56 protein-coding genes, 2 tRNA genes, 1 other RNA gene and 1 pseudogene (1 of these 60 cut by a window edge) are annotated in these 54,412 nt (G+C 69.5%); 26 read left to right on the plus strand and 34 right to left on the minus strand.

The genetic code is table 11. The features are described from left to right. Positions 1-108: integrase core domain-containing protein (locus BOSE46_RS06030; protein ID WP_159539384.1), on the plus strand; the 108-nt coding region annotated here is incomplete at its 5' end. A gap of 13 nt (positions 109-121) precedes the next feature. Here the strand turns inward: BOSE46_RS06030 and BOSE46_RS06035 are convergent. Further along, positions 122-565 (minus strand): DUF1579 domain-containing protein, encoded by a 444-nt coding sequence (locus tag BOSE46_RS06035; RefSeq protein WP_159539385.1) that lies wholly within the window; start codon positions 563-565, stop codon positions 122-124. Positions 566-632: 67 nt separating this feature from the next. On the opposite strand from BOSE46_RS06035, the gene BOSE46_RS06040 reads away from it, so the two are divergent. After that, positions 633-1,064, plus strand: a complete 432-nt coding sequence (locus BOSE46_RS06040) for a MarR family winged helix-turn-helix transcriptional regulator (protein ID WP_159539386.1) — start codon at positions 633-635, stop codon at positions 1,062-1,064. Here BOSE46_RS06040 and BOSE46_RS06045 read toward each other — a convergent pair. The 6 genes from BOSE46_RS06045 to BOSE46_RS06070 form a co-directional block, all read right to left on the minus strand. Continuing rightward, positions 1,061-1,399 (minus strand): helix-turn-helix transcriptional regulator, encoded by a 339-nt coding sequence (locus tag BOSE46_RS06045; protein WP_159539387.1) that lies wholly within the window; start codon positions 1,397-1,399, stop codon positions 1,061-1,063. The two genes, BOSE46_RS06040 and BOSE46_RS06045, sit on opposite strands and share 4 nt — an antisense overlap. Before the next feature lie 83 nt (positions 1,400-1,482). Continuing rightward, positions 1,483-1,914 carry a DUF6069 family protein gene (locus BOSE46_RS06050; RefSeq protein ID WP_159539388.1) on the minus strand — a complete coding sequence of 144 codons (432 nt, stop codon included), beginning with the start codon at positions 1,912-1,914 and terminating at the stop codon, positions 1,483-1,485. 94 nt (positions 1,915-2,008) lie between these two features. Beyond that, complete coding sequence (locus tag BOSE46_RS06055; protein WP_159539389.1) at positions 2,009-3,256, minus strand: RNA polymerase sigma factor; 1,248 nt, start codon at positions 3,254-3,256, stop codon at positions 2,009-2,011. After that, a complete protein-coding gene (locus BOSE46_RS06060) occupies positions 3,253-3,600 on the minus strand; it encodes a YciI family protein (protein WP_159539390.1) in 348 nt (115 codons plus the stop codon). Before BOSE46_RS06060 ends, BOSE46_RS06055 begins: the two co-directional genes overlap by 4 nt. Positions 3,601-3,690: 90 nt before the next feature. Then, on the minus strand, positions 3,691-4,038 hold the full coding sequence (locus BOSE46_RS06065; protein ID WP_159539391.1) for a YciI family protein: 348 nt from the start codon (positions 4,036-4,038) through the stop codon (positions 3,691-3,693). Positions 4,039-4,359: 321 nt separating this feature from the next. Beyond that, positions 4,360-4,444, minus strand: a tRNA-Ser gene (locus BOSE46_RS06070). 92 nt (positions 4,445-4,536) lie between these two features. Here BOSE46_RS06070 and ffs point away from each other — a divergent pair. Further along, positions 4,537-4,633: signal recognition particle sRNA small type (gene ffs, locus BOSE46_RS06075), an RNA gene on the plus strand. 61 nt (positions 4,634-4,694) lie between these two features. Here ffs and BOSE46_RS06080 read toward each other — a convergent pair. Beyond that, positions 4,695-6,116: an MFS transporter gene (locus tag BOSE46_RS06080; RefSeq protein WP_159539392.1), complete on the minus strand. Its 1,422-nt coding sequence runs from the start codon at positions 6,114-6,116 to the stop codon at positions 4,695-4,697. Between the two features lie 65 nt (positions 6,117-6,181). On the opposite strand from BOSE46_RS06080, the gene BOSE46_RS06085 reads away from it, so the two are divergent. Further along, entirely contained in the window at positions 6,182-6,847 is a 666-nt protein-coding gene (locus BOSE46_RS06085) for a TetR family transcriptional regulator (RefSeq protein WP_159539393.1), read from the plus strand. 90 nt (positions 6,848-6,937) lie between these two features. Here BOSE46_RS06085 and BOSE46_RS06090 read toward each other — a convergent pair whose 3' ends face one another. The 3 genes from BOSE46_RS06090 to BOSE46_RS06100 form a co-directional block, all read right to left on the minus strand. Then, positions 6,938-8,095, minus strand: a complete 1,158-nt coding sequence (locus BOSE46_RS06090) for an acyl-CoA dehydrogenase family protein (protein WP_159539394.1) — start codon at positions 8,093-8,095, stop codon at positions 6,938-6,940. 1 nt (position 8,096) lies between these two features. Beyond that, positions 8,097-9,296, minus strand: a complete 1,200-nt coding sequence (locus BOSE46_RS06095) for an acyl-CoA dehydrogenase family protein (protein WP_159539395.1) — start codon at positions 9,294-9,296, stop codon at positions 8,097-8,099. A 64-nt stretch (positions 9,297-9,360) separates the two neighbouring features. Next, positions 9,361-10,704 carry a threonine/serine exporter ThrE family protein gene (locus BOSE46_RS06100; RefSeq protein WP_236551639.1) on the minus strand — a complete coding sequence of 448 codons (1,344 nt, stop codon included), beginning with the start codon at positions 10,702-10,704 and terminating at the stop codon, positions 9,361-9,363. 40 nt (positions 10,705-10,744) lie between these two features. Here BOSE46_RS06100 and BOSE46_RS06105 point away from each other — a divergent pair, with 40 nt between their 5' ends. Further along, entirely contained in the window at positions 10,745-11,728 is a 984-nt protein-coding gene (locus tag BOSE46_RS06105) for an alpha/beta hydrolase (RefSeq protein ID WP_159539397.1), read from the plus strand. On the opposite strand, the gene BOSE46_RS06110 is transcribed toward BOSE46_RS06105, so the two are convergent. Next, positions 11,721-13,091, minus strand: a complete 1,371-nt coding sequence (locus tag BOSE46_RS06110) for an MFS transporter (RefSeq protein WP_201299559.1) — start codon at positions 13,089-13,091, stop codon at positions 11,721-11,723. The genes BOSE46_RS06105 and BOSE46_RS06110 overlap by 8 nt on opposite strands. A gap of 64 nt (positions 13,092-13,155) precedes the next feature. Between BOSE46_RS06110 and BOSE46_RS06115 the strand changes: the two genes are divergently transcribed. The 7 genes and pseudogenes from BOSE46_RS06115 to BOSE46_RS06140 all read left to right on the plus strand — a co-directional run bounded on the left by BOSE46_RS06115 (position 13,156) and on the right by BOSE46_RS06140 (position 21,764). After that, a complete protein-coding gene (locus BOSE46_RS06115; protein WP_159539398.1) occupies positions 13,156-13,929 on the plus strand; it encodes a helix-turn-helix transcriptional regulator in 774 nt (257 codons plus the stop codon). Between the two features lie 33 nt (positions 13,930-13,962). Then, complete coding sequence (locus BOSE46_RS06120) at positions 13,963-15,975, plus strand: DNA polymerase III subunit gamma and tau (RefSeq protein WP_159539399.1); 2,013 nt, start codon at positions 13,963-13,965, stop codon at positions 15,973-15,975. A 58-nt stretch (positions 15,976-16,033) separates the two neighbouring features. Continuing rightward, positions 16,034-17,887: pseudogene (locus tag BOSE46_RS06125) on the plus strand (aminodeoxychorismate synthase component I); the annotation flags it as partial. A gap of 156 nt (positions 17,888-18,043) precedes the next feature. Beyond that, positions 18,044-18,634, plus strand: coding sequence for an aminodeoxychorismate/anthranilate synthase component II (locus BOSE46_RS21685; RefSeq protein ID WP_371415522.1), 591 nt, complete (start codon positions 18,044-18,046; stop codon positions 18,632-18,634). Positions 18,635-18,721: 87 nt separating this feature from the next. Beyond that, entirely contained in the window at positions 18,722-19,336 is a 615-nt protein-coding gene (recR, locus tag BOSE46_RS06130; RefSeq protein WP_159539401.1) for a recombination mediator RecR, read from the plus strand. 128 nt (positions 19,337-19,464) lie between these two features. Then, positions 19,465-20,745: an aspartate kinase gene (locus BOSE46_RS06135; RefSeq protein WP_159539402.1), complete on the plus strand. Its 1,281-nt coding sequence runs from the start codon at positions 19,465-19,467 to the stop codon at positions 20,743-20,745. After that, positions 20,742-21,764, plus strand: coding sequence for an aspartate-semialdehyde dehydrogenase (locus BOSE46_RS06140; RefSeq protein ID WP_159539403.1), 1,023 nt, complete (start codon positions 20,742-20,744; stop codon positions 21,762-21,764). Before BOSE46_RS06135 ends, BOSE46_RS06140 begins: the two co-directional genes overlap by 4 nt. A gap of 65 nt (positions 21,765-21,829) precedes the next feature. Here BOSE46_RS06140 and BOSE46_RS06145 read toward each other — a convergent pair whose 3' ends face one another. The 3 genes from BOSE46_RS06145 to BOSE46_RS06155 are packed head-to-tail and all read right to left on the minus strand — an operon-like array spanning position 21,830 to position 25,529. Continuing rightward, a complete protein-coding gene (locus BOSE46_RS06145) occupies positions 21,830-22,852 on the minus strand; it encodes a hypothetical protein (RefSeq protein WP_159539404.1) in 1,023 nt (340 codons plus the stop codon). Further along, positions 22,849-24,789, minus strand: a complete 1,941-nt coding sequence (locus BOSE46_RS06150; RefSeq protein WP_159539405.1) for an acetoacetate--CoA ligase — start codon at positions 24,787-24,789, stop codon at positions 22,849-22,851. Before BOSE46_RS06150 ends, BOSE46_RS06145 begins: the two co-directional genes overlap by 4 nt. Next, positions 24,786-25,529 (minus strand): hypothetical protein, encoded by a 744-nt coding sequence (locus BOSE46_RS06155; RefSeq protein ID WP_159539406.1) that lies wholly within the window; start codon positions 25,527-25,529, stop codon positions 24,786-24,788. The genes BOSE46_RS06150 and BOSE46_RS06155 overlap by 4 nt, the downstream gene beginning before the upstream one ends. 161 nt (positions 25,530-25,690) lie before the next feature. On the opposite strand from BOSE46_RS06155, the gene BOSE46_RS21560 reads away from it, so the two are divergent. Continuing rightward, positions 25,691-25,819, plus strand: coding sequence for a hypothetical protein (locus tag BOSE46_RS21560; RefSeq protein WP_256366709.1), 129 nt, complete (start codon positions 25,691-25,693; stop codon positions 25,817-25,819). A gap of 44 nt (positions 25,820-25,863) precedes the next feature. Here the strand turns inward: BOSE46_RS21560 and BOSE46_RS06160 are convergent. From BOSE46_RS06160 to BOSE46_RS06170, 3 genes are all read right to left on the minus strand, one after another. After that, positions 25,864-25,940 (minus strand) — tRNA-Pro (locus BOSE46_RS06160). 7 nt (positions 25,941-25,947) lie between these two features. Beyond that, entirely contained in the window at positions 25,948-26,853 is a 906-nt protein-coding gene (locus BOSE46_RS06165; RefSeq protein ID WP_159539407.1) for a metallophosphoesterase, read from the minus strand. A 14-nt stretch (positions 26,854-26,867) separates the two neighbouring features. Beyond that, positions 26,868-28,286, minus strand: coding sequence for an FUSC family protein (locus BOSE46_RS06170; protein WP_159539408.1), 1,419 nt, complete (start codon positions 28,284-28,286; stop codon positions 26,868-26,870). A gap of 43 nt (positions 28,287-28,329) precedes the next feature. Between BOSE46_RS06170 and BOSE46_RS06175 the strand changes: the two genes are divergently transcribed. Further along, entirely contained in the window at positions 28,330-28,791 is a 462-nt protein-coding gene (locus BOSE46_RS06175; RefSeq protein WP_159539409.1) for a GatB/YqeY domain-containing protein, read from the plus strand. Positions 28,792-28,793: 2 nt separating this feature from the next. Here BOSE46_RS06175 and BOSE46_RS06180 read toward each other — a convergent pair whose 3' ends face one another. Beyond that, the gene (locus BOSE46_RS06180) at positions 28,794-30,998 is read right to left on the minus strand and encodes a transglycosylase domain-containing protein (RefSeq protein ID WP_159539410.1); all 2,205 of its coding nucleotides are present in this window, start codon (positions 30,996-30,998) and stop codon (positions 28,794-28,796) included. Positions 30,999-31,174: 176 nt separating this feature from the next. Here BOSE46_RS06180 and BOSE46_RS06185 point away from each other — a divergent pair, with 176 nt between their 5' ends. Then, the gene (locus BOSE46_RS06185) at positions 31,175-31,432 is read left to right on the plus strand and encodes a WhiB family transcriptional regulator (protein WP_159539411.1); all 258 of its coding nucleotides are present in this window, start codon (positions 31,175-31,177) and stop codon (positions 31,430-31,432) included. Here the strand turns inward: BOSE46_RS06185 and BOSE46_RS06190 are convergent. Then, positions 31,429-32,649 carry an ArsA-related P-loop ATPase gene (locus tag BOSE46_RS06190; RefSeq protein ID WP_159539412.1) on the minus strand — a complete coding sequence of 407 codons (1,221 nt, stop codon included), beginning with the start codon at positions 32,647-32,649 and terminating at the stop codon, positions 31,429-31,431. The genes BOSE46_RS06185 and BOSE46_RS06190 overlap by 4 nt on opposite strands. After that, positions 32,646-33,605 carry an ArsA-related P-loop ATPase gene (locus BOSE46_RS06195; protein WP_159539413.1) on the minus strand — a complete coding sequence of 320 codons (960 nt, stop codon included), beginning with the start codon at positions 33,603-33,605 and terminating at the stop codon, positions 32,646-32,648. The genes BOSE46_RS06190 and BOSE46_RS06195 overlap by 4 nt, the downstream gene beginning before the upstream one ends. 55 nt (positions 33,606-33,660) lie before the next feature. Between BOSE46_RS06195 and BOSE46_RS06200 the strand changes: the two genes are divergently transcribed. The 5 genes from BOSE46_RS06200 to BOSE46_RS06220 all read left to right on the plus strand — a co-directional run bounded on the left by BOSE46_RS06200 (position 33,661) and on the right by BOSE46_RS06220 (position 36,946). Next, positions 33,661-33,816, plus strand: a complete 156-nt coding sequence (locus BOSE46_RS06200) for a DUF4177 domain-containing protein (RefSeq protein ID WP_157412925.1) — start codon at positions 33,661-33,663, stop codon at positions 33,814-33,816. Beyond that, positions 33,813-34,271 carry a RidA family protein gene (locus BOSE46_RS06205; protein WP_159539414.1) on the plus strand — a complete coding sequence of 153 codons (459 nt, stop codon included), beginning with the start codon at positions 33,813-33,815 and terminating at the stop codon, positions 34,269-34,271. Before BOSE46_RS06200 ends, BOSE46_RS06205 begins: the two co-directional genes overlap by 4 nt. Before the next feature lie 5 nt (positions 34,272-34,276). After that, the gene (locus BOSE46_RS06210) at positions 34,277-35,095 is read left to right on the plus strand and encodes an NUDIX domain-containing protein (RefSeq protein ID WP_159539415.1); all 819 of its coding nucleotides are present in this window, start codon (positions 34,277-34,279) and stop codon (positions 35,093-35,095) included. After that, positions 35,092-35,859 (plus strand): MBL fold metallo-hydrolase, encoded by a 768-nt coding sequence (locus BOSE46_RS06215; RefSeq protein ID WP_159539416.1) that lies wholly within the window; start codon positions 35,092-35,094, stop codon positions 35,857-35,859. Before BOSE46_RS06210 ends, BOSE46_RS06215 begins: the two co-directional genes overlap by 4 nt. 268 nt (positions 35,860-36,127) lie before the next feature. Beyond that, entirely contained in the window at positions 36,128-36,946 is an 819-nt protein-coding gene (locus BOSE46_RS06220) for a hypothetical protein (protein WP_159539417.1), read from the plus strand. A gap of 81 nt (positions 36,947-37,027) precedes the next feature. Here the strand turns inward: BOSE46_RS06220 and BOSE46_RS06225 are convergent, their stop codons facing one another. Next, positions 37,028-37,705, minus strand: a complete 678-nt coding sequence (locus tag BOSE46_RS06225; RefSeq protein ID WP_159539418.1) for a Crp/Fnr family transcriptional regulator — start codon at positions 37,703-37,705, stop codon at positions 37,028-37,030. Between the two features lie 124 nt (positions 37,706-37,829). Between BOSE46_RS06225 and nth the strand changes: the two genes are divergently transcribed. The 5 genes from nth to BOSE46_RS06250 are packed head-to-tail and all read left to right on the plus strand — an operon-like array spanning position 37,830 to position 41,785. Then, positions 37,830-38,537 (plus strand): endonuclease III, encoded by a 708-nt coding sequence (gene nth / locus BOSE46_RS06230; RefSeq protein ID WP_236551641.1) that lies wholly within the window; start codon positions 37,830-37,832, stop codon positions 38,535-38,537. After that, the gene (locus tag BOSE46_RS06235) at positions 38,534-39,148 is read left to right on the plus strand and encodes a TlpA disulfide reductase family protein (RefSeq protein WP_159539419.1); all 615 of its coding nucleotides are present in this window, start codon (positions 38,534-38,536) and stop codon (positions 39,146-39,148) included. Before nth ends, BOSE46_RS06235 begins: the two co-directional genes overlap by 4 nt. After that, positions 39,145-39,789, plus strand: a complete 645-nt coding sequence (locus tag BOSE46_RS06240; protein ID WP_159539420.1) for a CoA pyrophosphatase — start codon at positions 39,145-39,147, stop codon at positions 39,787-39,789. The genes BOSE46_RS06235 and BOSE46_RS06240 overlap by 4 nt, the downstream gene beginning before the upstream one ends. After that, on the plus strand, positions 39,786-40,958 hold the full coding sequence (locus BOSE46_RS06245) for a MarP family serine protease (protein ID WP_159539421.1): 1,173 nt from the start codon (positions 39,786-39,788) through the stop codon (positions 40,956-40,958). The genes BOSE46_RS06240 and BOSE46_RS06245 overlap by 4 nt, the downstream gene beginning before the upstream one ends. Further along, complete coding sequence (locus BOSE46_RS06250) at positions 40,958-41,785, plus strand: hypothetical protein (RefSeq protein WP_159539422.1); 828 nt, start codon at positions 40,958-40,960, stop codon at positions 41,783-41,785. Before BOSE46_RS06245 ends, BOSE46_RS06250 begins: the two co-directional genes overlap by 1 nt. Here BOSE46_RS06250 and BOSE46_RS06255 read toward each other — a convergent pair. From BOSE46_RS06255 to BOSE46_RS06310, 12 genes are all read right to left on the minus strand, one after another. Continuing rightward, positions 41,782-42,171 carry a phage holin family protein gene (locus BOSE46_RS06255; protein ID WP_159539423.1) on the minus strand — a complete coding sequence of 130 codons (390 nt, stop codon included), beginning with the start codon at positions 42,169-42,171 and terminating at the stop codon, positions 41,782-41,784. The two genes, BOSE46_RS06250 and BOSE46_RS06255, sit on opposite strands and share 4 nt — an antisense overlap. Positions 42,172-42,209: 38 nt before the next feature. Next, positions 42,210-42,368 (minus strand): hypothetical protein, encoded by a 159-nt coding sequence (locus BOSE46_RS06260; protein WP_159539424.1) that lies wholly within the window; start codon positions 42,366-42,368, stop codon positions 42,210-42,212. 82 nt (positions 42,369-42,450) lie between these two features. Next, positions 42,451-44,409 (minus strand): acetate--CoA ligase, encoded by a 1,959-nt coding sequence (acs, locus tag BOSE46_RS06265; protein WP_159539425.1) that lies wholly within the window; start codon positions 44,407-44,409, stop codon positions 42,451-42,453. Positions 44,410-44,628: 219 nt separating this feature from the next. Next, positions 44,629-46,287 carry a cation acetate symporter gene (locus tag BOSE46_RS06270; protein ID WP_159539426.1) on the minus strand — a complete coding sequence of 553 codons (1,659 nt, stop codon included), beginning with the start codon at positions 46,285-46,287 and terminating at the stop codon, positions 44,629-44,631. Continuing rightward, a complete protein-coding gene (locus BOSE46_RS06275) occupies positions 46,284-46,622 on the minus strand; it encodes a DUF485 domain-containing protein (protein ID WP_201299560.1) in 339 nt (112 codons plus the stop codon). Before BOSE46_RS06275 ends, BOSE46_RS06270 begins: the two co-directional genes overlap by 4 nt. A 181-nt stretch (positions 46,623-46,803) precedes the next feature. Further along, positions 46,804-48,294 (minus strand): cation acetate symporter, encoded by a 1,491-nt coding sequence (locus BOSE46_RS06280; protein WP_159539427.1) that lies wholly within the window; start codon positions 48,292-48,294, stop codon positions 46,804-46,806. 76 nt (positions 48,295-48,370) lie between these two features. After that, positions 48,371-48,772: a hypothetical protein gene (locus tag BOSE46_RS06285; protein ID WP_159539428.1), complete on the minus strand. Its 402-nt coding sequence runs from the start codon at positions 48,770-48,772 to the stop codon at positions 48,371-48,373. Further along, positions 48,769-49,503 (minus strand): LytTR family DNA-binding domain-containing protein, encoded by a 735-nt coding sequence (locus BOSE46_RS06290; protein ID WP_159539429.1) that lies wholly within the window; start codon positions 49,501-49,503, stop codon positions 48,769-48,771. The genes BOSE46_RS06285 and BOSE46_RS06290 overlap by 4 nt, the downstream gene beginning before the upstream one ends. Positions 49,504-49,549: 46 nt before the next feature. After that, entirely contained in the window at positions 49,550-50,674 is a 1,125-nt protein-coding gene (locus tag BOSE46_RS06295; protein WP_159539430.1) for a sensor histidine kinase, read from the minus strand. Positions 50,675-50,683: 9 nt separating this feature from the next. Beyond that, positions 50,684-51,361, minus strand: coding sequence for a dethiobiotin synthase (bioD, locus tag BOSE46_RS06300; RefSeq protein ID WP_159539431.1), 678 nt, complete (start codon positions 51,359-51,361; stop codon positions 50,684-50,686). Further along, positions 51,358-52,473 (minus strand): 8-amino-7-oxononanoate synthase, encoded by a 1,116-nt coding sequence (locus tag BOSE46_RS06305; protein ID WP_159539432.1) that lies wholly within the window; start codon positions 52,471-52,473, stop codon positions 51,358-51,360. The genes bioD and BOSE46_RS06305 overlap by 4 nt, the downstream gene beginning before the upstream one ends. Further along, a complete protein-coding gene (locus BOSE46_RS06310; protein WP_159539433.1) occupies positions 52,470-53,744 on the minus strand; it encodes an adenosylmethionine--8-amino-7-oxononanoate transaminase in 1,275 nt (424 codons plus the stop codon). Before BOSE46_RS06310 ends, BOSE46_RS06305 begins: the two co-directional genes overlap by 4 nt. Before the next feature lie 67 nt (positions 53,745-53,811). Between BOSE46_RS06310 and bioB the strand changes: the two genes are divergently transcribed. Beyond that, positions 53,812-54,412, plus strand: the 5' portion of a protein-coding gene (bioB, locus tag BOSE46_RS06315; RefSeq protein WP_159539434.1) for a biotin synthase BioB. It continues 395 nt past the right edge of the window; only the first 601 of its 996 coding nucleotides appear in the window; its start codon is at positions 53,812-53,814; its stop codon lies off the right edge, out of view.

Below are 54,412 nucleotides of genomic sequence, written 5' to 3' on the forward strand. Positions count from 1 at the left end.
GACCAGCGAGCCGAAGCCCTTGCGCCCTGGCTCGAGAACTACAACACTCGGCGACGCCACAGCGCACTCGGAGGACTCCCACCCATCAGCCGACTGCTACCAACCTGATGGCCGAGTACACCTAGGCGCGCTGGAGGTCGGCTTCCGCCACGGTCTGCCACTCGTGCTCTGGGTCGGGCCGGAAGTCCTTGCGCCACGTGTAGCCGGAGGCGGTCGGGCCGAACACGATCCGCGCGGAACCGCGCGGGGTGGTGCGTTCCAGCACGAGCTCGCCGTCCTGCCACGAGCCGCGCGCCGGCGGATCGGGCGGGAAGCCGTAGATGTCGAAGCCGTAGCAGAGGATCTCCGCCGTCTCGGGATCCTCCGTGAACACGTTGAGCCCGGTGAAGTGCGTTCCGTCGTCGAACCGGTCCTCGACCCGTTGCACGAGCACGACGTCGTCGACCTCGGCGGCGGCGGTGGCGGTGCTTCGGCCGTGCTTGGCAGGGCCCCAGGTGGAAGCGGCAACGGTCTCTGGACCGATCGCCGTCCCGACGAGGAACGTCATCTCGTTGATGATGGTCATGTCACATTCCTTGGTACGTACCAATAATAGGTAGAGCCTAACATTGGTCCGGGTCTAGCATAAGGGCATGCCTGCGTCCCATCCGTCGTCCCTGTTGACGCTGACCACGTACCTGCTGTCCCAGACCGCGAAGATCGCCAAGCGGCAGCTGGACGCGCAGCTCCAGGAGCGGGGGATGCGGCTGCGGCACATGCTCGTGCTCGCCTGGCTCGCCGACAACGGGTCGACGAGTCAGCTGTCCTTGGCGACCAACCTCGGGCTGGATCCGAGCGACGTCACGTCCACGATCGACGACCTCGAGGGCCTGAAGCTCGTGAAGCGCAGCATCGACCCGTCCGACCGGCGCCGCAAGCTCATAGCGGTCACGAGCCGGGGAGCCACCGAGTTCGGGCGCCTGCAGGACATCGCCGCCGAGATCTCGGACGACCTGCTCGCGCCGCTCAGCGAGCGTCGCAGGGCGGCGCTGCAGGCTGACCTGCTGGCGATCCTCGAGGGCTAGGCGGCCAGCAGGAGTGCTTGGCCGTACGCCTGGGGTGTGGTCACGGCGTACGAGCTGCGCAGATCGCCGGTGACCTGGGACGTCACGTCGATCAGGGTCGCTCCGAGCGCGCCGGCGACGGCGGCGAGGACCTCGCTCGACGGGTCCTTGAGGCCGCGCTCGATCTCCGAGAGGTACTGCGGAGAGATGCCGGCCCGCTCGGCCGTCTCCGTCAGCGTCTCGCCGCGTCGGCGGCGCAGCTCGCGGAGTCGCTGACCCAGCACCTCGCGCCACAAGGGCTCGGGATCGAGGATCCGGTGGGTCGGTACGGCATGCAGGCGGGCGATCTCGGTCATGCTCCAGCGTAGGCAGAAATGCCGAGGGCCCGGCGGAATTCTGCTGTGGGCAGATTCCGCGCGGGCCCTTTGAGGGCGTCCAGTCAGCGGCGCCCCTGGGCGAGGCGAGCGGCGATCACGGGGATGACGATCGCGGCGGCCACGACGTGCGTCGCCATGAGGGTGATGCGGGTGTCGGCCGAAGCCGCGGGCACCAGCAGGTCGGGGAGGAACGACAGCGCGGTCAGCGCGAGCGACGTGCGGACGAACGTACGCTGCGGGTTGCGGGCCCAACGGCGCATTGCGACGGCGATCCCGAAGCCGATGACCGCGCCCAGCAGGGTCATGGTGGCGAAGCCCGAGGGCGGGATCGGCTCGCCGTCGAGCGTCAGCGGGACGCCGGCCGAGTGGGCGACGGCAGCGACAGTCGCGGTGGCGGCTGCTGCGGCGACGGCGGCGACGGCGGCGTGCCGCCAGATCGTACGCGTGGCGGTTGTGGTGGTGGTGCGGACTGCGGAAGCGGTGGTGATGGTCATGTCGAGCTCCTGTGTGGTGAAGCAGCCCGTTGCTGCCTCTCACCAGTTCCACGAACGGCGGAACGCGGATACGACAGGTCGCCCGGAAACTTTTTCAGGCACCCGGATCGACGAGGTGGGCTCGCCGCCGGGCCAGGTAGGCCGTCTCCGCCGGGTTCTCGGTCGCCGCGATCGCTGCGTCGTACTCGCCGCGGGCTTCGGCGCTGCGTCCGAGACGTCGCAACAGGTCGGCGCGGGTGGCGTGCCAGGCGTGATAGCCCGAGAGATCGAGTGAGTCGACGATCGCGAGGGCGACATCGGGTCCGTCGAGCTCGGCGACCGCGACGGCGCGGTTGAGCGCGACGATCGGGGTCGGCGTCACGGCGTACAGCTGGTCGTAGAGCGCGACGACCTGCGACCAGTCGGTGTCGCGGGCGTCATTGGTGTCCGTGTGGACGGCGTTGATGGCGGCCAGGATCTGGTAGGGCCCGGGGCGCGCCGACGTCGCCGCGACGCGGGCGAGGCACTCGCGCACGAGCGTGTGCCCCTCGTCGATGAGCGTGCGGTCCCAGCCGCTGCGGTCCTGCTCGTCGAGGGTCACGAGCTCGCCGCCGGCGAAGCGTGCGGTTCGCCGAGACTCGCTGAGCAGCATGAGCGCCAGCAGCCCCGCCACCTCGCCCTCGTCGGGCAGGAACTGCCGGAGGATGCGCCCCAGGCGGATAGCCTCGGCGGTCAGCTCGGTGCGTACGGGATCGGCACCGGAGCCGGCGAGGTAGCCCTCGTTGAAGACCAGGTAGATCACCGCGAGGACGGCGCCGAGTCGGTCGGTCACGTCATCGCGCTCGGGCACCCGGTAGGGGATGTGCGCCGCCTTGATCTTGGCCTTGGCGCGGGTGATGCGCTGCGCCATGGTCGTCTCCGGCACGAGGAAGGCGCGGGCGATCTCCTCGACCGTCAGGCCGCCGAGCAGGCGCAGGGTCAACGCCACCCGGGCCTCAGGAGCGAGCGCGGGGTGGCAGCAGGTGAAGACCAGCCGAAGCCGGTCGTCCTCGACCGGTCCGGTCGGTTCGTGGGGGGTGTCGTCGGTGATCATCATGGCCGCCTTGTGCTTGGTGTCGCGCAAGGACTCGCGGCGGATCCGGTCGATGGCGCGATTGCCCGCTGTCGTCGTCAGCCAGCCACCCGGGTTGGGCGGTATGCCGTCGGACGGCCAGCGTTCGATCGCGATGAGGAGGGCCTCGGCCGCCGCGTCCTCGGCGATGTCGAGATCGCCGAATCGACGGGCGAGCGAAGCCACCACTCGGCCGTACTCCTCGCGGTAGATCCGGTCGATCTCCGCGCGCAGGTCCGAGCTCTGGGTCACTCGCCCGCGAAGGGTCGGACCTCGACCTTGCCGCCGCAGGCCTTGGATGCTTCAGCTGCGATCTTGAGCGCAGCGTCCAGGTCAGCCGCCTCGATGACCCAGAAGCCACCGAGGTACTCCTTGGTCTCCATGTAGGGGCCGTCGGTGACGATCACGTCGTTGCCGGTGCCGTCGACGGTGGTGGCCGTCTCAGGCCGCTCGAGCCCGCCGACGAAGACCCACGCGTCGGTGGTCTTGAGCTCGTCGTTGAACTTGCCGGTCGCCTCGTACATCGGCTGGGCCTCCTCGAGCGGGGTGTCCCAGACGCTCGACGGGCCGTGCACGGAAAGCAGGTACTGAGTCATGGTCGTTCCCTTCATCGATGGCGGCCGCTCGGCCGCCTCCACCCTCACCACGAACGAGTCAGCGCCGATACGACACCTTCCCGGAAAGATTCACTCCGCCTGGAACGGGCGGACCTCGACCTTGCCCCCGCAGGCGCTCGACGCCTCGAGGGCGATCTGGTGGGCGGCGTCGAGGTCGGCTGCCTCGATGACCCAGAAGCCGCCGAGGTATTCCTTGGTCTCGAGGTACGGCCCGTCGGTCACGAGGGTCTTGCCATCGGTGCCGTCGACAGTGGTCGCCGCCTCGATGCGCTCGAGCCCGCCGCCGAAGACCCAGATGCCGTCGGCGACGAGCTTCTGGTTGAACCGGTCAACCGTCTCGAACACGGGTTGCATCTCCTCGAACGACCGGTCGTAGTCGCTGGAGCTGGAGTGCACGGCAAGCAGGTACTGGGTCATGTCGACAGCCTCTCGGATATCGGCGCGAGACGCCAGAGGTGTGCTTGGAACGTACGTGGTGGAGGTCAGGGCCCCCACCATCGCCCCAGACGCACAAGTACCGTGCCCGCAGATGGCTGAGCGGGATCCTTGGCTCGCGGGGCGGCGGCTTCGCCTCCTCTATGGCCCTGACGCACAAGAACCAGCGCGGCACTCGACACTGGTCAAGTTTGCGCTGGCTCCTGGCGTGGCAGCGGAGGCCTTGCCTCCGCCGGTGCAGGTCGCGAGGCGACCAGCAAAGAACGCGAGGGCCCGGCGTCAGCCGGGCTCCTCGCGTTTCGGCGGAGGATAGGGGATTCGAACCCCTGAGAGCTTTCACTCAACCCGCTTTCCAAGCGAGCGCACTAGGCCACTATGCGAATCCTCCGCGGACGAGGTTACCGGTCCACTGGCGTTGCCGACGAATCGGTACGCCCGCGCCCGACTTGAGGGCGTACGGGGGCGCTCCGTATGATGGACAACAGCCCCTCGCGCGGCGACACATCACCCAACTCCCCCAGGGCCGGAAGGCAGCAAGGGTCAGTGAGCTCTGTCGGGTGCGCGAGGGGTCCTTTCATGCCCGCAGCGCGACGCCCCGCCACCGGAGGGAGTGGTGGCGGGGCGTCGCAGCTCAGGACTCAGACGCCGACGAGCACGTCCTCGTTGACGACCGGCTCGGTCTCGGCCTGACGGAGCGCCGCCCACGCGGCCACCGCGCCGGCGACCACCAACAGTCCGGCGATCACGAGGCCCAGCCGGTAGCCGCCGAGGTAGGCATCGACCGGGTTGTGTCCCGACGCGATGAGCGAGTCCTCGCGGCTGCTCAGGATCACGCCGATCACGGTGATGCCCAGCAGCCCGGCGAGCTCGCGCGAGGTGTTGAAGACACCCGACGCGACTCCGGCCTGGTCAGCCGGCATGACGCCGAGCACCGTGGCCGTCAGTGGGATCGTCAGGCCGCCGCCGATGCCGATCGCGATGAAGCTCGGCATCAGGTCGAGGGCGCTGGCGTCGGCTCCGAGCAGCGCCAGCGAGGCGATCGCCGTGCCCATCAGCGCCATGCCGAACGTCACCGACCGGTGCGCACCGAAGCGGCGGGCGACGGCCTCCGACGAGGCGGCTGCGGTGGCCATGAACAGGGCCATCGGCACGAACGTCATTCCGGCGCGGGTGGGGGAGAAGCCCAGCACGCCCTGCAGGTAGAGCGACGTGAAGAAGTAGATCCCGAACAGCCCGAACGCCCACAGCATCAGCGAGACGATCGCGCCGGAGAACACCCGGTCGCGGAACAGCGCCAGGTCGACCATCGGATCGGTGGCCGTACGCTCGATCGACACGAATGCCAGCGCTGCTGCGGTAGCGACCGCGAACGCAGCCAGGATCGGCGTCGACGTCCAGCCGCGGGAGATGCCTTCGATCAGGGCGTACGTCAGGGCCGACAGCGCGATCGTCGACGAGATCAGGCCCGACAGGTCGAGCTGACGGGTCACCGGGTCGCGCGACTCGTCGATGGCCCACACGGCGATGCCGGCGGTGATCAGGCCGAGCGGCACGTTGATGAAGAAGATCCACTCCCACGCCACGTGCTCGCTCAGCAGCCCGCCGAGCAGGGGACCCGCGGCGAGCGCGAGGGCGCCCACAGCACCCCAGATGCCGACCGCGACGTTGCGCTCGCGCTTGTCGGTGAAGGTGGCCGAGATGATCGCCAGCGTCGTCGGGGTGAGCAGCGCCGCGCCCACGCCCTGCACCGCGCGGCTGGCGATCAGCGTGCCGACGTCGCCGGAGAGCCCGGCCGCGAACGACGCGGCGGTGAAGACGCCCAGCCCGATGAGGAACAGGCGCCGGCGGCCGAACAGGTCGGCGAGACGTCCGCCCACGAGCATCAGCCCGGCAAACGTGAGGATGTATGAGCTGACGATCCATTCCATGCCGGAGGTCGTCAGGTGCAGGTCCCGCTCGATGACCGGGATCGCCACGTTGATGATGTTGTTGTCGAGGTATGTCATGAACGTCGCAAGCGCGACGGCCACGAGAGCCCAGATGTTCCTGCGGTCGTCCATGACCACTCCTTTACGTTGTAAATGTACGATGTAAAGGAATCATGTATGCCGTATAGTTGTCAACTGTGAAGCCCAAGAATTCGCTCAACCCGGCCCTTGTCGTCGAACGCGCACTCGCGATCGTCGACACCGAGGGACTCGACGGGCTGACGGTCCGCAAGGTCGCCGACGCGTTCGGCGTGACGCCGATGGCGCTCTACTGGCACTTCGCCAACAAGGAGGCGCTGCTCGCCGCTGTCGGCGATGCCGTCGTGTCGTCGCTTCGGATCCCCGACGAGGACCTGCCGCTCGAGGACTACCTCCGCGAGGCGATGACGTCACTCGTCGACGTCATGCGGGCACACCCGAGCGCCTCCCCGCTCGTGGCCCAGCAGATCATGCAGGCCGAGGTCGGCCGGGACCTCACCGAGCGATTCCTCGACAAGCTCTCCCTGGCCGGATTCGACGTCGAGCGTTCGGCGGCCGTGGCGCACTACACGCTGCAGATCGCGATGACGCTCGTCAGTCGCGAACCCGGCGCAGAGCTCGCGTTCAAGCCCGAGCTCCGCCAGGAAGAGCTCGATCGCAAGCGGGCGATGCTGGAGTCGCTGCCCGAGGATCGCTACCCCCGGCTGCGTGCGGCCGCGGACGCGATGATCGAGTGCGCCAACACCGATGAGTACTACGCCGACGGCATCGCGATCTTCGTCGCCGGCGTCATGGCCGACGCGAAGACCCTCGCCGAGGCCTGAGGCGGTGAGTTGGTCGCCCTTCCCTTGACGGAGCGGTGACTCAGTCGCCCCATCGAGCGCCTGATGGGCGACCAAGTCACCGCCACACGGTCAGGGCAGGGGATCGACGACGGAGTGGTCGCCGAGGGTCGACACGAGCCGGTTGAGGTGGTGCCGGCCGTCGCCGAGTGCGTGGTCGATCGCGGTGAGCCGGCTCATGTAGTGCCCGACGCTGTACTCGGCCGTCATGCCGATGCCGCCGTGCAGCTGGATCGCCTCCTGGCCGATGTGCCGGCCCGCCTTGCTGACCTGCAGCTTGGCGCGTGACGCCGCCTCCGCGACCTCATCCGCGCTCGTTGAGCCTGTCGAAGCGTCGAGCAGCACGAGCGTGGCCCAGCTGACAGTGCTGCGCGCGAGCTCCAGCGAGACGTACATGTCGGCGGCCCGGAACGTCAGCGCCTGGAACGTCATGAGCGGTACGCCGAACTGCTTGCGCGTCTTGAGGTACTCCGTCGTCGTACGCAACGCGGTCTCCATCGCGCCGAGCGACTCGTGCCCGTACGCGATCTGGGCCTGTGCGACGGTCGCCGCGATGACGTCCGACTGGTCGGCGCCGGCTTCGCCGAGCGGGGTGGCCGGGGTGTCGTCGAACGCCACCCGGGCGGCGCGACCGCCGTCGAACGTGGCGTAGCCCGTACGCGTGAGGCCGTCGGCGTCGGGCTTGACGAGGAACAGCCCGGTCCCGCCGTCGACCGCCGCGCTGACGATCAGCAGGTCCGCGCGAGCACCGCCGAGCACGGGCTCCTTGACGCCGTCGAGCGTCCAGGAGTCGCCAGACCCGGAGGCCGTGACGCCGGTGGCGGTGAGCTCGTAGCGGGACGCGGGCTCGGTGTGCGCGAACGCCGGCACGAGACCGCCCTCGGCCACCGCACCCAGGATCTCGGCGCGCTGCTCTGCCGTGCCGGCAGCGGCGACCAGGCCACCAGCCAGCACGACAGCCTCGACGAACGGCTCGGGTGCGATGACCCGCCCGATCTCCTCGGCGACGATCGCGACCTCGGCCGGACCGGCGCCCATGCCGCCGTCCTCCTCGGCAAACGGCAGCCCCAGGACGCCCATCTCGGCCAGCTGGCGCCACGTCTTGTCGTCCCAGCCCGGGTCCTGCTTCGTCACCGCACGACGGGTCTCGGAGGTGTCGTACGCCTTGGTCAGCAGTGCGCGGACGGCGTCGCGCAGGGCCTCTTGCTCGGAGTCCAGTTGGAAGTCCATGTCAGCCCCTCAGTCCCAGGATCGTGCCGGCGATGATCTGTCGTTGCACCTCGTTGGAGCCGCCGTAGATCGACGCCTTGCGGAAGTTGAGGTAGTTGGGCGTCGCGACGCGCGCCAGGTCGGGTACGTCCGACCCTTCGCCGGCCCCCGATGCCAGCGCCAGCGGACCGGCGAGGTCGACGAACAGTTCCGTGACGGCCTGCTGCAGCTCGGTGCCGCGCAGCTTGAGCACGGACGAGGCCGGGTGCGGCTTGCCGTCGGCGGAGTTGGCGACGACGCGCAGCGCGGTCAGCTCGAGGGCCAGGATCTCGTTCTCGAGGTCGGCGATCTGAGCCGCGACCAGCGGGTCGTCGAGCAGTGACGTGCCACCCGGGCCGGCGGTCTTGGCGTACTCCTTGGCCTGCGACAGCGTGCGCTTGGTCGAGCCGACCGGCGCGACGCCGACGCGCTCGTTGCCGAGCAGGAACTTGGCGTAGTCCCAGCCCTTGTTCTCCTCGCCGACGAGGTTCTCGGCGGGCACGCGTACGTTCTCGAACCACACCTCGTTGACCTCGTGGCCGCCGTCGATGAGCTCGATCGGGCGCACCGTGACGCCCGGCGAGGACATGTCGATCAGCAGGAACGAGATGCCGGCCTGCTTCTTGACCGAGGGGTCCGTGCGTACGAGCGTGAAGATCCAGTCGCCGTACTGGCCGAGCGTGGTCCACGTCTTCTGGCCGTTGACGACGTATTCGCCGGCCCCTCCTGAGCCTGTCGAAGGGTCGCGCACCGCGGTCGTCCGCAGCGAGGCGAGGTCGGAGCCGGCGTCGGGCTCGGAGAATCCCTGCGACCACCAGATGTCGAGGTTGGCCGTCTTGGGCAGGAACCGCTCCTTGATCTCCTGCGAGCCGAACGCGGCGATGACCGGGCCGACCATCGAGGCGTTGAACGGCAACGGCGGCGGTACGTTCGCGAGCTGCATCTCCTCGTGCCAGATGTGCCGCTGGAGGGGGGTCCAGTCCTTGCCGCCCCACTCAACGGGCCAGTTGGGCACCGCGATGCCGGCGGCGTTCATGGCCTGCACCGACGCAACGATCTGCTCCTTGCTGAGCTCGCGGCGAGCGGCGACCGTGTCGCGTACGTCCTGCGGGATCTGCGTCGTGAAGAAGGTGTGCATCTCCTCGCGGAATGCTGCGTCCTCGTCTGACAGCTGAAGTTTCATGTGCGACTCCTCGGCGATCGCGCCACGCGGCGCACGGCGAGTCTAGTGCTGCCGAGAACTTTATTCACATCGAGTGCATGTTTCCCTTCTTGCTGGCCTTGCGGACGGCCCGGGCCCTGAGGGGACCGACCAGACGGGGACCGGCGAGGCGTTGCTCGAGTCGCCGGGCCTCACGGCGCAGCGGCTGTGCGACGTACTCGCCGAGGATGACGCCGGCCGCCAGGGAGATCGCGATGGCCGCCGCCGTGATCATCTGGAGGATGCCGGTGTAGTCGTCGGCGCCGAGCAGTGAGAGCCCCCGGTAGATCGAGAGACCCGGCAGCAGCGGCACGATGCCCGACACGACGATCACGAGTGGCGGCACGTCGGCCCAGCCCGCGACGGTGTAGCTGACGACACCGATGAAGACCGCCGCGATCGCCGCCGGCCAGGCCCGGCCGAGGTCGTTCTCCGACAGGACGAGGTAGATCCCGGACGCGGTCCCGGCAATGCCCGCGATCGGCAGCAGGACGCGACTGGGGGCGTACGCCGCGAAGGCGAACGCACCGGCGCTCAGGGCACCGCCGATCACGACGAGGGGAAGGTGGGAGAGCCCGGCGGCGCGCGGGTCGAGGGCGATGTCGACGCCGAGGACCCGGCCGACCGTGAGACCGCCGCTGACGCCGGCGATGACCCCGGCCGTCGAGATCATGACCTCGAGGATGCGGGCACCCGCCGTCAGGTAGAAGTCCGTCAACGCGTCCTGGATCGCGCCGATGAAGCCGAGCCCGGCGAGCAGCATGACGATGCTCGCGGTGATGACGAGTGACGGATCGGTCGACAGGTCGACGGCCGACGCCCCGACAGCCAGCAGGGACGCGAACAGGCCTCCGGCGACCTGGGCATAGAAGAAGGGCAGCCGGAGGCGGGTCAGGTAGCGCTGCAGGATCTCCAGGCCGATGGCGGCCGCGGCGGCGATCAGCGTGACGACCCAGTCGCCACCGATCAGCATCGCGACTCCCGCACCGATCGCGCCCCAGCTGACGGTCACGGCCCAGCGTGGCGTGCGGTGTCCGGTCGAGGCGATCTGGGCGAGCCGGACCCGAGCCTCCTCGACGTCGATCTCGTCCGACAGCAGGTCCCTGACCAGGTGGTCGGCCCGGGTGAGGTCGTCGAAGTCGGTCTCGCGCTGCTTGACGTGCCGGATCGCCGCGACGGGCGCGTCGTCGGGAGAGGCCTGGTAGCTCATCGACACGGTCGTGAAGGTGACGTCCACGAGCGCCTGGCGCAGGCCCAGGTGGTGCGCGATCGAGGACATCGTGGCCGTGACGTCGGCGGCTCCGGCGCCGTTGGCCAGCAGCATGTCGCCGACGCGCAGGGCGAGGTCGAGGGTGCGCTGGATCTCACGTGTCTCGGTCACCCTTCCCATACTGTTGGACCCGACGTCCCTGTCCAAACGAGGAGTGCGCATGACCGAGTGGATCCCGGACGAGCTGGGCGAGGGCTACGAGCAGCACACGATCGCGCTAGGCCCCGATCCGGATGGTGAGGGCGAGGTCGAGGCGACACTGGTCCGCCGCGTGCCCGCCGAGACGTACGAGGCCGCGGTGCTCTACGTCCACGGGTTCAGCGACTACTTCTTCCAGCGCGAGCTCGCCGAGTTCTTCGCCGAGCGGGGCTTCGCGTTCTACGCCCTCGACCTGCGCAAGTGCGGACGTTCTCGCCGCGAGGGACAGACCGGCCACTACGTCTCCGACCTCGCGCTCTACGACACCGAGCTCGAGGAGTCGCTCGCGATCATCCGCGCCGAGACCGGCGACAAGCCCGTCGTGCTGTCGGCCCACTCGACCGGCGGGCTGATCCTGCCGCTGTGGCTCAACCGGCTCAACAAGCAGCCCGGCGGCAGCAAGGGTGCCGGGATCGCCGGGCTGGTGCTCAACAGTCCGTGGTTCGACCTGCAGGGCGCGCCGTGGATGCGCTCGATCGGCACGGCGGCGATCTCGGCGGTGGCGCGGCTCAAGCCCAAGTCGATCATCAAGCTGCCGCACACCGATGCGTACGGGAGCAGCTTGCACGTCAGCGCCAACGGGGAGTGGGACTTCAACACCGCGTTCAAGCCGCTCGAGGGCTTCCCGGTCTCGTACGGCTGGCTGACCGCGATCCGTCGTGGCCACGCCGAGCTGCACCGGGGACTCGACGTCGGCGTGCCGTCGTTGGTGCTGCGCTCGACGCGCACCCGCTTCGCCAGGCGCTACAACGAGGAGGTGGCCACCGCTGATGCCGTCCTCGACGTCAAGCAGATCGCGCGCTGGTCCGGGTGCCTCGGCGACCAGGTCACGGTGATGCCGATCGAGGGCGCCAAGCACGACGTGTTCATCTCGCTGGAGGAGCCGCGCAAGGCGGCGTACGCCGCGGTCGACGACTGGCTGCGGGTCAAGCAGCTCGTCAGCTAGCGGCCTGACGGCCCGGTATGAGCACTGTCGAGGCCGCAGCTGCCACCACGAACGCGACGGCCGTGACGGCGGCGAGCGCATGCAGTCCTGAGATGAAGGTGGCCGGCCGCGCGGCCGGGCCGGCAACGGCTCCGTAGAGCGCGATGCCGACCGCCCCGCCGGCCTGGCGCGCGGTGTTGTTGACCCCCGAAGCGAGCCCGCTCCGGCCCGGCTCGACCGCGCCGACTGCGGCGGACACGACGGCAGGGGTCAGCACACCGAGACCGATGCCCCAGACGAGCAGTGCGGGAAACAGCCGCGCGTACGTCGTGGAGGCCGACCAGCCGCAGATGAGGGCGAAGCCAGCGGCAGCGATCACCAGCCCGGTGAGCATCGGTACTCGCGGACCGAGACGGGCGGTGAGCCGTCCGCTCAGCGGACCGAGGACGACGAGCGGGAGGAACAGCGGCAGGACCGCGATGCCGGCCTGCAGCGCGTTGCGATCCTGCACGGTCTGCAGGTAGGCCGTCAGCAGGAAGAGCATGCCGAGCGTCCCGAGGTTCATGACCCCGGCCGCGACGTTCGCCGCCGCGAAAGCCGGTCGCCGCCACAGGGCCGGCGGCAGCATCGGGTGCGGGCTGCGTCGCTCGGCGACGACGAACGCGCCGAGCGCGAGCGCCGCAACGGCGGCCGCGATCCCGGTGAGGGGTGCGAGCCCGGCATGACCCGCCTCGATGACGGCCAGCGTCGTGGCCGAGAGGAGCACCACACCCAGAACCGTCCCGAGCCGGTCCGTCGGCGTCGTCGACCGGTGTGAGGTCCCGGGCACGACCCGGTGGGCCACGATCGCCGCTACCAGGACGATCGGGAGGTTGATGGCAAAGACGGCGCGCCAGCCGGCCGTCTGCACCAGCAGGCCGCCGCACAACGGTCCGGCCGGCAGCGCCAGGCCGCCGATCCCGGCCCACACGCCGATCGCCCGTGCCTGGCCCTGCCGGTCGGGGTACGCATCGGCGATCACGGCGAGCGTCCCGGGCAGCAGCAGGGCGCCTCCAACGCCCTGCGCGATCCGTGCACCGATCAGGACCTCCGGCGTGGGCGCCATGGTGCAGGCCGCCGACGCGAGCCCGAAGACCGTCAGTCCCAGCAGGACGATGCGGCGGTGCCCCAGCCGGTCGCCGGCGGCCCCGCTGGCGAGCAGCAGCGAGGCGAATGCGACGGCGTACCCGTCGACGACCCACTGCAGGCCGGCCACACCGGTCCCGAGGTCGTCGCCGAGCCGCGGCAGCGCGACGTTGACGATCGTGACGTCGAGCAGCACGAGGAAGTAGCCGACGCACATCACCGTGAGGACCACGCGTGGGGACGAATGTCGTTCGGGCATGCCTTCATCGTTGCCCGCTGACACTTCCGTGGCGATGGAAACATCCCGGGGGCACGATGGACAGATGGAGACCTCGACAGCTGTCCACCGCGGTGACGCGGATGTCGCGCACGTCGCGGCGCTGTTCGCCGATCCCACCCGCGCCCGGGTGCTTGTCGCCCTGGCCGACGGACGCTCGCTGCCGGCGGGCGTGCTGGCGACGGAGGCGGGCGTCTCGGCTCAGGCCGCCAGCGCCCAGCTCTCGCGGCTGCGTGACAACGGGCTCATCGATGTCGAGCAGTCGGGGCGGCACCGCTACTATCGCCTCGCCTCCGACCAGGTCGCGACGATCCTCGAGGCCCTGGCGGTGATCGCTCCGACCGAGCCGGTCCGGTCGCTGCGCGACGGCACGCGGGCAGCGGCGCTGCGCCGGGCGCGCACCTGTTACGACCACCTGGCCGGCCGGCTCGGCTGCGCCGTGACAGCGGCCCTGCTCGACCGCGAGGCGCTGGTGCGCACTGACGAACGTACGACGACCGAGCGCCGGCCGGACGATCGGTTGTCGGCACGCGTCACGGATGCGCCGTACGACCTGGGGCCCGCCGCACAGGAGGTGATGGCGTCGCTCGGGCTCGACCCGGACCTCGTCGGCAGGCCGGGCGGGCCACGGCCGTTGCTCAGGTTCTGCGTCGACTGGAGCGAGCAGCGACATCATCTCGGCGGACGGCTCGGAGCCGAGCTGCTGACTCAGTTCCTGGCCGCAGGATGGGTCGCTCGGAGGCCGCGGCACCGTGCCGTCGACCTCACCGACCTGGGCGCGGAGCGGCTGAGCACCCTCATCGGCGTCGAGATCACCTGAGGCGGCGACCGGAGGCCGGTCGGGCGGTAGGCGATGTCGGCCACGGTGGTTAGGCTCTACTCCGTGGATGCCCCCCTCGCCCTTTATCGCCGCTACCGGCCGGAGACGTTCGCCGAGGTGATCGGGCAGGACCACGTGACCGAGCCGCTGCGCCACGCGCTGGCCGCCAACCGGGTCAACCACGCCTACCTGTTCTCCGGCCCGCGAGGCTGCGGCAAGACCACGAGCGCGCGCATCCTGGCGCGAGCGCTCAACTGCGAGAAGGCGCCGATCGCCGATCCGTGTGGCGAGTGCCAGAGCTGCCGCGACCTGGCGCGCGGCGGTCCGGGCAGCATCGACGTCATCGAGATCGACGCGGCGAGCCACGGTGGTGTCGACGACGCCCGTGACCTGCGCGAACGAGCGTTCTTCGCCCCGGTCAGCAGCCGCTACAAGGTCTACATCATCGACGAGGCGCACATGGTGTCGCCGCAGGGCTTCAACGCGCTGCTCAAGCTCGTCGAGGAGCCGCCGCCGCACCTGCGCTTCATCTTCGCGACGACCGAGCCCGACAAGGTCATCGGCACGATCCGGTCGCGCACGCACCACTACCCGTTCCGCCTCGTGCCGCCCAAGACGCTCGGCGACTACCTCCTGCAGCTCTGCACCGCCGAGAACGTGACGCTCGAGCCCAGCGCGCTGCCGCTCGTCGTGCGGGCCGGACAGGGCTCGGTCCGCGACAGCCTCAGCGTCCTCGACCAGCTGCTCGGTGGCGCGGGACCTGAGGGCGTCACGTACGACCTCGCGGTCCAGCTGCTCGGCTACACGCCAGACTCGCTGCTCGACGAGGCCATCGACGCGTTCGCGGCGAGCGACGGCTCGACGGTGTTCGGGGTCGTCGACAAGGTCATCGAGTCGGGCCAGGATCCGCGCCGGTTCGCCGAGGACCTGCTGCAGCGGCTGCGTGACCTCGTGATCGTCGCGGCAGTTCCCGATGCGCTGTCCAAGGGCCTGCTCGACGTGCCCGGCGACCGGGCCGAGCGGCTGCTCAGCCAGGCCAGCAACTTCGGCCCGTCCGAGCTGACCCGTGCTGCCGACATCGTCAACGCCGCGCTGATCGAGTTCCGCGGGGCCACGGCTCCGCGGCTGCTGCTCGAGCTGATGTGTGCCCGCATCCTGGTGCCCGGCTCGGACAACTCGACGCAGGGTTTCCAGGCCCGCCTCGACCGCCTCGAGCGCCGCCTGGCGATCGACGGCGGCGCACCTGCTGCTGCCGCGACTCCGGCCCCGGCGGCTGCGCCGGTGGCTCCACCGGTCGAAGCCAAGCCTGCGCCGATCGCTGAGCCGATCGCAGAAGTGCCCGCCCCCATCGCCGAACCGCAACCGCTCCCTAGCGACGAAGTCGCGGGAGCGAGCTCTGCGAGCGAAGGGCACGCAACGCAGGTTCCGGTCGCTGCGCAGGAACCCCCTGTCCAGAGCGAGCCTGCAGCCCAGGTCCCTTCGGTCGCAGAGCTCCCTCCCGCTTCGCTAGGGACCGGTTCGGCCTCCGCCACCGGCAACCTCACGATCGCCGACGTACGCCGGCTGTGGCCCGAGATCCTCGACAAGATCCGCGACCTGCGGCGCTTCGCCTGGGTCATGCTCAGCCAGAACGCCCAGGTCACCGGCCTCGACGGCTCGACCCTCACGATCGCCCTGGTCAACGCCGGCGCGCGTGACTCGTTCATCAACAGCCGGTCCGAGGAGTACGTCCAGCAGGCCCTCCACGCCGTGCTCGGCGTCACCTGGCGGATCGAGGCCATCGTCGACCCCAGCGCACGTCCCGGCACCGACACCGACGAGCCGGCATCGGCCGATCCGAGCCCGGCGCCACCCCGCAAGGGTGTCGCGGTGCCCGAGTCCGTACGCGAGGCGCTGCGCGACCCGGTCACGCCGGAGGCCCGCGAGGACCCCGATGCCACTGCGACCCGCGACGATCCCGTCGTCGAGCAGGAGGACATCGATCCCGAGGACCTCCTGAGCCGGGAGCTGGGGGCGCACGTCATTGACGAGTCCCGCCACGACTGACGACGGCCTCGGCCGCAGGCGTCTCGACCTCGACCTCGACCCGCTCGACGTCCTCTGTGTGTTCCGGGGGCGCGACCGGCTCGTCGCGCTGCTCGGTGCATGGCACCACGGCGAGGCGTTGATCGCGTTCGACCCCGTCGCCGTGCTCGAGGGCGACCCGTTCAGCGGCATCGACCTCGACCCGTTGCCGTCCGACGTCGGTGGATTCGGTGGCGGCTGGATCGGTGCGTGGGGCTACCAGCTCGGCCGGCTCGTCGAGGACTTGCCGGCCGCTCCGGAACGTCCTGTCCCGCAGCCGGAGCACCGCATCGCGTTCTACGACCACGTCCTGCGCCGCACCGACGGCACCTGGTGGCTCGAGTGGCTGCGCCCCGACGGGGAGCGTGACGCCAGGATCATCGAGGCGCTCGAGTCCGGCTCGGCGCGCCCCCGGCCGTACGAGGTGGGCACGTTCGAGATGACGCCGACTCCCGACGCCCACCGTGCCGCGCTCGCCACGGTGCTGGAGCACATCGCGGCCGGCGACATCTTCCAGGCCAACCTGTGCACGCGACTCGAGGCGCCGTTCCGCGGCGATCCGCTCGACGTGTTCTGCGCCGGGGTCGAGCAGCTCCATCCGGCATACGCCGCCTTCGTCTCGAGCCCCGAGGGTGCGCTGGCGAGCCTGTCGCCCGAGCTGTTCCTGCGCCGCACGGGCGATGAGGTGCTGAGCTCGCCGATCAAGGGCACGGCGCCACTCGACAGCGACCCCGACGAGCTCGTCGCGTCGGCCAAGAACCGCGCCGAGAACATCATGATCGTCGACCTGATGCGCAACGACCTCGGCCGCGTCAGCGTGCCCGGCTCGGTGCGCGTGCCGGCGATCACCCGCGCCGAGCGCCACGCGGTCTGGCACCTCGTGTCCGATGTCGTCGGCCACGTGGCCCACGGCGTACGCGACTCCGAGCTGTTGCGGGCGACGTTTCCCCCGGGATCGGTGACCGGTGCGCCCAAGGTCCGCGCGATGGAGATCATCAACACGCTCGAGGCCACCGGCCGCGAGGCCTACACAGGGGCGATCGGCCACGTCAGCCCTGCCGCGGGCCTCGAGCTCAACGTCGTGATCCGCACGTTCGAGTTCCACGGCGACCGCGTCTGGCTCGGCGTCGGGGGTGGCATCGTCGCCGACTCGACGCCCGAGGGGGAGTACGCCGAGTGCCTCGTCAAGGCCCGGCCGCTGATCGACGCCATCGGCGGCCAGCTTGAGCTGCACGCCGAAGCACCGGAGGTCGACGAGCCGCGGTTGCCGGACGTCGTCGAGCACACCGCCACGGTCGACGAGTCACTCGGCATCTACGACACCTTGCTGGTCGAGGACGGCCGGGTCGCCGACCTCGAGGCGCACCTCGCGCGCCTCGACGCCAGCGTTCGCGCGGTCTACGGCACGACGATCCGGGCCGGGCTCGACGATGCCGTGCTGCGCCGGGCCGCCAACCTGCGCGGTCGCCAGCGGATGCGCATCGACGCCGTGCCCGGCGCCGACGAGGTCGCGGTGACGATGAGCAGTCGCGTCATCGACGACGATGCGGATGCCTGGACGCTGACGCCGCGAACCATCGAGGGTGGCTTCGGTCAGCACAAGTGGGCCGATCGACGAGCCCTGTCGTGGGACGGTGCGCCCGACCGCGACCTGTTGCTGTTCGCCGAGGACGGCGCGATCCTCGAGACCGCTCGGGCCAACGTCTTCGTCGTGCACGACGACGGTGTGCACACCCCTCCGACGGATGGGCGCATCCTGCCCGGCACGGCCCGGGCCCGCATCATCGAGATCCTGCGCGAGGCAGCGGTGCCGGTGTTCCAGCGGCGGCTGACGGTCGACGACCTGTCGGCGGCGACCGAGGTCTTCGTCAGCAACTCGCTGCGCGGTGTCGTGCCGGTCGTCGCGTGCGAAGGCGTCGGCGACTGGCCCGTCGGTCGTACGACCACCTGGCTCCGCGACGAGCTCCGAGGTTTTTGGCTCGCCCCGAGCGGGAGCGGTGACCCAGGGCCCACCCCGACGTCCCAGGTGGGCCCCAAGTCACCGCCCAAGGTGCTGTTCATCGACAACTACGACTCGTTCGTCTACAACCTCGTCCAGTACGCCGGCGAGCTCGGCGCGCAGGCCGAGGTCGTCCGCAACGACGCCGTCACCGTCGACGAGCTGGTCGCGGCCCGCGAGCGCGGCGACTTCACGCACCTCATCGTGTCGCCCGGACCGGGCACCCCGCGCGACGCCGGCATCAGCGTCGAGGCGATCCGCCGCCTCGGGCCGACCACCCCGATCCTCGGCGTGTGCCTCGGCCACCAGGCGATCGGCGAGGCGTACGGGGCGTCGATCGTGCGGGCGCCGGAGATCGTGCACGGCAAGCCCTCCTTGGTCCACCACGACGGGATCGGCGTCTATGCCGGGCTGCCGACACCGCTGGTGTGCGCCCGCTACCACTCGCTCGTGATCGACCCGAAGACCCTGCCCGATGAGCTCGAGGCCACCGCGCACACCGCGTCCGGCATCGTCATGGGCGTACGTCATCGCCGCCATCCGGTCGAAGGCGTGCAGATGCATCCCGAATCCATCCTCACGGCGCGCGGCCACGAGATGCTGCAGTCCTTCCTGGCTTCAGTCCCGTCGCTACGCGACTGACGCAGTCTCACGGTTGGGGCTGCACTGCGCCGTGGCTCAGCGCGGCGGGAGCCCCGAGTCATGCGCTGACCCATAGACTGATCGCATATGTATGACGGCGTGATCCAGGATCTGATCGATGAGCTAGGGCAGCTGCCCGGCATCGGTCCCAAGAGTGCGCAACGCATCGCGTTCCACCTGCTCGACGCCGACCCCGAAGACGTACGCCGCTTCGCCGCGACCCTCGTCGAGGTCAAGGCCAAGGTCCACTTCTGCTCGATCTGCGGCAACGTCACCGTCGACACCGAGTGCCGCGTGTGCGCCGACCCGCGCCGCGACCTCAGCGTCATCTGCGTCGTCGAGGAGTCCAAGGACATCGTCGCGATCGAGCGCACGCGCGAGTTCCGCGGCCGCTACCACGTGCTCGGCGGTGCGATCTCGCCCATCGCCGGCATCGGCCCCGACCAGCTGCGCATCAAGGAGCTGCTCCAGCGCCTGCAGGACGGCGTCGTCACCGAGGTCATCATCGCGACCGACCCCAACCTCGAGGGTGAGGCGACCGCGACCTACCTCATCCGCATGCTCACGCCGCTCGGCCTGCGCGTCAGCAAGCTCGCCAGCGGACTGCCCGTCGGCGGCGACCTGGAGTACGCCGACGAGCTGACCCTCGGCCGCGCGTTCGAGGGCCGCACGACGATCGGCAACGCCCCCATTCGAAGCTGACGGCTTCTCACTGTCCATCGGCAGGATCACGACGGCAGGCACCTGAGCCGAACCGGTAGACTTGTCGCGCGCAGCGTCGCGCAAACCGTACGTTTCCCAGGCTAGCGCCAATAACAAGGAATGGGCCCGTGGGCATTGTCGTCCAGAAGTACGGCGGCTCCTCGGTTGCCGACGCAACCAGCATCAAGAGGGTCGCCCAGCGCATCGTCGCGACCAAGAAGGCCGGTCACGACGTCGTTGTCGTCGTGTCCGCGATGGGCGACACGACCGATGAGCTCATCGACCTCGCGAGCCAGGTCGCGCCGCTGCCCCCGGGCCGCGAGCTCGACATGCTGCTGACCGCCGGCGAGCGCATCAGCATGGCGGTCCTCGCGATGGCGATCGGCACGCTCGGCCAAGAGGCCCGGTCGTTCACCGGCTCGCAGGCCGGCGTCATCACCGACTCCGAGCACGGCAAGGCCAAGATCATCGACGTCACACCGGGCCGCATCGAGGCCGCGCTGGCCGAGGGCGCGATCGCGATCGTCGCCGGCTTCCAGGGCGTCTCGCAGACCACCAAGGACATCACGACGCTGGGTCGTGGCGGCTCCGACACCACGGCCGTCGCACTCGCCGCGGCGCTCGACGCCGACGTCTGCGAGATCTACACCGACGTCGACGGCATCTTCACCGCCGACCCGCGCATCGTGCCCAACGCCCGCCAGATCCCCCGCATCTCGTACGAGGAGATGCTCGAGATGGCGGCCAACGGCGCCAAGATCCTGCACCTGCGGTGCGTCGAGTACGCCCGCCGTAACGACATGCCGATTCACGTACGTTCGTCGTTCTCCGACAAGACCGGCACCTGGGTCGTCAAGACCGAGGACGTCATCCAAGAGGGGCATCCCATGGAACAAGCAATCATTTCCGGCGTCGCGCACGACCGCAGCGAAGCCAAGATCACCGTCGTCGGCGTGCCCGACAAGGTCGGCGAGGCCGCGACGATCCTGCAGGCCCTCGCGGACGCGCAGATCAACATCGACATGATCGTGCAGAACGTGTCGGCCGCCACGACCTCGTTGACCGACATCTCGTTCACCCTGCCCCGCGCCGACGGCCAGACCGCGATGACCGCCCTCGCGCGGCTCAAGGACCAGGTCGGCTTCGAGCAGCTGCAGTACGACGACAGCGTCGGCAAGGTGTCGATCGTCGGCGCCGGCATGCGTTCGTCACCGGGCATCACGGCCCGCTTCTTCCGCGCGCTCGCCGATGCGGGGGTCAACATCGAGATGATCTCGACCTCGGAGATCCGCATCTCGGTCGTCGTGACCGAGAACCAGATCGACGCGGCGGTCAACGCCGCACACGCAGCCTTCGACCTCGGCACCGACGAGGTCGAGGCCGTGGTCTACGGAGGTACCGGACGATGACCAGCATCGGAATCGTCGGCGCGACTGGGCAGGTCGGCGTCGCCATGCGCAGCATTCTCGAGGAGCGCAACTTCCCCGCCGACGAGGTGCGCTTCTTCGCCTCCTCGCGCTCGGCCGGCAAGACGCTGCCGTGGAAGGGTGGCGAGATCGTCATCGAGGACGCCGCGACCGCCGACCCGTCTGGCCTCGACATCGCGCTGTTCTCCGCCGGTGCCACGACGTCCAAGGCGCAGGCCCCCCGCTTCGCCGCGGCCGGCGCGATGGTCATCGACAACTCCTCGGCGTTCCGCAAGGACCCCGAGATCCCGCTGATCGTCAGCGAGGTCAACCCCGAGGACATCGCCAAGGCGACGCAGAACATCATCGCCAACCCCAACTGCACCACGATGGCCGCGATGCCGGTCCTCAAGCCTCTGCACGACGAGGCCCAGCTCGTACGCCTCGTGGTCAGCAGCTACCAGGCCGTCTCCGGCTCCGGCATCGCCGGCGTCCAGGAGCTGCACGGCCAGGCGCTCGCGGTCGTCGACAAGGCCAACGAGCTGGCGTACGACGGCTCGGCCGTCACGTTCCCCGCGCCCGTCAAGTACGTCGCACCGATCGCGTTCAACGTCCTGCCGATGGCCGGCTCGATTGTCGACGACGGCTCGTACGAGACCGACGAGGAGCAGAAGCTCCGCAACGAGAGCCGCAAGATCCTGCACATCCCCGACCTCAAGGTCGCCGGCACGTGCGTACGCGTCCCGGTGTTCACGGGGCACTCGCTGTCGATCAATGCCGAGTTCGCCCGGTCGATCACGCCCGAGCGCGCGACCGAGCTGCTGGCAGGCGCTGACGGGGTCAAGCTCGTCGACGTGCCGACGCCACTGCAAGCCGCCGGCGCCGACCCGAGCCTCGTCGGCCGCATCCGTCAGGACCAGAGCGTCGATGGCGAGCGTGGGCTGGTGCTGTTCGTCAGCGGCGACAACCTCCGCAAGGGTGCCGCCCTCAACACGATCCAGATCGCCGAACTCCTGGTCTAGCCTCCTTGCGTCATAGGAATCGTGGCCCATGGACCACAGTTCCTATGACGCAGGCCGTTCCTCGCTCATACCGCGGTCCGGTTCCGTCGATCCTCGAAACGAGGGCCGCCGCCAAGGACGCTGCCCGGTGCAAGGAGCAAACGGGCATCGCTGGGTCTCACCTGGCACTCGATGGGATAGGCGGCGTTCTCGTCGGCGTATTCGGGAACGTCGTAGTCCCATGCGTTGTCAGGGTCGTTGCCATACCAAAACCAGGAGTCGAGATCCGGCTCGACGCCGCTCTCGAGCAGCTGTGGCAGAACTCGGTCGCACACCGACATCGCGCGATCGGAGAGCTCGCGGGTGACGTCCGTCCTGAGCAGGTCCCTGACGAACCGCATGCCGAACGCGAGCCGCGCATCGAAGGTGAAGATGGTCTCCGCGTCATGCACTTCGCTGCACGACTCGGACCTGATCTTGCCGTCATCCGTCTCCACGGCGCACCCGCGCCGTTCCGATGGGAAGTGCTGTCCGAGGTACCTGGTGAACACCGCTCTGAGGTTGTAGGACGAGACCGGACTGGCGGTCGAGGGCCCCACGCCAGGCTCGGGATCTGCGAACTCTGCAAAACAGACCACATCGTGGTGACCCTTGGCCCACTCAGGCCCCGGCGTGAGGGTGTGCCGGTAGGTGATGCCGTACGTGGCGGGCACGGCGCCGATCTCGGCCAGGCGTCCGCTGATGTCAGCCTCGAGGCCCAGCGCCCGCCAGAGGTGACTTCTGCAGGTGGCTTCGGCCCAACGCGCGAAGCTCCCCGAATCGCGGTCACGCGGGTCAATGAGTCGATCGCGCAGCTGTGCCGGAGGCCCGACCAGGAATCGTGCGGGAATCGGACCGATGCCGGTCACCTCGTAGAGATGCGGCCTGGTGCACTTCACCCTCGACGCGAAGTTGGGGCCTGCCGGGTCGAGCTTCGGCGCGGAGGTCGCGATGCAATCGCCCGTCTTGGGAGCGGATACTCCCGCCGCGGCCGGCTTGGCATCCGACCCGCCGCTGCACGCGGTGAGTGCGGCGAGGGCCGTGAGGGTGACCAGAGTCTGCCGGATCACAATGACTCGCGGATGTCGATGAAGGCGTCGAGGGAGTCGGGGTTGGTCAGCGCCCCCTTGGCCGCGGCGTCCTCGATCGACGCGCCTTGGAGAATCTTCTTGACCGGCACCTCGAGCTTCTTGCCCGACAGCGTGCGGGGCAGCATGGCGACCTGATGGACCGCGTCGGGCACGTGACGGGGCGAGAGTTGCGTACGCAGGGCGAGCGCGATGCGTTGGTGGAGGGCTTTGTCGAGGACGAGTCCGTCGGCCAGCACCACGAAGAGCAGCAGCTGCCCGGCTCCGCCCTCGTCGTCCTCGAGGTGCACCACGAGACTGTCGGCGACCTCGGGCAACGCCTCGACGACGGTGTAGAACTCGGCGGTCCCGAGGCGTACGCCACCGCGGTTGAGCGTCGCGTCGCTGCGGCCCGTGATGGTGCAGGTGCCGCGCTCGGTGATCGTGATCCAGTCGCCGTGACGCCACACGCCGGGGATGTCCTCGAAGTAGGCCGCCCGGTAGCGCGACCCGTCGGCGTCGCCCCAGAAGCCGACCGGCATCGAGGGCATCGGCAGCGTGATGACGAGCTCGCCGAGCGAGCCGATCACGGGCCGGCGGTCCTCGTCGTACGCCTCGACGGCGCAGCCGAGCAGGCGGCACGAGATCTCGCCGGCGTAGACCGGGACGATCGGGGAGGCGCCGACGAAGCCGGAGCACACGTCGGTGCCGCCCGAGATGGAGTTGAGCTGGACCGTGGGGCTGACCGCCTCGTAGACCCACCTGAACCCCTCAGCCGGCAGCGGCGCGCCCGTCGAACCGACGCCCCGCAGCCGTGACAGATCGGCGACGTCGTGCGGGACGAGACCTTCCTTGCGGCACTGCAGCAGATAAGGCGCGCTGGTGCCGAAGTAGGTGACCTCGAGGCGCTCGGCGAGCTGCCACAGCATCGCCAGGTCGGGGTGTGCCGGGTCGCCGTCGAACATGACGACCGTCGACCCGACGGCGAGGCCCGAGACCAACAGGTTCCACATCATCCAGCCGGTCGTGGAGAACCAGAAGAACCGGTCGTCCGGGCCCAGGTCGTGGTGCAGGGCCAGCGCCTTGAGGTGCTCGATCGTGATACCGCCGTGGCCGTGCACGATCGGCTTGGGCAGTCCGGTCGTGCCCGAGGAGAACAGCACGTAGAGCGGCGAGGCGAACGGCAGGCGTACGAACTCCAGCGGCGCGGCTTCGGCGGTGAGCTCGGCCCACGTGATGGCGCCGTCCGGAGCGGGTGCCGCCGGATCGAGGTAGGGCAGCCACACGAGCGTGCGGACGCTGGGCAGGCTCTCCGTGATCGCCGCGACCTCGGCGCGCCGATCGACGCCCTTGGTGCCATAGCGGTAGCCGTCGACCGCCAGGACGACCGTCGGCTCGATCTGCTGCCACCGGTCGACGACGCTCTGCGTGCCGAACTCCGGGGCACACGACGAGAACACCGCGCCGAGGCTCGCCGCCGCGAGCAGCAGGACGAGGGTCTCCGGGATGTTGGGTGCGTAGGCGGCGACCCGGTCGCCGGGTGCGACTCCCGCCCGGACCAGCCCGGCGCGGGCGCGAGCGACCTGGTCGCGCAGCTCGCGAGCTGTCAGACGTACGTCGTCGCGGCTCTGCGACGCGGCGACCACGACGACGTCGTCGTCGGCGCGGCCCGGCATGCGCAACATGACCTCGGCATAGTTGAGGCGTACGTCCGGGAACCACACCGCGCCGGGCATCGACGCATCAGCCAGTGCGGCCGTCGGGTCACCGTCGGACGGGATGTCGAACTCCTGCCACACGGCGCGCCAGAAGTCGTCGGGCTGCTCGACCGACCAGGCCCACAGCTCGTCGTAGTCGGCGAACGTGCGGTCGAGCCCCCGCATGAACTGCTCGAGCCGCGAGCTGCCATCGAGTGGCGGACTCCAGAGGATGTCGGTCACTCGGGAATTGTAGGGCTGCTCTCGGCGACGCTGATGAGCCAATGTGAGACCAGGTAGGTCACGACACCGAGCGCCGGGACGAGCACGAGTGCCCGGTTGTCGTCTGCCATCTCGAGGAAAACGCCCAGGATCGCGACGATCGTGAGCACGACACCGAGGAAGCTGATGAGTCCCGCGCGGGCCGTGCCGAACGCCGTCAGGAGCAGGTCGCCGATGATGATCGCGATGAACGTGACGACGACGAACGTCAGGGAGCCCCACTGCTTGCCACCCGAGGCCACGCCGCGGACGTCGTTGAAGATCTCGAGCGCGATGAGGCCCATGCCGACCGACACGAGCCCGACCACGAGTCCGGTGATGGCCGAGGCCAGACGCGGGTCGATGTGCGGGATGCGCCAGGCGATCACTGCGCGGAAACGGTCAGAGAGGAACTCGCCCGTCGTACGAGCCGCTGAGCCCACGGCACCGGCGGCGCTCGAGACGGCACCCGCGCCGCGCGAACCCAGGGCCTTGCCGGCCGCGCCGACCTTGACGCCCGGACGGGTCCTGTTCGGGCCGGCCGACCTCGCGGTGGGCCGCGTGGCGACCTTGGCCTGCGGCTTGGTGCGCGTCGTGGAGACCGGCCTGCCGTAGCGAACGGTCTCGGCGGGCGGCGGTGACGACGGGCGGACGACGGTCTTCTTGACGACCCGCTTGACCACCTTCTTCGCGGGTGGCGGGGGAGTCTGGTCGTCGGCCATGTCCCGAGTGTTTCACAGCGAGTGTCGCCTCCACGCCGGTCGAACGTTGCGATCAGATTGAGTTCTGCTCACGAGTGTCCACGTGTAGGAAAGCGGGCTGCCCCGTTCGTCGTACTGACAGACGCCGCTTCTGGAGGCGGCACACGACGAGAGGCATCCCCATGTACGCATTCCTGAAGACCCTGACCAACGCGATCCTGAAGGCGACGGGTTGGGGCCCGGTGACATCCGAGCCGCACGAGCACCAGGGCGGATCGGTGCCGGTGATGACGTTCAGCCCGCGGTTCTGACCGGAGAAGCGAAATGGCCGGCCCCAAGGGGCCGGCCATTCACATGGTCGGGCTGACAGGATTTGAACCTGCGGCCTCGTCGTCCCGAACGACGCGCGCTACCAAGCTGCGCCACAGCCCGAATGTCCCTAGCTGCGGGACCCGGAAGAGTCTATCCCAGTCAGGGTGAGCAGCGTCGCCTCGGGGCGGCAGGCAAAACGTACGGGCGTGTACGGCGAGGTGCCGAGGCCCGCTGACACGTGCAACCACGAGGGATCATGACCGTCGACCTGGTGCGTGTGAAGGCCGCGAGCCCTGCTCCGGTCGAGGTCGCAGTTGGTGACGAGCGCTCCGTAGAACGGCACTCGGAGCTGGCCGCCGTGCGTGTGACCGGCCATGATCAACGGATAGCCGAGCGAGTTCCACCGGTCCAGCACCCGCAGGTAGGGCGCATGTGCCACGCCGATCGCGAGGTCGGCCGATGCGTCAGCCGGTACGTCGTCGAGCACGTCGTAGTTGAGGTGTGGGTCGTCGACGCCCACGAACGAGAGCCGGCGACCTCCCGCCACGAACGAGGCGTGCCGGTTGGTCAGGTCGACCCACCCGCGCTGCTCGAAGGCGTGCCGCAGCTGGTCGAACGGCAGGTCACGCTTGCGCTTCCAGTCGCCGCCGGTGCCGCCGCGGAGGTAGTTGACCGGGTTCTTGCGGATGGGGGAGAAGTAGTCGTTCGACCCGAAGACGAATGCTCCAGGCAGGTCGAGGAGGTCGCCGTACGCCCGCAGCACCGAGGGCACTGCGTCGAGGTGGGCGAGGTTGTCACCGGTGTTGATGACGAGGTCCGGCTGCAGGTCGGCCAGCCCGCGCAGCCACTCCTGCTTGATGCGCTGGCTCGGCGTCATGTGGGCGTCGGAGAGGTGCAGCACGCGCAACGGCTCGGAGCCGGGCGCCAGCAGGGGCACCGTGACCTTGCGCAACGTGAAGGCGCGGACCTCATAGATCGACGCGTACGCCAGCCCGGCCGCGGCAGCCGCGATCGGCCAGAGCAAGGGACGCACGGCTCCAGTCTCCCTTACGGCTGGGCACTCGCCTCACGGAGTAGCGACGCGATGTCCATGAGGTCGGCGGTGAGTCCGGTGACGTGGTCGGAGTCCCGCAGCGCGCGACGTACGTTGCCGAGTTCGCGAGCCGCCTGGCCGAGCGGCACGCGGGGTGCATCGGCATCGAGGTCCGCCGCCGCGTCGGCGACCGCGAGAGCCGCGTCGAGGGCATGGGCCGGAGTCGCGCTGCCGCGGAGCACACGCCGGTGCATCTGCCAGCTCGGCCGGATGACTTCGATCTCGTGCTGCGACGCTCTGAGCGCGGCGTTGTCCGGCTCCTGCCCGGCGAGGCGGGCCGACAGTACGTCCTGCACGGCCGCGAGCACTCCGGCCGTACGGAGACGGGCCACGTCGCGGGTGCGGACGGGCAGCAGGAACCAGGAGACCAGGACCGCGAGGGCGCCGCCGACCACGATGGCGAGGAGCCGGTGGACCAGCTGGTCGTCCTGCCCCGTCCCGTAGTAGCCGTACAGCAGCGCCAGCACGGCAGTGATGCATCCGGCCCAATAGGCATACCCGCGGGGGCGCAGCCACGTGCCGATGGCGAGCACGATGAAGATCGTCACGACCGTCGCGTGCGAGGCCGGAGTGACCCGGCCGGCGATCAGTGATGCCACGGTCGTGCCGACCAGAGCGCCGAGGACGCGCAGCAGGCTCTTGGACAGGACGTCGCCGCGGCCGCGATTGCCGCTGCACACCACGTACGCCGTGATGACGACCCACGGCCAGTGCTCGTCGAACACCAGATGACCGACGAGGAGCGCGAGCCCGAGTGCGACCAGCATCTGGATCGCCATCCGGGCGCTCGCGTCCAGCAAGCGGCCGGAACGCCGCGGCGTCGGAGCAGGCGTCGAGGGCGGGCCCGAGAGCAGCCCGAGCCGGTGGGCGACGGTCGTCGTGGCGACTACCCAGACGTACGCGACGACGGCGATCACGGGGGTCCACCAGGCGTCGTGCTCGGCAGGTGCGGCGACCGCGGGGGTGGCCAGCACGGCCACGAACGGCAGCGCCATGAGCGTGCCGAGCCGGCTCGCCGTGGGGCCGAGTCGGCGCAGCAGGATCGGGGCACTCAGCCCGACGGCCAACAGGACGCCGCCCAGCACGTCGTGGTGGAACAGGATCTCCGCGACGTACCGGGCGATGATCGCGACGACGACGAGCGTTGCCAGGCGCAACCCGCGAGCTCGCCACGAGCCGGGTCCCTCCAGTCGGCCCAGGGTCATCGCGAGGACGACGGAGAGAATCACGAGCGTCGTGCTGAAGTGCGTGACCTCCCGCAGGGCCAATGTCGTGCCGAAGGCCCCGAGCACGGCCGACATCGTGACGATCGTGCCCACGAGGTCGGCAGAGGGACGCCGCCGGCCCGTGGCGACGGGTCCCGGGTCGCTCATGGCCGCGACGCTACCCGGCCCCGGTCCTGCGACAATGTGACGTATGTCAGGACTCAAGGACCAGCTTCACGACGACCTCACCGCCTCGATGAAGGCCCGCGACGCGCTCCGCACGTCGACCCTGCGGATGGTGCTGACCGCCATCACCAACGCCGAGGTCGCCGGCAAGGAGGTCCGCGAGCTCAGCGACGAGGACGTCATCACGGTCCTGGGTTCCGAGGCCAAGAAGCGCCGCGAGGCCGCCGAGGCGTTCGCCGAGGGCAACCGTCTCGAGCTCGCCGAGAAGGAGCGGGCCGAGGCGGCGATCCTCGCCGAGTACCTCCCCGCTCAGCTCTCCGCTGAGGAGATCAGCGTCATCGTCACGGCCGCGGTCGAGTCGACCGGCTCGGCCGGCGAGGGCATGAAGGCGATGGGCAAGGTCATGGGCGTCGTCTCACCCCAGGTCAAGGGCAAGGCCGACGGCGGTGCCGTTGCCGCGGAGGTCAAGCGCCAGCTGGGCGCCTGAGCTCAGCGGCCCCCGCCGCCACCGGTGTCGTCGCCGCCACGTCCACCGCGGCCGTTGCCGTCCCGCGTGGTGTCGTCGGTGGTCGACGGCTTCTTCTTCTTTTCCTTCTTGGGCGGCGCGGGCTTGGTCTTGGGCGGCTTGTCGAAGTTCTCTGACGGCAGGAAGCCCTGGATGACGTGCATCGCCTTGGCCCACATGGGACCGGCCAACGAGCTGCCGCCGACCGTGTGGAAGTCGAGGAAGCGGTTGTTGATGGTCACGCCGGCGAGCGACTTGGGGCTGCCGTTCTTCTTGACGCCGGCGATCATTGCCATCGCGGCGAGCTTCGGTGTGTAGCCGGCGTACCAGACCGACTGATTGTCCTGGGCGGTTCCGGTCTTCGCAGCTGACGGAATGTTGAGCCCGGTGCCACCGAGGTCGTAGCCGAAGCCGCCGGGCTCCTGCACGCCGCGCAGGATGTCGTTGATCTGGGCCGCGTCGTCCTTCGACATGACCCGCTCGCAGTTGGGGCGGTACTTCGCGATGGTCTTGCCGGTGGAGTCGACGATCGAGCTGATCGGCCGCGGCTTGCAGTACATGCCGCCGGAGGCCGGCACAGCGTACGCCGCGGCCATGTCGAGCGGGCTGACATTGGTGACTCCGAGGGTGAACGGGCCGACCTGGTTCTGATCTGGCACCTTGATCCCCATTGCCTCGGCCGCGCGCACCGTGTTGCAGAGGCCGGCCTTCTTCTCGAGCTGGGCAAAGTAGGTGTTCACGGACTCGCGGGTGCCGGTGTACATGTTCTTGGTGCCGCTCGACGTTGAGTTGTTGACCGGCCAGGGGCTGGTGCCGCCGCCGTTGCACGCGAAATAACTACCCGCCGGCATCGTCATCTTGGGCGGTGACTTGAACGTCTGGCCCACGTCAATGCCCTGCTTGAGCGCGGCGGCGACGGTGAACATCTTGAACGTCGAGCCTGCGGGGAAGCCGCCGGAGTCGCCGTAGGCACGGGGCACGGTGAAGTCGATGAACGACTGGCCCTTCTTCCTGTCGCGGCCCATGGGCTTGGACTGCGCGAGCCCCTTGACCTTGCCGGTGCCGGGCTCGAGCAGGGCCATGGCGCCGATCGCCTTGTCCTTGGGCGCGACGGTTGTGGAGACGGCCTTGTTGATGGCCTTCTGCATGCGGACGTCGATGTTGGACTTGATCGTGAGACCGCCGCGCTCGAGCGCGCGCTGACGCTCCTCGACCGTCGCGCCGAGCGCCGTCGTCTTGAGCAGGTAGCGGCGTACGTAGTCGCAGGAGAACTCGGCGACGGTCGAGACGCAGCCGTTGGGGAACTTGGTGATCTTGAGGCCGAGCGGCGCCGCCTGGTAGCGCTTGGCGTCGGCCTCGGAGATCTTGCCGAGCCGGGCCATCACGGCGAGGACCGTGTTGCGACGAGCCAGTGCCTTCTCGGGATAGATGCGGGGGTCGAACTCGACGGGGTTCTTGACCAGGCCGGCGAGCGTCGCGGCCTGGCGCACGTTGAGCTTCGCAGGGCTGCGGGAGAAGTAGTGGTAGGAGGCGGCGCTGATGCCGTACGCGCTGTCGCCGAAGTAGGCGAGGTTGAGGTAGCGCTCGAGGATCTCCTTCTTGGTGTGCGTCTCCTCGTACTGGATCGCGAGCTTGAGCTCACGGATCTTGCGGGCCGTCGACTTCTTGATGGCCGCCATGCGCTGCTTCTTGGTCGTGGCCTGCGAGACGAGCGTCAGCTTGACGAGCTGCTGCGTGATCGAGGAGCCACCCTGCGTCGCACCCTCCGACGCGTTGTTGACGAGCGCGCGCAGCGTGCCCTTGAGGTCGAGCGCGCCGTGCTCGTAGAAGCGGGCGTCCTCGATCGAGAGGATCGCCTCCTGCATGAGCGGCGAGATCTTGGCGAGCGGGATGTCCTGGCGGTTCTCCTCGTAGAAGTACGCGATGAGGTCGCCGTTGGACGCGAGCAGGCGGGTCGTCTGCGCGCTGGCCTGGTCGTCGAGCGTCAGGGGCAGGTCGACGATGTCGTTGCTGACGTCATTGGCCGTCGACGCGAACAGCGCGGTGCCGGGGATGAAGATCGCCGCGAGCAGGATGCCGGCCACTGCGGACAGCAGCGCCATCGTGCCGACGATCGAGAGCGGTCCGTCGTGATGCTTTTCGCGTTGCGCGGTCTGGCGCAGCGAGGCGCGGAGCTCATCCCAAGACATAGGAGTCAGGTTACGTGACGTTGCTAAGCGAGTCCCAGTGGCGACAACGTGTCTAGTCCATCGTGACTACAGAAAGATGGTCACATTCGCTCTGACGCTTCCTCGCGGGAATTCTTAGATTGATCTCAACAACCAACTTCGGTCCACAGGGGATCGGTCTCGGGGAGGTCTGGATCATGTGGAACGAAAACTGGGCGGCTGAAGCCGCTTGTCGCGGGAACTCGGATGCACTGTTCGTCAAGGGTGCCGAGCAGAACCGCGCGAAGCAGGTCTGCGGAACGTGTCACGTACGAGCGGAGTGCCTGGCCGAAGCGCTGGACAACCGCATCGAGTGGGGCGTCTGGGGCGGTATGACCGAGCGTGAGCGCCGTGCGCTCCTGCGTCGCCGGCCCAACGTCACGGCCTGGCGCAGCATTCTCTCCGTCGCCGTCTAGGCCACGGGCGGGGTCGATCCGGCCAGCAGCTCACCGATCTCGCGCAACCCGTCGAGGTCGTGCACGTCACCCGCGAGCGCCGCGACCGATGCGGTGGGCACCCCGGGGTGCGCCGCGCTGAAGCTGCGCTTCAACCGTGACTCACGCGCGGCGACGCGCATGCGCTCGGCGTGGATCGCCAGCAGGTCGGCGGTCATCTTGTCGGTCGCACTGCCCTGCTCGAGCTTGCGGCCCGCCGACTCGGCGTCCGCGCTGGAGATGCCGTCCGCCCCGTTGAGGTGCACGCGGTTGACGACCAGGCCGGCCAGCGGCATCTCCTCGCCGGCGAGCCGCTCGACGAAGTAGGACGCCTCGCGCATCGCCGCGGGCTCGGGTGCGGCGACGACGATGAACGCGGTCTCGTGGGCCTGCAGCAACGCGTACGTCTTCTCGGCGCGCTGCCGGAAGCCGCCGAAGAGGGTGTCGAACGCGGCGACGAAGGTCTGCATGTCGGTCAGCACCTGCGCGCCGAGGACCTTGTTGAGGGCGCTCGTGACGATGCCGAAGCCCGCGCTGAGCAGCCGGGCCGGACCCTTGGCGGGCGCCAGCAGCAGCTTGATGAATCTGCCGTCGAGCATCGACGCGAGCCGGTCGGGCGCATCGAGGAAGTCGAGCGCCGACCGTGACGGCGGCGTGTCGACGACGATGAGGTCCCATCGCCGTTCCTCGTCGACCGCCTCGGCATGCAGCTGTCCGAGCTTTTCCATGGCCATGTACTCCTGCGTGCCCGCGAACGAGCTCGACAGCGCGACATAGAAGGGGTTGGCCAGGATCTGCTGCGCCTTCTCGGGTGTCGCATGCGCCTCGACGACCTCGTCGAACGTGCGCTTCATGTCGAGCATCATCGCGTCGAGCGTGCCGCCGTCGGCGCCGACGTCCTTGACCGGGCGCGGGGTGTTGTCGAGCTCGGTCAGCCCCATGGCCTGGGCCAGGCGCCGGGCCGGGTCGATCGTCAGCACGCAGACCTTGCGGCCCTGCTCGGCAGCCCGGAGGGCGAGAGCAGCCGCGGTCGTGGTCTTGCCGACCCCGCCGGACCCGCAGCACACGATGATCTGGGTCGTCCGGTCCGCGAGCAGCGCGTCGACATCCAGGCCGCCGGCGGCCGGACCTCCGGGTGCGCCTCGTGGCGACGTGCGGCCCTTGCGGGTCGACGGCGAGGTCTGGGGGCGGCCGGTCATACGAGCCCCCGCAGCTTGTCGGCGAGGTCGAACAGGGAGCCGAGGTCGATGCCGTCGGTCAGCGCGGGCAGCTCGACGAGCGGCTGGCCGCACCCCTCGAGGATCTCGCGCTGGCCGTCCTGCAGCCGCTGGCGCTCGAGATGCGCCTCGCCTCCGGCGATCAACGCCGGTGCCGCGGCCGGCTCGAGCGACGCCTTGGCGAGCGACTGCACGACCTTGCTCGTGGTCAGCTTGCCGGCCTCGAGAGCTTCTCGGGTGCCGACCGACAGCAACGGCGGGCGTACGAGGTTGAGGATGACGCTGCCGACCGGGAGCCGCTCGGACTGCAGCTCGGCGATGCCGTCAATCGTCTCCTGCACCGGCATCTCCTCCAGCACCGTCACGAGGTGCACGTGGGTGTCGTCCGACCGCATCATCTGCATGATCGAGTCGGCCTGGCGGCGGATCGGGCCGACCTTGGCCAGGCCCGCGACCTCCGCGTTGACGTTGAGGAATCGCGTGATGCGACCCGTCGGCGGGGCATCCATGATGACCGCGTCGTAGGCGAAGCCGCTGCCGTTGCGCCGCCGAGCAGCCTCGTAGACCTTGCCGGTCAGCAGCACGTCGCGTACGCCAGGAGCGATCGTCGTGGCGAAGTCGATGATGCCGAACCGGTCGAGCGCCTTGCCGGCGCGGCCGAGCCGGTAGTACATCGCGAGGTACTCCAGCAGCGCCGACTCGGGGTCGATCGCCAGGGCGTACACCTCACCGCCGCCGAGGCCGACCGCGATCTTGCGCTCCTCGTAGGGCAGCGGCGGCACGTCGAAGAGCTGCGCGATGCCCTGCCGACCCTCGACCTCGCACAGCAGGACGCGCTTGCCCTTGACGGCCAGTGACATCGCCAGAGCCGCGGCCACCGTCGTCTTGCCGGTGCCGCCCTTGCCGGTGACGACATGGAGCTGGGTCGAGAGGGCCACGCGACGAGCCTACTTCTCCGGGCGAGATCCGCAGGCCGACCGTTACAGTCGTGCCATGACGAAATGGGAGTACCTCACCGCCCCTGTCCTGGTGCACGCCACCAAGCAGATCCTCGACAACTTCGGCCAGGACGGCTGGGAGCTCGTGCAGATCGTGCCCGGAATGAACCCGGAGAACCTCGTCGCCTACTTCAAGCGGCCGATCGCATGAGCAGCGTTGACGATCGGCTTGCGGAGATCGGGCTGACGGTTCCGCCGGTGCCCGCGCCTGTCGCGGTCTATGTCCCCGCGGTGCGCACCGGCTCGTACGTCTACACGTCGGGCCAGCTCCCGCTCAAGGACGGCCAGCTCCTCCTGACCGGCAAGGTCGGCGGCGAGGTCTCGGCCGAGGAGGCGTACGACTGCGCCCGTCAGTGCGCGCTCAACGCGATCGCCGCGGTGAAGTCGCAGGTCGAGCTCGACTCCGTCGTCCGCGTCGTCAAGGCGACGGTGTTCGTTGCGAGCACTCCCGACTTCACCGGCCAGCCCGGTGTGGCCAATGGTGCCAGCGAGCTGTTCGGCGCGGCCTTCGGTGATGCCGGGACGCACGCCCGCAGCGCCGTCGGCGTACCCGTTCTCCCGCTTGACTCGCCCGTCGAGGTCGAGCTGATCGTCGAGGTCGGCTGACCCCCATGCGGATGCCACTGCCCGAGAGACTGCGCGAGCATGCGCAGGGCTACAACGGCACCGTGGTCGAGCCCCGCCATGCGTCGACGATCATCGTCGTGCGCGACGGGGCCGACGGCATCGAGGCTTTCCTCATGCGCCGGCAGACGAGCATGGCGTTCGCTGCGGGCATGTACGTGTTCCCGGGTGGCGGCATGCACCCCAGCGACATCGCGGACGAGGTCCCGTGGGCCGGGCCGTCGCCGGCGGGGTGGGCCAGGCGCCTGGACTGCGACGAGTCGCTGGCACGGGGCCTCGTCGTCGCCGCCGTGCGTGAGACGTTCGAGGAGACCGGCGTGCTGCTCGCCGGCCCGGACGAGTCCACGGTGCTGTCCGACACGAGCGGTGTCGACATGCAGGCTGCGCGCGTGACGCTGGAGGCCGGCGAGCTGACGTTCGCGGAGTTCCTGCGCAGCCACGGCCTGGTTCTGCGATCGGACCTGATCGGCGCGTGGGCGCACTGGATCACGCCGACGTTCGAGCCGCGCCGCTACGACACCCGGTTTTTCGTCGCGGCCCTGCCTGAGGGTCAGCGGGTCGGCGAGATGAGTCGCGAGGCCGATCACGCGAGCTGGGCGCTGTTGCGCGACGTGCTCGCAAGGGTGGAGTCGGGGGAGGCCGCAATGATGCCGCCCACCGTGGTCGCCTGCCGCGAGGTCGCCGAACATACCGCAGAGACGATCCTCGCCGCCGCTGCCGAACGTACGATCCGCACGATCGAGCCGCGACTCGTCGAGATCGACGGCGACCTGTTCCTCGAGACCGACCTGGGAGACCTCGCATGACCGACGCCGTCACTGTGACCGACCGTGCCTCGTACGTCCTGGCCGCCAACCCCGGCATCATGACGCTCGACGGCACCAACACGTGGATCCTGCGCGAGCCCGGTGCGGAACGGTCGATCGTGGTCGACCCAGGGCCGAACGACGAGACGCATCTCCAGGCGGTGCTGGCGGCGGCCGGCTCGGTGGGGCTGATCCTGTTCACGCACCGGCACTTCGACCACACACAGGCGCTCGGGCGGTTCGTCGAGCTGACCGGCGCGTCGGCGCGGTCCACCGATCCGGAGTTCACGCGCGGTGCGGAGCCGTTGGTCGACGGCGAGTCGATCGCCATCGACGGGCTCGAGCTCGAGGTCATCGCGACCCCGGGTCATACGACCGACTCGACGTGCTTCCGGCTCGTCGCGGACGGCTCGCTGCTCAGCGGCGACACGATCCTGGGCCGGGGCACGACCGTCATCGCCCACCCCGACGGCGTCCTCGGGCCCTACCTCGACTCGCTGGCGCACATCCGCGAGCTCATCGAGGAGGGCCTCGTCACGCGCATCCTGCCGGGTCACGGGCCGGTCGTCGACGATCCTCGTGGTGTCGTCGACTACTACCTCGACCACCGCGCGGAGCGGCTCGACCAGGTACGCGCGGCGGTCGACACCGGCGCGACGACTGCACGGGAGGTCGTCGAGGCGGTCTACAAGGACGTCGACCCCGTGCTCTGGGGCGCCGCCGAGCTGAGCGTCGCCGCCCAGCTCGACTACCTCAAGGACTAACCCGCTCCCCGGTTTGGCCCGTCGGCCCCAAGGTTTGGCGGTTGATCAACCGTTTCGGAGCGATTCGTCCCTCGAAATGGTTGATCTGGGGCCAGATCTTGGTGATCCACAGCTGTGCGGCCTGGTCAGGCAGTCCACAGCGTCATCGATGGCGCGGAACGTACCGGTGGCGTTGCGGCACCTTTCATGGATGCGTCCTGTCCCCGCCGAGCTTCAAGGCCGATCATTCACACCCGTCGAAGCTCATCGCCTTGGGGTCACTCCCCGGATGCTCCAAGGATCGAGGTTCACGCAGGTCTTCGAGGGAGTCTGGCGCACGGCCGAGACAGCAGAGACTGAGGAGCTGAGGGCCCGTGCCGCGCTCAAGATCCTGCCGGACGACGCCGCGTTGTCGCACACGAGCGGCTTGCGGTGGCTCGGTCTCGACATCGGCGACGCCGAGCCATTGCACTTCTCGACGGCCGGCCGGTTGCATGTGCAGCGGAAGGGGGTGGTCGTGCACCGACGACAGGAGATGCTGCGTTCGGCGTTCGTACGTGGCGTTCCGTTGTTGAGCAGCCAGCGCACGTTCGTCGATGCCGCGACGCAGCTGGACGATCGCGAGCTGCTGCGCGCGGGCGACTGGCTCGTACGGCACGGTCACGTGGACCTGCTCGATCTCAAGGCGTTCGTGCTCGAGTCGCACCTCGACGGCGTCCAGCGAGCACGCCGGGTGGCACCGCTCGTACGCGAACATGTCGACTCGGTTCGTGAGTCGGATGTGCGCTGGATCATCTTCGAGTCGGGTCTGCCGGATCCGATCCCCAACCTGCCGATTCGCGACTCACACGGCGTGCAGATCGCGAAGGGCGACTTGGCGTATCCGCTCTACAAGGTTCTGGTGGAGCACGACGGGTGGCACCACGAGCGTGATGCGGCGCAGCGCCAGCACGACCACCTACGCCGCGAACGTTTGGAGGCAGAGGGCTGGCTCGTCATCGTGATCACGGTGGCCGACTTCAGCCACGAGAGGCAGATCGCCTGGCGGGTCTACAACGCCCTCAAGCTCCGCGGGTACGTAGGGCCGCGACCAAGATTTGGCGTCTGATCAACGTTTTCCGACTCGTTCGAACTCAGAAACGGTTGATACTCCACCAAATTTTGGGAGTCGAAATCGCGGCGCAGCGGGTCAGCGGGCGCGGCGCTGGAGGCGTTCGAGGTCGAGGATCACGACGCTGCGGGGCTCGAGCCGCAGCCAACCCCGCGAGGCGAAGTCGGCGAGCGCCTTGTTGACGGTCTCGCGGGAGGCACCGACGAGCTGCGCGAGCTCTTCCTGCGTGAGGTCGTGGTTGACGTGCACGCCGTCGTCGGCGCGACGGCCGAAGCGCGAGGCCAGGTCGAGCAGGGCCTTGGCGACGCGGCCGGGCACGTCGGAGAACACCAGGTCGCCGACGACCTCGTTGGTGCGGCGCAGGCGTCCCGCGAGCTGGTTGAGCAACGCGTGCGCGACATCAGGATGGGCGTTGAGGACGGGGCTGAGGGCTTCGTGCCCGAGGCTCTTGAGCTCCGCATCGGTCACTGCCGTGGCGGTCGCCGAGCGGGGGCCGGGATCGAAGAACGACAGCTCGCCGAACATCTGCGCCGGGCCGAGGATCGCCAGCAGGTTCTCGCGGCCATCGGGGGAGGTGCGGCCGAGCTTGATCTTGCCCTCGGTCACGACGTAGAGCTTGTCGCCGTCATCGCCCTCGTTGAAGAGGATCTCTCCGCGGCGCAGTGAGGCCGAGGACATCGACGACTCGAGTGCAGCAGCTACTTCGTCGTCGAGGCCGGAGAACAGCGGTGCCTGGCGGAGAACGTCGTCGGTCACGGGTCTTCCCTATCACTCATGTTGCCCTGGTCACAGTGTGTGCACCGATCGCAGTTTCCCACATCGGGACGGCCGATGCCGAATACGCGCCGGTGAACGTAGTCTGGACCCTGTGCCGAGCGACGTGACCCGACCAGAAACCGCGCTCGTACGCCGGGCCCGCAAGGTCAACCGGGTGCTCGCCGAGACCTATCCCGATGCGGGCTGTGAGCTCGACTTCCGTACGCCGTTCGAGCTCCTCATCGCCACGGTCCTGTCGGCGCAGACCACCGATCGCCGGGTGAACGCGATCACGCCCGCGCTCTTCGCCGTCTACCCGGACGCCCGGGCCATGGCGGCCGCCGACCGGGCAGCACTCGAGGAGCTGATCCGGCCGACCGGCTTCTTCCGCGCCAAGACCGAGAGCCTGCTGCGGCTCTCCGCCGACCTGGTCGAGCGGTACGACGGGGAGGTCCCCGGCCGGCTCAAGGACCTCGTGACGCTGCACGGCGTGGGCCGCAAGACCGCCAACGTCGTCCTGGGCAACGCCTTCGACGTCCCCGGCCTGACGGTCGACACGCACTTCGCGCGCCTGGTGCGCCGGTTCCAGTGGGTGCCTGAGGCGATCATCAAGGATCCGGTCAAGACCGAGCACGCGGTCGCCGCGATCTTCCCGGCCAAGGACTGGACGATGCTGAGCCACCGGCTGATCTGGCACGGCCGGCGCTGCTGCCACGCCAAGAAGCCGGCCTGCGGGGCGTGCCCCGTCGCCCATTGGTGCCCGTCGTACGGCACCGGCCCGATCGATCCGGCCGAGGCGGCGGCGCTCATCACGACGCAGGGTCCTGCGTGAGGGCGCGACTGGTCCTGGCCTGCCTCGCGCTCCTCCTCACAGCCTGCGGTGGAACCAGCCCGGACGACGACGCACCGACGTTCGGCGGAGGCACGGCGCCGACAGCAGGCGCCGGCGAGCTCGCCGCGGCCAAGAAGCAGGCGCACATCGAGGCCTGCCCCGCGTCCGACGGCACCGCGCCGGCCGGCGACGCGCTTCCGGACCTGACCCTCGACTGCCTCGGCGGCGGTTCGCCCGTACGCCTGTCAGGCCTCGCGGGCACCCCGACGATCATCAACTTCTGGGCCAGCTGGTGCGCGCCGTGCCGCAAGGAGCTGCCGTTGCTGGCCAAGGCCCACGAGGCGTACGGGGACAAGCTCAGGATCATCGGCGTCGACTTCGCCGACTCGGCCCCCGATGCCGCGCTCGAGCTCGCCGAGCAGTCCGGGGTGACCTACCCGCTGCTGTCCGATCCCGACTCCACGACCAAGGCGCCGCTGAAGGTCATCGGTCTGCCGCAGACCGTGTTCGTGGACGCACAAGGAACAATGGTCGCCACGGAGCGCGTCGCGTTCCGTTCGTATGCCGACCTGACTGCCGCGATCGAGAAGCACCTGGGGGTGTCGCCATGAATTGGGAGCACCTCCCGGAGTGGTTGCAGCCGTTGGCCGAGCTCGCTGGGTCGGTCGAGGCCGAGCAGCTGGCCCCTCGGTTCCCGCACCCACCGGCCGATGCGCGTCCTGCCGCGGTGCTGATGCTGTTCGCCGACGGCGACAACGGACCCGAGCTGCTGCTCACCGAGCGCGCGGCCAAGATGCGCAACCACGCCGGCCAGATCTCCTTCCCCGGCGGCGCCACGGATCCCGAGGACGCGGACGCCGTCGCCACCGCGCTGCGGGAGGCCAACGAGGAGGTCGGGCTCGACCTCGACACCGTCGAGGTCTTCGGCACGCTCCCGACGTTGTGGCTGCCGCCGAGCAACTTCGCCGTGACCCCGGTCCTCGGCTTCTGGCGGGAGCCCAAGCCGCTCATGCCGGTCAGCGCCGAGGAGGTCAGCGCGATCATCCACCAGCCCATACGCCGGCTGCTCGACCCGGCCAACCGCTTTAGCGTCGAGCATCCCTCCGGCTGGCGCGGCCCCGCGTTCGAGATCGGCTCAGGCGTCCCGCTGTGGGGTTTCACCGCGGGCGTCGTGTCGCGGTTGTTCGAGCGCCTGGGCTGGGAGCAGCCCTGGGACGACAGCGTCACCCGGCCCCTTCCGGACTTCTCATGAACTCCCTCGACCTGATCCTCGTCCTGGTCCTGCTGGCGTATGCCGTCTCGGGCTACGTCCAGGGCTTCGTCGTCAACCTGATCGCCACGGTCGGGCTGCTGATCGGCGGGCTGCTCGCGCTCGCGATCGTGCCCAAGTTCCTCTCGGGCAACACCGCGACCGTCAGCTCGTCCCTGTTGGCGCTCGGCCTTGTCGTCGGCGCTGCCGCGATCGGGCAGGGCATCGGTACGTACGTCGGCACCGACCTGCGCAACGGCCTCAAGTGGAAGCCGCTGCGGTGGGTAGACGCGGTCGGCGGCAGCCTGCTGAGCATGGTCGCGGTGCTGTGCGCGGGCTGGGCGCTGGGCTACTCGGTCAGTGGCACGACGATCCCCTACCTCTCGACCGCGTCGCGCGACTCGGTGATCCTCGACCGGGTCGACTCGGTCATGCCGGCTCGGGCGACCTCGGTGCTGCGGTCGTTCAACGAGGTGCTCGACGCCAACCTGTTCCCGCGCTACATCGACCCGTTCGAGAGCGAGAACATCAAGCCGGTCGGCCCGCCCGACACCGCGACGCTCGCGAGCCCAGGGGTCCGCAAGGCATCAGGCAGCGTCGTCAAGATCCTCGGCCAGGCCAGCTGCCAGCGCGGCATCGAGGGCTCCGGCTTCGCCTACTCCGAAGGGCGCGTCATGACCAACGCGCACGTCGTGGCGGGGGTCGAGAACCCGTCGGTCGTGATCAACGGTCAACGTACGAATGCCCGCGTCGTCCTGTTCGACCGCAAGCTCGATGTCGCGGTGCTCGCGGTCGACGGGACGAGCCTGCGGCCGCTCGACTTCGACACGACCGGCGAGACGGGGGAGGACGCGGCGATCCTCGGCTACCCGGAGAACGGGCCGTTCGACGCCCGGGCCGCCCGCATCCGCAGTGAGATGCGGCTGCGCAGCCCCGACATCTACGACAAGGGCCAGGTCGTACGCGAGACGTTCTCGGTGCGCGGGCTCGTACGCTCCGGCAACTCCGGCGGGCCGCTCGTGTCCACCGACGGCGACGTCCTCGGCGTGATCTTCGCGGCGTCCATCACGGACAAGTCGACCGGCTATGCCCTCACCGCTTCGCAGGTCGCAGACGATGCGCGCGCCGGCATCGACGCGACGTCGACCGTCTCAACCGGAGGATGTGCCTGATGCGCACCGTGCTCTCATTCGTCAGTGGCGCCGTCGCTCTGCTGGCCCTCCTCGCGGCGGTCCCGCTGCTGTGGCTGTCGACGCACATCGTCGACGAGGACGGCTACGTGGCGTTCAGCAGCACCCTCGCGAAGGACACCGAGCTGCAGAGCGCGTTCTCGGCCTACCTCACCGACGAGCTGTCGGCGCGCGGCGTGTTGCCGGCAGCGGTCAAGGGTCCGGCCGCGACCGTGCTCGCGGGGGCCATGCGGCGCACCAGCAACGAGGCCGGGTTCGTCGACGCGTGGGAGGAGACGCAACGCGGCTCGCACCGTGAGGCGTTCGCCGACCCCATGCCCAAGGTGCTGGGCATCGACGTCAGCCCGATGGCCGTCTTCGTCACCAAGCAGGCCACCGGCGACCTGCCGGTCGCCCTCGCTGTGCCGAAGCACCTGGTCGTGCCGGTCGTGACGGATGCCAGCGACCGCGAGATGGTCGACCGGGTCAAGCAGTCGACGACCGCCGGCCGGATCGCGGGCATCGTCGCCGTCATCGCGGCGGTGGCGAGCGTGGGACTGGCGCGGCGTACGTCCGCGGCCGTGGCCTGGCTCGGCGGAGGCATGATCGCTGTCGCCGGGCTCCTGTGGCTCTCGAGCGGGCCGGTGACGCAGTCGATCCTCGACCACACCGAGGCGCCGTCGGAGTTCGCCCGCACGCTCCAGAAGCTGCTGGTCGACCGCGCGGCGAGCTCGCTCGACGCCTGGCTCGTCATCCTCGCGGTCGGTGGCGGCATCGCCGCGATCGCCGGCTTCGTCGGCCGCGCCGTGACGGCCCGCAGAACCGCCTAGCTGGGGCGGCCCTTGAGGGCGGCGGGGATCTCCTTGGCCGTCTCGATCGTGCGCTTCGGCGCGCGGACCTTCTTGAGCAGCACGATGCCCAGGATGATCGCGAGGATCGTCAGCACGACGTAGACGCCGGCGACGATGAGGAACGCCCACGCGGGGTCGAGGCCGGTCATCGTGAGGAAGTAGGCGCCGGAGATCGACAGCATGACGACGATCAACAGACCGAAGAACGCCGCGACCGCCAGCAGGCCGGCGCCGATGCCGCCGGCCTTGACGCTGAACTTCAGCTCGCTCTTGGCGAGCTTGATCTCCGACTGCACCAGTGCCGAGATGTCGCGGCTGGCGTCGGCCACCAGCCGACCGATGGTCGGATCGTCAGCTCTGTTCATACCGGCGAGCCTACAAGTGACTCACGGGATCGCGCAGGTCAGCGTGCGCCCAGCGCCGTCAACAAGCTGCCGTCGGTGACGGCCCAGAGCAGTCGGCCGACGATCACGCCGCCGAGGAGGACGAGGCCGAGGGCCAGGTCCGTGCTGATGCGCCGAGTCGTCGGAGTCGCCTGCTCGTCGTTCCTCATCGTCGTCATGCCGACAACTTTTCCCGGTGAAGATGAGACGAAACTGAACGGAACCCGTCCTGAGCCTGTCAGCGTGATGAAGGTCGCAGCGTCAGTCCTCGTCCTTGGCGGTCTTCATCCCGGCGGTGATCTTGTCCATGATGCCGCTGTCGGCGAGCGTCGTGGCGTCGCCGACCTCGCGGTTCTCGGCGACGTCGCGGAGCAGTCGGCGCATGATCTTGCCGGAGCGGGTCTTGGGCAGCTCGGGGACGATCATGATCTGGCGGGGCTTGGCGATCGCACCGATCTCCTTGGCGACGTGGCTGCGGAGCTCGGCGACGATCTCCTCGCCGCCATCGCCCGCGGACTCGCGCAGGATCACGAACGCGACGACGGCCTGACCCGTGGTCTCGTCGGTCGCACCGACGACAGCGGCCTCGGCAACCTTGGGATGCGACACGAGCGCGGACTCGATCTCGGTGGTCGAGAGGCGGTGGCCCGAGACGTTCATGACGTCGTCGACGCGGCCGAGCAACCAGATGGCACCGTCGTCGTCCTTGCGGGCGCCGTCTCCGGCGAAGTAGAAGCCGGGCCAGCGTGACCAGTAGGTGTCCTTGTAGCGGTCGTCGTCTCCCCAGATCGTGCGCAGCATCGACGGCCACGGCTCGGTGATGACGAGGTAGCCGCCCTCGCCGTGCTCGACGGGCTTGCCGGCGTCGTCGACGACCTCCGCGGCGATGCCGGGGATCGCGGTCATCGCCGAGCCCGGCTTGCCCTTGGTGACGCCGGGCAGCGGGCTGATCATGTGCGCGCCGGTCTCGGTCTGCCACCACGTGTCGACGATCGGGGTGCGTCCGCCGCCGATGTTCTCGCGGTACCAGACGTACGCCTCGGGGTTGATCGACTCACCGACCGATCCGAGGATGCGCAGCGAGCTGAGGTCGTGCTCGGCGGGGATCTGCTCGCCCCACTTCATGAACGTACGAATCGCAGTCGGGGCCGTGTAGAACAGTGTGACCTTGTACTTCTCGATGATCTCCCACCAGCGGCCCTTGTGCGGGGTGTCCGGCGTGCCTTCGTAGAGCACCTGGGTCGCGCCGTTGGCCAGCGGCCCGTAGACGATGTACGAATGGCCGGTGACCCAGCCGACGTCGGCGGTGCACCAGTAGACGTCCTCGGGCTTGTAGTCGAACACGCCCCAGAACGTGTAGGTCGACTGCACCAGGTAGCCGCCCGTGGTGTGCAGGATGCCCTTGGGGGAGCCGGTCGTGCCGGACGTGTACATGACGTAGAGCGGGTGCTCCGAGTCGAACATCTCCGGCGTGTGGTCCTTGGACGCGGAGTCGACGACGTCGTGCCACCACACGTCGCGACCCTCGGTCCACTCCACGTCCTGACCGGTGCGGCGTACGACCAGCACGCCGGTGACGTCGGGGCACTTCTGGAGCGCCTCGTCGACGGCGGGCTTGAGGGCGGACGGGGCGCCACGGCGGTAGCCGCCGTCGGCGGTGATGACGACCTTGGCCTCGCAGTCCAGGATGCGCGACGACAGGGCATCGGCGGAGAACCCGCCGAACACCACGGTGTGCGGGGCGCCGAGACGGGCGCACGCCAGCATCGCGATGACGGCCTCGGGGATCATCGGCATGTAGATCGCGATCCGGTCGCCGGTCTGCACACCCAGGTCGATCAGCGCGTTGGCGGCCTGGGACACGAGGTCCTGGAGCTCGGCGTACGTGATGTCACGGGTGTCGTCGTCGGGCTCGCCGACGAAGTGCAGCGCGACCTTGTCACCGCTGCCGGCCTCGACGTGCCGGTCGACGCAGTTGTAGGCCGCGTTGAGCGTGCCGCCGACGTACCACTTGGCGAACGGCGGGTTGGACCAGTCGAGCACGTCGGTGAACGGCGTGCCCCAGCTGAGCCGGTCGGCCTGCTCGCCCCAGAACTTCACCCGGTTGGCGGCCGCCTGCTCGTAGACCTCCGCCTTGACGTTGGCGTTGGCCGCCAGGTCGGCCGGCGGCTCGAAGACGCGGTCTTCGTGGGACAGGTTGCTGATGTTCTGCTCGGTCACGGTTGCTCCTCGTCCGGGGTTCTACCTTGATTGTGGCGCAGCCCACAAGATGCCGTTCACGGGGTTGCGTCGCGCGGCTCCGCCGCTCCTGCTGCTCGTACCTCACAGCGGCCGGGCTCCGCCCGGGCGCCTGCCTCGCTTCGCTCGGCCTATGGTTGCGAGCCGGGCCCGTCGAGGCCCCCCCTGGTGGCTTCGACGGGCCCGGCCTGCACGCGCGCGCTACTTGATCGCGCCCGCGCCGGTCATCGCACGTACGTCCAGCTCGGTGTAGTGCTCCTCCGCCTCACGGTCCTTGGCCAGCATCGTGCCGATGAATCCGCACAGGAAGCCGATCGGGATCGAGACGATGCCCGGGTTCTCGAGCGGGAACCAGCTGATGTCGATGTTGGTCGGCAGCAGCGACAGGTTCTTGCCCGTCGGGTCCTCACCCTTGCCGGAGACGACCGGCGAGAAGATCACCAGTCCCACCGACGAGATGAGGCCGCCGTAGATGCTCCACACCGCTCCGCTGGTGTTGAACCGCTTCCAGAACAGGTTGTAGAGCAACGCCGGCAGGTTGGCCGATGCGGCAACCGCGAAGGCCAGCGCCACCAGGAAGGCGATGTTGAGCTTCTGCGCCGGTATGGCCAACAGGATCGCCACGCCGCCGATCGCGAAGGCCGCGATCCTCGCGGTCGCCACCTCCTGCTTCTCGGTGACCTCGCCGCGCTTCCAGACCTGCGCGTAGAGGTCGTGCGCGACGGACGACGCCGAGGTCAGTGTCAGTCCGGCGACCACGGCGAGGATCGTCGCGAACGCCACCGCCGAGATGATCGCCAGCAGCACAGCGCCTCCGGTCGACCCGGAACCACCACCGACGGCCTCGGCCAGCAACGGTGATGCGAGGTTGCCGCCGGAGCCTGCGATCTGCTCCTTCTCGTCGCCCTTGACCAGTGCCGCAGCACCGAAGCCGAGGATCAGCGTCATCAGGTAGAACGACCCGATGAGTCCGATCGCCCACAGCACCGACTTGCGCGCCTGCCGGGCCGTCGGGACGGTGTAGAAGCGGATCAGGATGTGCGGCAGGCCTGCGGTGCCGAGCACCAGGGCCAGACCCAGCGAGATGAAGTCGATCTTGCTGGTCGTCGTGAGGCCGTACTTGAGGCCCGGCTGCAGGAACGCGTCGCCCTTGCCGCTGTTGCTCGCGGCGGTGCCCAGCAGGTCGCTGATGTTGAAGTCGAACTTGGCCAGCACGAGGATCGTGATGAGGATCGTGCCGCCCATCAGCAGGACGGCCTTGACGATCTGCACCCAGGTCGTGCCCTTCATGCCGCCGACCGTCACGTAGAAGATCATCAGCAGGCCGACGCCGACGATCGTCAGGTTCTTGGTCGCACCTTCGTTGTCGACGCCCAGCAGCAGGGCGACGAGCGCGCCTGCACCGACCATCTGGGCCAGCAGGTAGAAGATCGACACGACCACGGTCGACGTCGCCGCCGCCGTACGCACCGGCCGCTGGCGCATACGGAATGCCAGCTGGTCGGCCATCGTGAACCGGCCGGAGTTGCGGAGCAGCTCGGCGACCAGCAGCAGGGCGACGAGCCACGCCACGAGGAAGCCGATCGAGTAGAGGAAGCCGTCATAGCCCGACAGCGCGATGGCACCCGAGATGCCGAGGAAGGACGCTGCCGACATGTAGTCGCCGGCGACCGCGAAGCCGTTCTGTGCACCGGTGAAGCTGCGTCCACCGGCGTAGTAGTCGGCCGCGGTCTTGGTGTTGCGGCTCGCCCAGAACGTGATGCCGACCGTGATCAGGACGACCAGGACGAACAGCGAACCGGTCAGTGCCTGGTGGTCGTTGTCATCAGCTGCCCGTAGGAGCGTGGCTGTGGTGCTCATCGCGTGCTCTCCTTGTCGAACTCGTCACGGAGCCGGTCAGCGATCGGGTCCATGCGCCGGGCAGCGAATCGGGCGTACCAGATGGCGATCGCGAACGTCGAGACGAACTGCAGCAGACCGAAGATCAGCGCGACGTTGATGTTGCCGACGACCTTGTGACCCATGAAGTCGCCCGCGTAGTTCGACATCAGGACGTAGAGCAGGTACCAGGTCATGAAGGCGACGGTCAGCGGGACGACGAAGCGCAGGTACGAGCGTTTGAGCTCCGCGAACTCGTCGGTCGCATGGATGCGTTGATAGGCCGCGTGGGCCTCGGGCGTGATTCTCTCGGCCACCGTGGATCACCTCTTCCGTGAAGGCAGGACGGCACGGGTGCGTGTCGCCGCTCTGAACCTAGGTACCCCGATTCGTGTGAACCAGATCACTTCACGGTGTGTGCGGTGGGAGCCGACGGCCCGGCGACATACGGTCGCCCGCGTACGACGAACGGTCGGTTTCGCAGGTCGAACGGTCCGGCTAGAACCGGCGGTCGACGTCGAGGCGCTCGGGGGTGTGCAGACGGACCATGGTCCGCGAGACGTTGGCCGGTACGTCCGAGCGGGTGGCGAGTGAGACGCCGACCATCAGGGCGAAGCCGATCGGCACCGACCAGGCGGCCGGCTGGCTCATCACGACGCCGAACCACCCGTCGGGGCGCGCCGCGATCGTGACGATCGCCGCGGTGCCGGCACACAGGCCGCCGCCGATCAGGCCCGCGATGGCGCCGCGAGCCGTCAGCCCCCGCCACCAGATGCCGAGCACGAGCAGCGGGCAGAACGTCGAGGCGGCCAGGGCGAACGCGAACGTCACCGAGCTGGCCACCGCAATCCGCTCGGCCGACAGCGCCAGGACCAACGGGACGACGACGCAGCCTGCAGCCGCGATGCGCAGCGCCGTGATGGTCGAGAGCCGGCCGCGGGCCAGGCCCTGGCCCACCACGCCGGCGACCGACATCGTGAGGCCCGACGAGGTCGAGAGGAACGCCGCGAACGCGCCCGCCGTGAGCAACGCGGCGAGCACCTCGCCGGTGCTCCCGCCGATGACTCGGGACGGCAGCTCCAGCACGACCGTGTCCGCACGCCCGGACGCCAACAGGTCGCGCGCATAGATCCGGCCCAGCACGCCGTAGATCGTGGGCAGGAGGTAGAACGTGCCGAGCAGCGCCAGCACGATGAGGGTCGTACGCCGGGCCGCGTGGCCGTCGGGATTCGTGTAGAACCGCACGACGACGTGCGGCAGGCCCATCGTGCCCAGGAACGTCGCGATCATGACGGAGTACGTCAGGTAGAGGCCGGGCCCGTCGGCCTGGCTGAACGGCTGGAACCACTCCTCCGGGGCGACGGGAGAGGGCCGGCCGTCGCCGCGCCAGGCGTGCAGCAGGAAGAACACCGGGATCAGCAGCGCCGTCAGCTTGAGCCAGTACTGGAACGCCTGGACCAGCGTGATGCTGCGCATGCCGCCCGACACGACGTTGACCACGACGATCGCCGCGACCACCACGGTGCCGACCCAGTTTGGCGCGCCGGTGACGGTGCGCAGGGTGAGGCCGGCGCCCTGGAACTGCGGCATCAGGTAGAGCCAGCCGACCGCGACGACGAGGCAACTGGCGACCGTACGCACGCCCATCGACTGCAGGCGGACCTGGGCGAAGTCGGGGATCGTGTACGCCCCGGAGCGGCGCAGCGGCGCAGCCACGAACACCAGCAGCAGGAGGTAGCCGGTGGTCCAGCCGATGGGATACCAGAGCATGTCGGCGCCGTGGGTCAGCACGAGACCAGCGACGCCGAGGAACGATGCCGCGGAGAGGTACTCACCGCCGATCGCCGAGCTGTTCCACACCGGGCTGACCGAGCGCGACGCGACGTAGAAGTCGCTCGTCGTACGGCTCACCCGCAGGCCGAAGGCACCGATGCCGAGCGTCGCGATCGCCACCAGCGCCACCGCGACGACGCCATACGTCGAGTTCATGCCGCTGACCCCAAGAAGAGCCCACGATATGGGGTCAGCGGCATGAAGGGCCCTGTCGCTCGTTCGCTGCGCTCACTCATTCCGCGTCCGGGCGGTGCGGTTCCACGAGCTCGGTGAAGTCACGCTCGGCGCGCTCGACCTGCCGGATGTAGACCCAGCCCAGCGCGAACAGCCCGGGATAGACCAGCACGCCGAGGATCCACCACGGGACCGGTACGCCCAGGACGTGCATCTCCGTGACGCTGTCGAACGCCAGGAACAGCAGGGGCAGGGCACCGATCGACAGGGCGAGGGTCGCCGCGACCGTCAGCGCCGCCCGCAGTTGGGCGCGGATCAGCGACCGCATGTAGACCTCGCCGATGCCGGTCGACTCGTCGATCTCCTGACGCACGCTGCGACGTACGTGGGCCGGTGCGGTGGTCAGCGGGCTGGTGACCCGCACCCGACCGGAGTACTTCTTCTCCCGGCGCTCAGTCACAGCGCCCGCTCGTGGATCAGCTCGCGCAGCGCCCGGGCGTGCCGGCGGGCTACCTGGATCTCGACCAGCTCGTCGCCGACCGGCACGAGCACGCTCGACCGGCCCGCCTGGACCCGGAGCTCGCGCAGGTGCGCGAGGTTGACGACGTGGCTGCGGTGGACGCGGGCGAAGCCGGCCTCCTGCCAGTCCTCGGCGAGCGCCGTCAGCGGCGTGCGGATCAAGTGGCTGCCGCCGTCGACGACGTGCAGGCGTACGTAGTCGCCCTGCGCCTCGACGTACGACACCGAGGACCGCGACACGAATCGGGTGACCCCGCCGAGCTCGACGGCGATCTGGTCCTCGCTCGTGCCGGGCACCGATTCGGCGTCCGCGCACGCACGGCGCACGCTCTCGCGGAGCCGCTCCTCGCGGATGGGCTTGAGCAGGTAGTCCACGGCATTGAGCTCGAACGCCTCGACCGCGTGCGCGTCGTGCGCCGTGACGAACACGATGCGCGGGGGAGTCCGGAACCGGCCGAGCAGGCGGGCCATCTCCAGACCACTGAGGCCCGGCATCGCGACGTCGAGGAACACCAGCTCGATCTCGCCCTCGTCGAGCATGCGCAGGGCCTCCGCGCCCGAGCGGGCCGCGCGTACGGAGGCGATGCGGTCGTCGCGACCCAGCAGCCAGACGAGCTCGTCGAGGACGGGCTGCTCGTCGTCCACCACGAGGGCGCGCAAGGCAGCGGTCATGCGGCGATCATGCCGACACATCGGCGGCACCACAACAGGGGAGCGGTCACGGCGACTCGGCGCCGGGGTGGAACTTGGGCAGCCGGACCGTGACCTTCGTGCCGTGCCCGGGCGCGGTCTCGACCACGATCCCGTACTCGTCGCCGTAGACCGTGCGGAGCCGTTCGTCGACGTTCGCGAGCCCGACCGAGGCGCTGGTCGTGTGGCCCGACAGCACGTCGCGCACGGTCTCGGGCTCGACCCCGACGCCGTCGTCCTCGATCGTGATGACGCACTCGACGCCCTCGTCCAGCGCGACGACCGTGACGGTCCCGTCGCCGTCCTTGGCCTCGAGCCCGTGGCGCACGGCGTTCTCGACCAGAGGCTGGATCGCGAGGAAGGGCAGGGTGACGCTCAGGACCTCCGGGGCGACCCGGGTGACGACTCGCAGCCGGTCGCCGAACCGGGCCTTCTCCAGCACGAGGTAGCGCTCGATCGAGCGCAGCTCCTCGGCGAGCGTCGTGAACTCGCCGTGCTCGCGGAACGAGTAGCGGGTGAAGTCGGCGAACTCCAGCAACAGCTCGCGGGCCCGCTCGGGATCGGTACGCACGAACGAGGCGATGGCGCCGAGGGAGTTGTAGATGAAGTGCGGTGAGATCTGGGCGCGCAACGCCCTCAGCTCGGCTTCCATCAAGGCGGTCCGCGACTCCGAGAGCTCCGCGAGCTCGAGCTGGCTCGACATCCACCGGGCCACCTCGGTGGTCGCGCGCGCCAGGCCCGCGGACGCCTCGTCGGTGACGACCGCGATGCTCCCGACGACGCGCTCGTCGACCGACAGCGGCGCGACGATCGCGTGGTCGGACGCCTGCGTGGTGCCGCTCGCCAAGGCGTCGGCGGTGAGCTTGGCGACGTCGGGCGCGTCGCCGGCGAGCCGGCCGTGGAGGTCGGTGATCGCGACGGTGTGCTGACCCAACAACGTACGTACGTGGGGCAGCGCGAGTGCCGCGCTGTCGGCGTCGAGGCCGCGACGCAGCGCGGGAGCGGCTTGCGAGGCGGTGTGCAGCGTCTCGTACGTCGCCCGGTCCGCCGGCGAGCCCAGCACGCGGCGGCGGGTCAGCAACCGCCACCGGACGAACGCCGCCGCGGCGATCAGCGCAGCGATCGCGAGCGCAGCCGTCCGGATGTTGTCCATCCGGGGACGCTACCGCCTGCCGCCCGGCAGCGCGGTGAACCAGCCGGGCGCCTCGTGCCGGAACTCCATCCGCACGAGCGAGCCGGCGCCGGCAGGGATGCGACCGTCGATCGCCAGGTCGGTCAGCCGCGGCAGGTCGGCACGGTTGCTGCGCTCGGCGAGGCCGGGTTCCGACGAGCAGGAGCCGAGCACGAGACGCGGGACCAGCCCTTCCGCGCGGAGCCGGTCGACGGTCAGGCCCGTGTGGTTGAGGGTGCCGAGGCCTTCGCGAGCGACCACGATGACCTCAGCGTCGAGAGCGCGGGCCAGGTCGATCATGGTGCCGCCCTCCCCGTCGAGTCGAACGAGCAGACCACCGGCACCCTCGACGATCACGACGTCGGCCGCGATGCGCCGGATCCGCACGGCGATCTCGTCGACCGTCGGCAACCAGACGCCCTCGAGGCGCGCGGCGCTCTCGGGCGCCAGGGGATGGAGCAGCCGGGTGATCTCCTCGACGTCCGGAAGGCCGGTCAGGCGTACGACGTCGTCGATGTCGCCGGGCTCATCGGCCACGACGCCGGTCTGGACCGGCTTGACGACGGCGACGTGGTGCCCGGCGTGCTGCAACGCCACCGCCAGTGCGGCCGTGGTGACGGTCTTGCCGACGTCGGTGTCGGTCCCGGTGACGGCGACGTACTGGGTCACGCCACGACCGTCCCGATGAGCTTGCCGGCCAGCGTCAGCTCGTCCTCGCTGACTCCGGCCGACGCGGTGAGTCGCAGCCTGCTGATGCCGTCGGGGGTGGACGGCGGCCGGAAGCAGCCCACGCGTACGCCGCTGGCACCGCACTCGGCCTGGGCGGCAAGCGCCTCGACCGGTCCGGGCATCTCCACCGAGAGGACTGCTCCGGCGACGCGCTGGACGCCGGCGGCATCCGCGAGCGTCGCGGCGACGTGGTGCAGCCGGGCGACGCGTTCGGGCTCGACGTCCATGACCCTCAGCGCCTCGAGGGCGGCTGCCGCGGCGGCGGGCGCGAGTCCGGTGTCGTAGATGAAGGATCGTGAGCGGTTGACGAGGTGGTCGATGACGGCCTGGCTGCCGAGGACCGCGCCGCCTTGGCTGCCGAGCGCCTTGGACAGCGTCATCGTGACGATCACCGACGGCCGGCCGCCCAGGCCCAGCTCGCGTACGAGGCCGCCACCGTCGCCTGCGACGCCGACGCCGTGCGCCTCGTCGACGACGAGCGTCGCGTCGTAGCGCTCGCAGAGGCCAACTAGCTCCGTGAGCGGTGCCGCGTCGCCGAGCACCGAGTAGATCGACTCGACGAGGACCAGTGCTCGCGCCTGCGTACGCTCCGCGAGTCGCGCCTCGACCTGGGCGAGATCGTTGTGCGCGACGACGGCGAGTGTCCCCCGGGACAGCCGGCAAGCATCGACGAGCGAGGCGTGCACATGGGCGTCCGAGACCAGGAGCGTGTCGCGGTCGGAGAGGGCGGTCACGGCGGAGAGATTGGCGTGATAGCCGGTCGAGTGCACCAGGGCTGCCTCGTGTCCGAGCCGTGCGGCGAGGGTCGACTCGAGCGCCGTGTGCACCGGCAGCGTGCCGGTGACCAGGCGTGACGCGCTCGCGCCGGCGCCCCATCTCACGGCCGCGTCGGCGGCTGCGGCGGTGACCCGAGGGTCGCGGCACAGTCCGAGGTAGTCGTTGCCGGCCAGGTCGATCACATCGTGGTCGCCCGTGTGGGTCGTCAGCGAGCGGACCAGGCCGTCGCGCTCACGCTGGGCAGCTTGTTCGCCGAGCCACGTGTGCAGGTTCATCGGGCGCCTCCAGCGGCTGCGACGAGTGCGCCGGTGATGACCGCGAGGTCCTCGTCGGTGCTGATGTAGGGCGGCATCGTGTAGATCAGGTCGCGGAACGGCCGGATCCAGACACCGTGGTCGAGCGCCACCCCGCTGGCGGCCGCGACATCGACCGGGTGGTCGAGCTGGATCACGCCGACCGCGCCGAGCGTACGTACGTCGGCAACGCCGTCGAGCTCGCGGGCAGGCGCCAGCCCCTCGTCGAGGGCGGCGTTGATGCGCGCGATGTCGAGCCGCCACGAGGACTCGGTCAGCACGTCGAGCGAGGCTGCCGCGACGGCGCAGGCCAGGGGGTTGGCCATGTATGTCGGCCCGTGCATCAGCGCTCCGGACTCCGAGGCGTCGATGCCGGCGGCCACGGCGGGCGTGCAGAGGACCGCGGCGAGGGTCAGGTAGCCGCCGGTCAGGGCCTTGCCGACGCACATGATGTCGGGGCTGATGCCGGCGTGGTCGGCGGCGAACATCTCACCTGTGCGGGCGAAGCCGGTCGCGATCTCGTCGAGCACCAGCAGCCAGCCCCGGGCGTCGCAGAGCTCGCGCAGCCAGCGCAGGACGGCCGGTGGATAGACCCGCATGCCACCGGCGCCCTGCAGCACGGGCTCGACGATGACGGCGGCGATCGTGTCGTCGAGGGCGTCGACGACTGACTGTGCCTCCCCGATCCAGGCGTCGGCGTCGGCATCGAGACCGGCCGGCGGGCGAGGTAGGAAGACCTGCTCGGCCAGCACGTCGGTGAACATCTGGTGCATGCCGCCGACGGGGTCGCACACGCTCATCGCCCCGAACGTGTCGCCGTGATAGCCGCCGCGCAAGGTGAGGAGCTGCGTACGCCCCGGGTGCCCCGTCCCGCGTTGCAGTTGCAGCGCCATCTTGATCGCGACCTCGACGGCGACCGAGCCGGAGTCGGCGAAGAAGACCTTGTCGAGACCGGCGGGTGCGAGGTCGAGCAGCCGGCGAGCGAGCTCGATGGCCGGCTCATGTGTCAGGCCGCCGAACATGACGTGCGACATCGTGTCGGCCTGGCGGTGCAGCGCTGCGTCGAGCCTGGGGTGGCGATAGCCGTGGATCGTCGCCCACCACGACGACATCGCGTCGATCGGCTCGCGCCCGTCGGCCAGTGTCAGGCGGTTGCCGCGGGCCGAGGTGACCAGCAGCGGCGTCGCGGGCGAGTCCATCGGGGCGTACGGGTGCCACACGTGGGCGCGGTCGAAGTCGATGAGGTCATCCATGGCGGGTGATCAGGATCTCGGGTGGCCGAGGTTTGACCTGAACGGTGTTCAGGATACATTCCTTGCCATGACTGACGTCCTGCAGGTCGCCCGCACCCACGTTCTCGAGCAGGGCCTCGGGCTCTCCGAGGAGCTGCTCGTCGAGGTGCTGAGGCTGCCCGACGAGCGCATCCCCGAGCTGCTGGAGCTCGCCCACGACGTACGCATGACGTGGTGCGGCCCCGAGGTCGAGGTCGAGGGCATCGTGTCGCTCAAGACCGGAGGATGCCCGGAGGACTGTCACTTCTGCAGCCAGTCGGGTCAGTTCCAGTCGCCGGTCCGGGCGGTGTGGCTCAACATCCCCGAGCTCGTCGAGGCCGCCAAAGAGACCGCCAGGACCGGCGCGTCCGAGTTCTGCATCGTCGCGGCCGTACGCGGTCCCGATCAGCGGCTCATGGACCAGGTTCGCGAGGGCATCAAGGCGATCCAGGCCGAAGTCGACATCAACATCGCCTGCTCCCTCGGCATGCTGACCCAGGCGCAGGTCGACGAGTTCGTCGAGATGGGCGTCCACCGCTACAACCACAACCTCGAGGCGGCGAAGTCGTACTTCCCGCAGGTCGTGTCGACGCACTCGTACGAGGAGCGCTGGGACACCTGCCTCATGGTCCGCGAGGCCGGCATGGAGC

The sequence above is a fragment of the Aeromicrobium sp. 9AM genome (assembly GCF_902506105.1).
In the GTDB taxonomy this organism is placed as follows: domain Bacteria; phylum Actinomycetota; class Actinomycetes; order Propionibacteriales; family Nocardioidaceae; genus Aeromicrobium.

What these genes read in the sequence shown, in the direction of transcription:
- BOSE46_RS06035 (WP_159539385.1), bottom strand. Translation starts at nt 565, where the DNA reads ATGACCATCATCAACGAGATGACGTTCCTCGTCGGGACGGCGATCGGT.
- BOSE46_RS06040 (WP_159539386.1), top strand. Translation starts at nt 633, where the DNA reads ATGCCTGCGTCCCATCCGTCGTCCCTGTTGACGCTGACCACGTACCTG.
- BOSE46_RS06045 (WP_159539387.1), bottom strand. Translation starts at nt 1,399, where the DNA reads ATGACCGAGATCGCCCGCCTGCATGCCGTACCGACCCACCGGATCCTC.
- BOSE46_RS06050 (WP_159539388.1), bottom strand. Translation starts at nt 1,914, where the DNA reads ATGACCATCACCACCGCTTCCGCAGTCCGCACCACCACCACAACCGCC.
- BOSE46_RS06060 (WP_159539390.1), bottom strand. Translation starts at nt 3,600, where the DNA reads ATGACTCAGTACCTGCTTTCCGTGCACGGCCCGTCGAGCGTCTGGGAC.
- BOSE46_RS06065 (WP_159539391.1), bottom strand. Translation starts at nt 4,038, where the DNA reads ATGACCCAGTACCTGCTTGCCGTGCACTCCAGCTCCAGCGACTACGAC.
- BOSE46_RS06080 (WP_159539392.1), bottom strand. Translation starts at nt 6,116, where the DNA reads ATGGACGACCGCAGGAACATCTGGGCTCTCGTGGCCGTCGCGCTTGCG.
- BOSE46_RS06090 (WP_159539394.1), bottom strand. Translation starts at nt 8,095, where the DNA reads ATGGACTTCCAACTGGACTCCGAGCAAGAGGCCCTGCGCGACGCCGTC.
- BOSE46_RS06095 (WP_159539395.1), bottom strand. Translation starts at nt 9,296, where the DNA reads ATGAAACTTCAGCTGTCAGACGAGGACGCAGCATTCCGCGAGGAGATG.
- BOSE46_RS06100 (WP_236551639.1), bottom strand. Translation starts at nt 10,704, where the DNA reads ATGGGAAGGGTGACCGAGACACGTGAGATCCAGCGCACCCTCGACCTC.
- BOSE46_RS06105 (WP_159539397.1), top strand. Translation starts at nt 10,745, where the DNA reads ATGACCGAGTGGATCCCGGACGAGCTGGGCGAGGGCTACGAGCAGCAC.
- BOSE46_RS06110 (WP_201299559.1), bottom strand. Translation starts at nt 13,091, where the DNA reads ATGCCCGAACGACATTCGTCCCCACGCGTGGTCCTCACGGTGATGTGC.
- BOSE46_RS06115 (WP_159539398.1), top strand. Translation starts at nt 13,156, where the DNA reads ATGGAGACCTCGACAGCTGTCCACCGCGGTGACGCGGATGTCGCGCAC.
- BOSE46_RS06120 (WP_159539399.1), top strand. Translation starts at nt 13,963, where the DNA reads ATGTCGGCCACGGTGGTTAGGCTCTACTCCGTGGATGCCCCCCTCGCC.
- recR (WP_159539401.1), top strand. Translation starts at nt 18,722, where the DNA reads ATGTATGACGGCGTGATCCAGGATCTGATCGATGAGCTAGGGCAGCTG.
- BOSE46_RS06140 (WP_159539403.1), top strand. Translation starts at nt 20,742, where the DNA reads ATGACCAGCATCGGAATCGTCGGCGCGACTGGGCAGGTCGGCGTCGCC.
- BOSE46_RS06155 (WP_159539406.1), bottom strand. Translation starts at nt 25,529, where the DNA reads ATGGCCGACGACCAGACTCCCCCGCCACCCGCGAAGAAGGTGGTCAAG.
- BOSE46_RS21560 (WP_256366709.1), top strand. Translation starts at nt 25,691, where the DNA reads ATGTACGCATTCCTGAAGACCCTGACCAACGCGATCCTGAAGGCGACG.
- BOSE46_RS06170 (WP_159539408.1), bottom strand. Translation starts at nt 28,286, where the DNA reads ATGAGCGACCCGGGACCCGTCGCCACGGGCCGGCGGCGTCCCTCTGCC.
- BOSE46_RS06175 (WP_159539409.1), top strand. Translation starts at nt 28,330, where the DNA reads ATGTCAGGACTCAAGGACCAGCTTCACGACGACCTCACCGCCTCGATG.
- BOSE46_RS06180 (WP_159539410.1), bottom strand. Translation starts at nt 30,998, where the DNA reads ATGTCTTGGGATGAGCTCCGCGCCTCGCTGCGCCAGACCGCGCAACGC.
- BOSE46_RS06185 (WP_159539411.1), top strand. Translation starts at nt 31,175, where the DNA reads ATGTGGAACGAAAACTGGGCGGCTGAAGCCGCTTGTCGCGGGAACTCG.
- BOSE46_RS06190 (WP_159539412.1), bottom strand. Translation starts at nt 32,649, where the DNA reads ATGACCGGCCGCCCCCAGACCTCGCCGTCGACCCGCAAGGGCCGCACG.
- BOSE46_RS06200 (WP_157412925.1), top strand. Translation starts at nt 33,661, where the DNA reads ATGACGAAATGGGAGTACCTCACCGCCCCTGTCCTGGTGCACGCCACC.
- BOSE46_RS06205 (WP_159539414.1), top strand. Translation starts at nt 33,813, where the DNA reads ATGAGCAGCGTTGACGATCGGCTTGCGGAGATCGGGCTGACGGTTCCG.
- BOSE46_RS06210 (WP_159539415.1), top strand. Translation starts at nt 34,277, where the DNA reads ATGCGGATGCCACTGCCCGAGAGACTGCGCGAGCATGCGCAGGGCTAC.
- BOSE46_RS06215 (WP_159539416.1), top strand. Translation starts at nt 35,092, where the DNA reads ATGACCGACGCCGTCACTGTGACCGACCGTGCCTCGTACGTCCTGGCC.
- BOSE46_RS06220 (WP_159539417.1), top strand. Translation starts at nt 36,128, where the DNA reads ATGCTCCAAGGATCGAGGTTCACGCAGGTCTTCGAGGGAGTCTGGCGC.
- BOSE46_RS06240 (WP_159539420.1), top strand. Translation starts at nt 39,145, where the DNA reads ATGAATTGGGAGCACCTCCCGGAGTGGTTGCAGCCGTTGGCCGAGCTC.
- BOSE46_RS06245 (WP_159539421.1), top strand. Translation starts at nt 39,786, where the DNA reads ATGAACTCCCTCGACCTGATCCTCGTCCTGGTCCTGCTGGCGTATGCC.
- BOSE46_RS06250 (WP_159539422.1), top strand. Translation starts at nt 40,958, where the DNA reads ATGCGCACCGTGCTCTCATTCGTCAGTGGCGCCGTCGCTCTGCTGGCC.
- BOSE46_RS06255 (WP_159539423.1), bottom strand. Translation starts at nt 42,171, where the DNA reads ATGAACAGAGCTGACGATCCGACCATCGGTCGGCTGGTGGCCGACGCC.
- BOSE46_RS06260 (WP_159539424.1), bottom strand. Translation starts at nt 42,368, where the DNA reads ATGACGACGATGAGGAACGACGAGCAGGCGACTCCGACGACTCGGCGC.
- BOSE46_RS06270 (WP_159539426.1), bottom strand. Translation starts at nt 46,287, where the DNA reads ATGAGCACCACAGCCACGCTCCTACGGGCAGCTGATGACAACGACCAC.
- BOSE46_RS06280 (WP_159539427.1), bottom strand. Translation starts at nt 48,294, where the DNA reads ATGAACTCGACGTATGGCGTCGTCGCGGTGGCGCTGGTGGCGATCGCG.
- BOSE46_RS06290 (WP_159539429.1), bottom strand. Translation starts at nt 49,503, where the DNA reads ATGACCGCTGCCTTGCGCGCCCTCGTGGTGGACGACGAGCAGCCCGTC.
- BOSE46_RS06295 (WP_159539430.1), bottom strand. Translation starts at nt 50,674, where the DNA reads ATGGACAACATCCGGACGGCTGCGCTCGCGATCGCTGCGCTGATCGCC.
- BOSE46_RS06305 (WP_159539432.1), bottom strand. Translation starts at nt 52,473, where the DNA reads ATGAACCTGCACACGTGGCTCGGCGAACAAGCTGCCCAGCGTGAGCGC.
- BOSE46_RS06310 (WP_159539433.1), bottom strand. Translation starts at nt 53,744, where the DNA reads ATGGATGACCTCATCGACTTCGACCGCGCCCACGTGTGGCACCCGTAC.